General features: G+C 66.9%; 60 protein-coding genes (1 of these 60 cut by a window edge). 37 read left to right on the forward strand and 23 right to left on the reverse strand.

Annotated features, from left to right (window positions below; translation table 11 throughout):
• Positions 1 to 371: 371 nt before the first annotated feature.
• Positions 372 to 1,592: a cytochrome P450 gene (locus AB0F41_RS20905; RefSeq protein WP_357426208.1), complete on the reverse strand. Its 1,221-nt coding sequence runs from the start codon at positions 1,590 to 1,592 to the stop codon at positions 372 to 374.
• A 174-nt stretch (positions 1,593 to 1,766) separates the two neighbouring features.
• Here AB0F41_RS20905 and AB0F41_RS20910 point away from each other — a divergent pair, with 174 nt between their 5' ends.
• The 4 genes from AB0F41_RS20910 to AB0F41_RS20925 all read left to right on the forward strand — a co-directional run bounded on the left by AB0F41_RS20910 (position 1,767) and on the right by AB0F41_RS20925 (position 4,885).
• On the forward strand, positions 1,767 to 2,312 hold the full coding sequence (locus AB0F41_RS20910) for a helix-turn-helix domain-containing protein (RefSeq protein ID WP_357426210.1): 546 nt from the start codon (positions 1,767 to 1,769) through the stop codon (positions 2,310 to 2,312).
• A 34-nt stretch (positions 2,313 to 2,346) separates the two neighbouring features.
• Positions 2,347 to 2,802 (forward strand): MarR family transcriptional regulator, encoded by a 456-nt coding sequence (locus AB0F41_RS20915; RefSeq protein WP_357426212.1) that lies wholly within the window; start codon positions 2,347 to 2,349, stop codon positions 2,800 to 2,802.
• Positions 2,799 to 4,040: an MFS transporter gene (locus AB0F41_RS20920; RefSeq protein WP_357426214.1), complete on the forward strand. Its 1,242-nt coding sequence runs from the start codon at positions 2,799 to 2,801 to the stop codon at positions 4,038 to 4,040. The genes AB0F41_RS20915 and AB0F41_RS20920 overlap by 4 nt, the downstream gene beginning before the upstream one ends.
• A gap of 92 nt (positions 4,041 to 4,132) precedes the next feature.
• Positions 4,133 to 4,885: a DUF427 domain-containing protein gene (locus AB0F41_RS20925; RefSeq protein ID WP_357426216.1), complete on the forward strand. Its 753-nt coding sequence runs from the start codon at positions 4,133 to 4,135 to the stop codon at positions 4,883 to 4,885.
• 46 nt (positions 4,886 to 4,931) lie between these two features.
• On the opposite strand, the gene AB0F41_RS20930 is transcribed toward AB0F41_RS20925, so the two are convergent.
• From AB0F41_RS20930 to AB0F41_RS20950, 5 genes are all read right to left on the reverse strand, one after another.
• Entirely contained in the window at positions 4,932 to 5,177 is a 246-nt protein-coding gene (locus AB0F41_RS20930; protein ID WP_357426218.1) for a hypothetical protein, read from the reverse strand.
• 223 nt (positions 5,178 to 5,400) lie between these two features.
• On the reverse strand, positions 5,401 to 6,483 hold the full coding sequence (locus AB0F41_RS20935) for a nitronate monooxygenase (RefSeq protein WP_357426220.1): 1,083 nt from the start codon (positions 6,481 to 6,483) through the stop codon (positions 5,401 to 5,403).
• Positions 6,480 to 7,238 carry a CoA-transferase gene (locus tag AB0F41_RS20940; protein ID WP_357426222.1) on the reverse strand — a complete coding sequence of 253 codons (759 nt, stop codon included), beginning with the start codon at positions 7,236 to 7,238 and terminating at the stop codon, positions 6,480 to 6,482. The genes AB0F41_RS20935 and AB0F41_RS20940 overlap by 4 nt, the downstream gene beginning before the upstream one ends.
• Entirely contained in the window at positions 7,235 to 8,116 is an 882-nt protein-coding gene (locus AB0F41_RS20945) for a CoA-transferase (protein ID WP_357426324.1), read from the reverse strand. Before AB0F41_RS20945 ends, AB0F41_RS20940 begins: the two co-directional genes overlap by 4 nt.
• Before the next feature lie 16 nt (positions 8,117 to 8,132).
• Positions 8,133 to 8,897 carry an enoyl-CoA hydratase family protein gene (locus tag AB0F41_RS20950; protein ID WP_357426224.1) on the reverse strand — a complete coding sequence of 255 codons (765 nt, stop codon included), beginning with the start codon at positions 8,895 to 8,897 and terminating at the stop codon, positions 8,133 to 8,135.
• Positions 8,898 to 8,962: 65 nt separating this feature from the next.
• On the opposite strand from AB0F41_RS20950, the gene AB0F41_RS20955 reads away from it, so the two are divergent.
• The 5 genes from AB0F41_RS20955 to AB0F41_RS20975 all read left to right on the forward strand — a co-directional run bounded on the left by AB0F41_RS20955 (position 8,963) and on the right by AB0F41_RS20975 (position 13,817).
• Entirely contained in the window at positions 8,963 to 9,766 is an 804-nt protein-coding gene (locus AB0F41_RS20955) for an SDR family oxidoreductase (RefSeq protein WP_357426226.1), read from the forward strand.
• Positions 9,767 to 9,809: 43 nt separating this feature from the next.
• Complete coding sequence (locus AB0F41_RS20960) at positions 9,810 to 10,721, forward strand: SDR family oxidoreductase (protein ID WP_357426228.1); 912 nt, start codon at positions 9,810 to 9,812, stop codon at positions 10,719 to 10,721.
• A gap of 506 nt (positions 10,722 to 11,227) precedes the next feature.
• Positions 11,228 to 12,280 carry a hypothetical protein gene (locus tag AB0F41_RS20965; protein ID WP_357426230.1) on the forward strand — a complete coding sequence of 351 codons (1,053 nt, stop codon included), beginning with the start codon at positions 11,228 to 11,230 and terminating at the stop codon, positions 12,278 to 12,280.
• Between the two features lie 5 nt (positions 12,281 to 12,285).
• Positions 12,286 to 12,798 (forward strand): ImmA/IrrE family metallo-endopeptidase, encoded by a 513-nt coding sequence (locus AB0F41_RS20970; protein ID WP_357426232.1) that lies wholly within the window; start codon positions 12,286 to 12,288, stop codon positions 12,796 to 12,798.
• Positions 12,795 to 13,817: a hypothetical protein gene (locus AB0F41_RS20975; RefSeq protein WP_357426234.1), complete on the forward strand. Its 1,023-nt coding sequence runs from the start codon at positions 12,795 to 12,797 to the stop codon at positions 13,815 to 13,817. The genes AB0F41_RS20970 and AB0F41_RS20975 overlap by 4 nt, the downstream gene beginning before the upstream one ends.
• 235 nt (positions 13,818 to 14,052) lie before the next feature.
• Here the strand turns inward: AB0F41_RS20975 and AB0F41_RS20980 are convergent, their stop codons facing one another.
• Together AB0F41_RS20980 and AB0F41_RS20985 are read right to left on the reverse strand one after the other, a co-directional pair.
• Positions 14,053 to 14,469: a helix-turn-helix domain-containing protein gene (locus AB0F41_RS20980; RefSeq protein WP_011207048.1), complete on the reverse strand. Its 417-nt coding sequence runs from the start codon at positions 14,467 to 14,469 to the stop codon at positions 14,053 to 14,055.
• A 435-nt stretch (positions 14,470 to 14,904) separates the two neighbouring features.
• Entirely contained in the window at positions 14,905 to 16,068 is a 1,164-nt protein-coding gene (locus AB0F41_RS20985) for a steroid 3-ketoacyl-CoA thiolase (RefSeq protein WP_357426236.1), read from the reverse strand.
• A gap of 101 nt (positions 16,069 to 16,169) precedes the next feature.
• On the opposite strand from AB0F41_RS20985, the gene AB0F41_RS20990 reads away from it, so the two are divergent.
• Positions 16,170 to 17,483 carry a cytochrome P450 gene (locus AB0F41_RS20990; protein WP_357426238.1) on the forward strand — a complete coding sequence of 438 codons (1,314 nt, stop codon included), beginning with the start codon at positions 16,170 to 16,172 and terminating at the stop codon, positions 17,481 to 17,483.
• A gap of 81 nt (positions 17,484 to 17,564) precedes the next feature.
• On the opposite strand, the gene AB0F41_RS20995 is transcribed toward AB0F41_RS20990, so the two are convergent.
• The 6 genes from AB0F41_RS20995 to AB0F41_RS21020 form a co-directional block, all read right to left on the reverse strand.
• Complete coding sequence (locus tag AB0F41_RS20995; RefSeq protein WP_357426240.1) at positions 17,565 to 18,164, reverse strand: hypothetical protein; 600 nt, start codon at positions 18,162 to 18,164, stop codon at positions 17,565 to 17,567.
• 244 nt (positions 18,165 to 18,408) lie between these two features.
• Positions 18,409 to 18,825: a nuclear transport factor 2 family protein gene (locus AB0F41_RS21000; protein WP_357426242.1), complete on the reverse strand. Its 417-nt coding sequence runs from the start codon at positions 18,823 to 18,825 to the stop codon at positions 18,409 to 18,411.
• Positions 18,826 to 18,880: 55 nt separating this feature from the next.
• On the reverse strand, positions 18,881 to 19,756 hold the full coding sequence (locus tag AB0F41_RS21005) for a TIGR03619 family F420-dependent LLM class oxidoreductase (protein ID WP_357426326.1): 876 nt from the start codon (positions 19,754 to 19,756) through the stop codon (positions 18,881 to 18,883).
• A 2-nt stretch (positions 19,757 to 19,758) separates the two neighbouring features.
• Positions 19,759 to 20,925, reverse strand: coding sequence for a thiolase domain-containing protein (locus AB0F41_RS21010; protein WP_357426244.1), 1,167 nt, complete (start codon positions 20,923 to 20,925; stop codon positions 19,759 to 19,761).
• 70 nt (positions 20,926 to 20,995) lie between these two features.
• Positions 20,996 to 22,060: a thiolase domain-containing protein gene (locus AB0F41_RS21015; protein ID WP_357426246.1), complete on the reverse strand. Its 1,065-nt coding sequence runs from the start codon at positions 22,058 to 22,060 to the stop codon at positions 20,996 to 20,998.
• Between the two features lie 13 nt (positions 22,061 to 22,073).
• Positions 22,074 to 22,997: an OB-fold domain-containing protein gene (locus tag AB0F41_RS21020; RefSeq protein WP_357426328.1), complete on the reverse strand. Its 924-nt coding sequence runs from the start codon at positions 22,995 to 22,997 to the stop codon at positions 22,074 to 22,076.
• Positions 22,998 to 23,148: 151 nt separating this feature from the next.
• Here AB0F41_RS21020 and AB0F41_RS21025 point away from each other — a divergent pair, with 151 nt between their 5' ends.
• Positions 23,149 to 24,189, forward strand: coding sequence for an LLM class F420-dependent oxidoreductase (locus tag AB0F41_RS21025; protein ID WP_357426248.1), 1,041 nt, complete (start codon positions 23,149 to 23,151; stop codon positions 24,187 to 24,189).
• Positions 24,190 to 24,444: 255 nt separating this feature from the next.
• Here the strand turns inward: AB0F41_RS21025 and AB0F41_RS21030 are convergent, their stop codons facing one another.
• A complete protein-coding gene (locus tag AB0F41_RS21030; RefSeq protein WP_357426250.1) occupies positions 24,445 to 24,567 on the reverse strand; it encodes a hypothetical protein in 123 nt (40 codons plus the stop codon).
• Between the two features lie 264 nt (positions 24,568 to 24,831).
• Between AB0F41_RS21030 and AB0F41_RS21035 the strand changes: the two genes are divergently transcribed.
• The 4 genes from AB0F41_RS21035 (at position 24,832) to AB0F41_RS21050 (ending at position 28,088) form a co-directional block, all read left to right on the forward strand.
• Positions 24,832 to 25,485: a DUF3558 domain-containing protein gene (locus tag AB0F41_RS21035; RefSeq protein WP_357426252.1), complete on the forward strand. Its 654-nt coding sequence runs from the start codon at positions 24,832 to 24,834 to the stop codon at positions 25,483 to 25,485.
• 45 nt (positions 25,486 to 25,530) lie between these two features.
• Complete coding sequence (locus AB0F41_RS21040) at positions 25,531 to 25,983, forward strand: hypothetical protein (protein ID WP_357426254.1); 453 nt, start codon at positions 25,531 to 25,533, stop codon at positions 25,981 to 25,983.
• Positions 25,980 to 27,158 (forward strand): hypothetical protein, encoded by a 1,179-nt coding sequence (locus AB0F41_RS21045; protein ID WP_357426256.1) that lies wholly within the window; start codon positions 25,980 to 25,982, stop codon positions 27,156 to 27,158. Before AB0F41_RS21040 ends, AB0F41_RS21045 begins: the two co-directional genes overlap by 4 nt.
• A gap of 147 nt (positions 27,159 to 27,305) precedes the next feature.
• Positions 27,306 to 28,088: an ESX secretion-associated protein EspG gene (locus AB0F41_RS21050; RefSeq protein WP_357426258.1), complete on the forward strand. Its 783-nt coding sequence runs from the start codon at positions 27,306 to 27,308 to the stop codon at positions 28,086 to 28,088.
• Positions 28,089 to 28,120: 32 nt separating this feature from the next.
• Here the strand turns inward: AB0F41_RS21050 and AB0F41_RS21055 are convergent, their stop codons facing one another.
• Both AB0F41_RS21055 and AB0F41_RS21060 read right to left on the reverse strand, forming a co-directional pair.
• Positions 28,121 to 28,582 carry a hypothetical protein gene (locus AB0F41_RS21055; RefSeq protein WP_357426260.1) on the reverse strand — a complete coding sequence of 154 codons (462 nt, stop codon included), beginning with the start codon at positions 28,580 to 28,582 and terminating at the stop codon, positions 28,121 to 28,123.
• On the reverse strand, positions 28,569 to 28,832 hold the full coding sequence (locus AB0F41_RS21060; protein ID WP_357426262.1) for a hypothetical protein: 264 nt from the start codon (positions 28,830 to 28,832) through the stop codon (positions 28,569 to 28,571). Before AB0F41_RS21060 ends, AB0F41_RS21055 begins: the two co-directional genes overlap by 14 nt.
• A 519-nt stretch (positions 28,833 to 29,351) precedes the next feature.
• Between AB0F41_RS21060 and AB0F41_RS21065 the strand changes: the two genes are divergently transcribed.
• The 5 genes from AB0F41_RS21065 (at position 29,352) to AB0F41_RS21085 (ending at position 32,489) form a co-directional block, all read left to right on the forward strand.
• Positions 29,352 to 30,230 (forward strand): helix-turn-helix transcriptional regulator, encoded by an 879-nt coding sequence (locus AB0F41_RS21065; RefSeq protein WP_357426264.1) that lies wholly within the window; start codon positions 29,352 to 29,354, stop codon positions 30,228 to 30,230.
• Entirely contained in the window at positions 30,227 to 30,433 is a 207-nt protein-coding gene (locus tag AB0F41_RS21070) for a DUF397 domain-containing protein (RefSeq protein WP_357426266.1), read from the forward strand. The genes AB0F41_RS21065 and AB0F41_RS21070 overlap by 4 nt, the downstream gene beginning before the upstream one ends.
• A 222-nt stretch (positions 30,434 to 30,655) precedes the next feature.
• Positions 30,656 to 31,543 carry an alpha/beta hydrolase gene (locus AB0F41_RS21075; RefSeq protein WP_357426268.1) on the forward strand — a complete coding sequence of 296 codons (888 nt, stop codon included), beginning with the start codon at positions 30,656 to 30,658 and terminating at the stop codon, positions 31,541 to 31,543.
• A gap of 81 nt (positions 31,544 to 31,624) precedes the next feature.
• On the forward strand, positions 31,625 to 32,095 hold the full coding sequence (locus AB0F41_RS21080; RefSeq protein ID WP_357426270.1) for a hypothetical protein: 471 nt from the start codon (positions 31,625 to 31,627) through the stop codon (positions 32,093 to 32,095).
• Positions 32,088 to 32,489, forward strand: coding sequence for a hypothetical protein (locus AB0F41_RS21085; RefSeq protein ID WP_357426272.1), 402 nt, complete (start codon positions 32,088 to 32,090; stop codon positions 32,487 to 32,489). The genes AB0F41_RS21080 and AB0F41_RS21085 overlap by 8 nt, the downstream gene beginning before the upstream one ends.
• 70 nt (positions 32,490 to 32,559) lie before the next feature.
• Here the strand turns inward: AB0F41_RS21085 and AB0F41_RS21090 are convergent, their stop codons facing one another.
• Complete coding sequence (locus AB0F41_RS21090) at positions 32,560 to 33,594, reverse strand: sigma-70 family RNA polymerase sigma factor (protein WP_357426273.1); 1,035 nt, start codon at positions 33,592 to 33,594, stop codon at positions 32,560 to 32,562.
• Positions 33,595 to 33,784: 190 nt separating this feature from the next.
• Between AB0F41_RS21090 and AB0F41_RS21095 the strand changes: the two genes are divergently transcribed.
• Positions 33,785 to 34,201, forward strand: coding sequence for a VOC family protein (locus AB0F41_RS21095; protein WP_357426275.1), 417 nt, complete (start codon positions 33,785 to 33,787; stop codon positions 34,199 to 34,201).
• A 115-nt stretch (positions 34,202 to 34,316) separates the two neighbouring features.
• On the opposite strand, the gene AB0F41_RS21100 is transcribed toward AB0F41_RS21095, so the two are convergent.
• Positions 34,317 to 35,099, reverse strand: coding sequence for a crotonase/enoyl-CoA hydratase family protein (locus AB0F41_RS21100; protein WP_357426276.1), 783 nt, complete (start codon positions 35,097 to 35,099; stop codon positions 34,317 to 34,319).
• A 61-nt stretch (positions 35,100 to 35,160) separates the two neighbouring features.
• Here AB0F41_RS21100 and AB0F41_RS21105 point away from each other — a divergent pair, with 61 nt between their 5' ends.
• From AB0F41_RS21105 to AB0F41_RS21120, 4 genes are all read left to right on the forward strand, one after another.
• Positions 35,161 to 36,807 (forward strand): acyl-CoA synthetase, encoded by a 1,647-nt coding sequence (locus AB0F41_RS21105; protein WP_357426278.1) that lies wholly within the window; start codon positions 35,161 to 35,163, stop codon positions 36,805 to 36,807.
• Positions 36,808 to 36,976: 169 nt separating this feature from the next.
• Positions 36,977 to 37,174, forward strand: coding sequence for an antitoxin Phd (locus tag AB0F41_RS21110; protein ID WP_357426280.1), 198 nt, complete (start codon positions 36,977 to 36,979; stop codon positions 37,172 to 37,174).
• Positions 37,174 to 37,542, forward strand: a complete 369-nt coding sequence (locus tag AB0F41_RS21115) for a type II toxin-antitoxin system death-on-curing family toxin (protein WP_357426282.1) — start codon at positions 37,174 to 37,176, stop codon at positions 37,540 to 37,542. The genes AB0F41_RS21110 and AB0F41_RS21115 overlap by 1 nt, the downstream gene beginning before the upstream one ends.
• Before the next feature lie 115 nt (positions 37,543 to 37,657).
• Positions 37,658 to 38,461, forward strand: a complete 804-nt coding sequence (locus AB0F41_RS21120; protein ID WP_357426284.1) for a DUF4253 domain-containing protein — start codon at positions 37,658 to 37,660, stop codon at positions 38,459 to 38,461.
• Between the two features lie 101 nt (positions 38,462 to 38,562).
• Here AB0F41_RS21120 and AB0F41_RS21125 read toward each other — a convergent pair whose 3' ends face one another.
• Positions 38,563 to 39,669 (reverse strand): acyl-CoA dehydrogenase family protein, encoded by a 1,107-nt coding sequence (locus tag AB0F41_RS21125; RefSeq protein ID WP_357426286.1) that lies wholly within the window; start codon positions 39,667 to 39,669, stop codon positions 38,563 to 38,565.
• A gap of 31 nt (positions 39,670 to 39,700) precedes the next feature.
• Positions 39,701 to 40,894, reverse strand: coding sequence for an acyl-CoA dehydrogenase family protein (locus AB0F41_RS21130; RefSeq protein ID WP_357426288.1), 1,194 nt, complete (start codon positions 40,892 to 40,894; stop codon positions 39,701 to 39,703).
• A gap of 225 nt (positions 40,895 to 41,119) precedes the next feature.
• Here AB0F41_RS21130 and AB0F41_RS21135 point away from each other — a divergent pair, with 225 nt between their 5' ends.
• From AB0F41_RS21135 to AB0F41_RS21190, 12 genes are all read left to right on the forward strand, one after another.
• On the forward strand, positions 41,120 to 41,308 hold the full coding sequence (locus AB0F41_RS21135; protein ID WP_357426290.1) for a ferredoxin: 189 nt from the start codon (positions 41,120 to 41,122) through the stop codon (positions 41,306 to 41,308).
• Between the two features lie 44 nt (positions 41,309 to 41,352).
• Positions 41,353 to 42,258 (forward strand): 3-oxoacyl-ACP reductase, encoded by a 906-nt coding sequence (locus AB0F41_RS21140; RefSeq protein ID WP_357426292.1) that lies wholly within the window; start codon positions 41,353 to 41,355, stop codon positions 42,256 to 42,258.
• A gap of 299 nt (positions 42,259 to 42,557) precedes the next feature.
• Positions 42,558 to 43,322: an ABC transporter permease gene (locus AB0F41_RS21145; protein ID WP_357426294.1), complete on the forward strand. Its 765-nt coding sequence runs from the start codon at positions 42,558 to 42,560 to the stop codon at positions 43,320 to 43,322.
• A gap of 1 nt (position 43,323) precedes the next feature.
• Positions 43,324 to 44,181 carry an ABC transporter permease gene (locus tag AB0F41_RS21150; RefSeq protein WP_357426296.1) on the forward strand — a complete coding sequence of 286 codons (858 nt, stop codon included), beginning with the start codon at positions 43,324 to 43,326 and terminating at the stop codon, positions 44,179 to 44,181.
• Between the two features lie 161 nt (positions 44,182 to 44,342).
• Positions 44,343 to 45,476: an MCE family protein gene (locus AB0F41_RS21155; protein ID WP_357426330.1), complete on the forward strand. Its 1,134-nt coding sequence runs from the start codon at positions 44,343 to 44,345 to the stop codon at positions 45,474 to 45,476.
• A complete protein-coding gene (locus AB0F41_RS21160; RefSeq protein WP_357426298.1) occupies positions 45,473 to 46,498 on the forward strand; it encodes an MCE family protein in 1,026 nt (341 codons plus the stop codon). The genes AB0F41_RS21155 and AB0F41_RS21160 overlap by 4 nt, the downstream gene beginning before the upstream one ends.
• Entirely contained in the window at positions 46,495 to 47,556 is a 1,062-nt protein-coding gene (locus AB0F41_RS21165) for an MCE family protein (RefSeq protein ID WP_357426300.1), read from the forward strand. The genes AB0F41_RS21160 and AB0F41_RS21165 overlap by 4 nt, the downstream gene beginning before the upstream one ends.
• 64 nt (positions 47,557 to 47,620) lie before the next feature.
• Positions 47,621 to 48,934, forward strand: coding sequence for an MCE family protein (locus AB0F41_RS21170; protein ID WP_357426302.1), 1,314 nt, complete (start codon positions 47,621 to 47,623; stop codon positions 48,932 to 48,934).
• A complete protein-coding gene (locus AB0F41_RS21175) occupies positions 48,934 to 50,193 on the forward strand; it encodes an MCE family protein (protein ID WP_357426304.1) in 1,260 nt (419 codons plus the stop codon). The genes AB0F41_RS21170 and AB0F41_RS21175 overlap by 1 nt, the downstream gene beginning before the upstream one ends.
• Positions 50,190 to 51,659, forward strand: coding sequence for an MlaD family protein (locus tag AB0F41_RS21180; protein WP_357426306.1), 1,470 nt, complete (start codon positions 50,190 to 50,192; stop codon positions 51,657 to 51,659). Before AB0F41_RS21175 ends, AB0F41_RS21180 begins: the two co-directional genes overlap by 4 nt.
• Positions 51,656 to 52,573, forward strand: coding sequence for a hypothetical protein (locus AB0F41_RS21185; RefSeq protein WP_357426308.1), 918 nt, complete (start codon positions 51,656 to 51,658; stop codon positions 52,571 to 52,573). Before AB0F41_RS21180 ends, AB0F41_RS21185 begins: the two co-directional genes overlap by 4 nt.
• Before the next feature lie 113 nt (positions 52,574 to 52,686).
• Entirely contained in the window at positions 52,687 to 53,172 is a 486-nt protein-coding gene (locus tag AB0F41_RS21190) for a h domain protein (protein ID WP_357426310.1), read from the forward strand.
• A 76-nt stretch (positions 53,173 to 53,248) separates the two neighbouring features.
• Here AB0F41_RS21190 and AB0F41_RS21195 read toward each other — a convergent pair whose 3' ends face one another.
• Positions 53,249 to 54,190 (reverse strand): DUF6615 family protein, encoded by a 942-nt coding sequence (locus tag AB0F41_RS21195; protein WP_357426312.1) that lies wholly within the window; start codon positions 54,188 to 54,190, stop codon positions 53,249 to 53,251.
• A 225-nt stretch (positions 54,191 to 54,415) separates the two neighbouring features.
• Positions 54,416 to 54,790, reverse strand: the 3' portion of a protein-coding gene (locus tag AB0F41_RS21200; RefSeq protein WP_357426314.1) for an HAD hydrolase-like protein. It continues 336 nt past the right edge of the window; 375 of the gene's 711 nt are visible here — the last part of the coding sequence; its start codon lies off the right edge, out of view; the stop codon is at positions 54,416 to 54,418.

The raw sequence follows: 54,790 nt of genomic DNA on the forward strand, positions 1-54,790 counted from the left end.
ATTTTGGAGCGGCTCCGCCGCTCGAGGTTCGGCCCTCCTGAGCGTCTGCTGTCAGCCCTCGAGACTCGTGGCTTCGCCACATGCGCTTCGAGGGCTGACAGCAGACGCGGGCCGAACCCTTTGTGGGACGCGCTGAACTCGGCGCTACGGCTGGCGTCACGGAGTGACCTTCAGCAGGCCAGCTGCACCGCGACCCCGACGTATTCACTGGGGATGCCCAGAATCGGGGCGAACATGGCTCTCCGGGTCGGACTGGCCGTGCCGTGCGGCGGCTGGGATTGCCGCTGTGGGCGGTCGGTGATGGCAGCGGGCCCACCGGTGGCCCGATGCCTGTGCGCCGGGGGCGGCACCGGCACCCGGCCTACCGGGTTTCAGCCGACTCGGACTGGGACGTTTGCCCAGCCGGCGACGTTGGTGACGGTTGCGCGGCGCAGACCTTCGCGGTCGAGTGTGAACTCGGGCATCACGTCCAGGAGAACGTCTAGGGCGATCCTTCCTTCCATGCGGGCCAGGGCGGCGCCGAGGCAGCTGTGGATGCCGTAGCCGAAACCTAGGTTGTGCCCGGAATGCGGGCGGTCGATATCGAACCGACCGGCATCGGGGAACGCATCTTCGTCGCGGGTGGCCGAGGCGAGCAGCATCAGCACGTGACTGCCCTGCGGGATGGTTCGGTCGTGTAACTCGACGTCGCGCAGGGTGTAGCGCAGGTCGTACTGGACCGGGCCGTCGTAACGCAGCACCTCTTCGAAGGCGCCGGGGATCCGGGAGCGGTCGGCGCGCAGGGCCTGCCACTGGTCGGGGTGGTCGGCGAACAACACCGTGGCGATACCCATGAGCTTGGCGACCGTTTCGGCGCCGGCGCCGCCGAGCAGTGAGATGAATCCGGCGATTTCGAGGTCGCTGAGTTTGGTGCTCACGCCGTCGCCGCGATCCACCTCGGCTTCGATGAGGCGGCTGATCATATCGTCGCGGGGGTGGGCCCGGCGTTCCATGATCAGCTGGAAGTAGTAGCGGCCGGCCTGCTGCATCGCCTCCTTGGCCTCCGGGCGCATACCGGTTTCGCCGGGGACGCGTTCGAGGGGGAGTGCGTGCAGTTCCCGCAGCCAGGCCCGATCCTGTGCGGGGACGCCGAGCATGGAACTGATCACCTCGATGGGGAAGTGATCGGAGAAGTCGGCCACCACATCGAACTCGTCCGCGGGCAACTGCCGGACGAACGTCGTGATGATCTCCCGGACCATCGGTTCCAGCTCCGCGATCGCGCGCGGCGTGAAGACCTTGCGAACCAGGTTGCGCATCCTGGTGTGATCCGGTGGATCCATCATGATGATCATCGGGGTATCGGGTTTGGCGTGCTCGGGGTCGAGGACCATGTCCAGGGTGATCCCCTGGGCCGAGGAGAAGGTTTCGAAGTTCTTCATCCCGGGGGCCACATCGGCGTAGCGGGACAGGGCCCACAGGCCGTAGCGGGGGTTGAAGTAGGCCGGCGCCTCGGCGCGCAGGCGGCGATAGATTTCGTGCGGATCGCGAAAGAATTCGTCGGAGAACGGGTCGAAGTCGATCTCGTCGCCCGGTACACAGGTGTCCGTCATCGGACTCACCTCGATGCTGCTGGAGCTGGATGGAACGCGCCGCGTCGAGCTGTCCGTACCATTCGGTGGCAGGATACGAATCTACGTCTCTACCAGCTGAAACAGGCTATCGGACCGGCCGGAGCGGTACTGGTTAGAGTGTTACATAGCTTACAAAAAGTGTAAAGGATGTAAATGTCATCGGAAGCGAACTCGAACGGGCCGACCCGCACGCGGATCCTGCGCGCGACCTTCGAGGTGCTGAGCCGGCACGGGCACAGCAAACTCAACCTGTCCGATGTCGCGGCCGAGGCGAAGGTTTCCCGGCCGACGCTGTACCGGTTCTTCTCCTCGAAAGAGGAGCTGCTCAACGCCTTCGGTCGCTACGAGCAGCAGAACACCCAGGACGCCTTCGCGGCGGCGACCGAGGGGCTCACCGGAGCGGCCCGGCTCGACGCCGCCCTGCGCTACATGGTCGAGCATCAGGGGTCGTATTCGCTGGCTCGGCTGGTCGATGTGGAGCCCGACCATGTGCTGGGTGAACTGACCCGCGTGATGCCGGATATGTGCGCACTCATCCGCCCGATGATCGAGGGCGAGGATGCCGAGATCGTCGCGGCGGCGATCGTGCGGCTCGCGGCCTGTCACTACGTGGTCCGTGGCGACGACCGGGCCGCCTTTCTCGCCCAATTGCGGCATGTGGCGGGGATCCCACCGCACGGCCTGGAAATAGATAGTTAGCCTATGTAATAATATTGGGGTGCAGCCGGACGCGATGACCCGAACAGACGACATCGTGGTCGATCTGCTGGTCACCGCGGGCCGGCTCACGCGATCGGCGAGTGCGTACAGTGCCGACGACCTTCCGCGCGCCACCGTGCGCGCGTTGGCGGTACTCGACGAGCACGGTTCGCTGCGTGTCAGCGAATTCGCCCGCATCGATCGGACCTCACAACCCACGGCGACAGCGCTGATCGCCCGGCTGGTAGGGGAGGGGTACGCATCCCGCCGCCGGGACCCGGACGATTCACGGGCCGTCGTCGTCGAACTCACCCCGGCCGGGCATGCCCGGCTCGCCGCTTCCCGTGCGGCCATGCGCGATGCGCTCACCGGCCCGCTGCCCGGTTTCGATGCCGAAAGGCTGGCCGGTATGGCCGCCGATCTGCGCGAACTGCTGGCGGCGATACGGGAATCGGCCGGGGACCATCCGCAACCGAGGAAACACCGATGAGCACTACGACCAGGACGGCCGCCGCGCCGACCAGCACATCGACCGGGCAGCCGAAAGCCGTCTGGGCCGTTGCCTTCGCCAGCGTTATCGCGTTCATGGGCATCGGCCTGGTCGACCCGATCCTCAAACCCATCGGTGAACAGCTCAACGCCACGCCGTCGCAGGTATCGCTGCTGTTCACCAGCTATATGCTCGTCACCGGTGTCGCCATGCTGGTCACCGGCGTCGTATCCAGCCGGTTCGGCGCGAAGAAGACGCTGCTCGCCGGCCTGGCGCTGATCATCGTCTTCGCGGCGCTCGCGGGTTGTTCGGGCACCGTCGCGCAGATCGTCGGATTCCGCGCGGGCTGGGGTCTGGGCAACGCCCTGTTCATCGCCACCGCGCTCGCGACCATCGTCGGCGCCGCCAGCGGCGGGGTCGCCCGCGCCATCATCCTCTACGAGGCGGCGCTGGGGATCGGTATCGCCACCGGCCCGCTGCTGGGCGGCGTACTCGGCGGAATCAGCTGGCGTGGACCGTTCTTCGGGGTCTCGGTGCTGATGGCCGTCGCGTTCATCGCCATCGTGGTCCTGCTGCCCGAGGGGCCCAAGGCCGCCAAACCGACCTCGCTGGCCGCCCCGTTCAAGGCGCTGCGCCACCGCGGCCTGCTGGTCGTGAGCATTACCGCGCTGCTGTACAACTTCGGCTTCTTCACCCTGCTCGCCTACACTCCCTTCCCGCTGGATATGGGCACCTACGCGATCGGCTTCATTTTCTGCGGCTGGGGCATCCTGCTGGCCGTGGCCTCGGTGTTCTTCGCCCCGAAACTGCAACACCGCTTCGGCACCCTGCCGATGATCGCGGTGGCGGTCGGCCTGTTCGCCGCGGATCTGGCCGTGATGGCCATGTTCGCCGAGCACAAGCCGGTGCTGATCGGTGGCGTTATCGTGGCGGGCCTGTTCCTCGGGGTCAACAACACCCTCATCACCGAAGCCGTGATGATCTCGGCCCCGGTGGAACGGGCGACGGCCTCGGCCGCCTACAGCTTCGTCCGGTTCTCCGGCGGCGCCGCCGCGCCCTGGCTGGCCGGCAAACTCGGCGAGCACAGCATCTCGCTCCCGTTCTGGGTGGGCGCGGCCTGCACCGGTGTCGGTGTACTGGTCCTGCTGGCCGGACGCACCGCGCTCGCCCATATCGACGACCACGACCCGGCCCCCCACAGCGTCGAAGAGGCGCAGGCCGTCACGGTCGGAGACTGACCTTCACAAGAGGTCGCGCGCGGGCCCCGCCAACAGGCGGGGCCCGCTCTTTTTTCCGGTACCGCGGCACCGCCGGGCGTAGCGTCGGGGATATGGCCGAAGCGCAGCGAGACGAGGTCCGGGTCGAGACGAGCCCGAAGCGGGTGCGGGCCTACCTGGGCGGGCAGGTGGTCGCCGATACCCTGCGGCCCGCCTTGGTGTGGGAAAATCCCTACTACCCGGCCTACTACATACCAGTCGCCGATCTGCACGCGAAGCTCGAACCGACCGGCGCCACCCGCACCTCGGAACGCCTCGGCGAGGGCACCGGCTACGACGTCGTCGTGGACGGCGTCACCGCGCCCGGCGCGGCCCTGCGATACCTGGAATCACCGGCAGCGGCCCTGCGTGAGCTGGTCCGGCTCGACTGGAACGCGATGGACGAATGGTTCGAGGAGGACGAGCCCGTCTACGTCCACCCCCGCAACCCCTACTCGCGGGTCGATATCCTCGCGAGTTCCCGGCATATCCGGGTGGATATCGACGGCGTCACGGTCGCGGATTCGCGAACACCCCGAATCCTGTTCGAGACCGGCCTCCCCGCCCGGTACTACCTCCCGCTCACCGATATCCGCATGGACCTGCTGAGCCCCTCCGACACCCACACCAGCTGCCCGTACAAGGGCAACGCCGACTACTGGAATGTCCAGGTCGGCGACACGGAGTATCCGGACTTGGTGTGGATCTATCGCACCCCGACGCCGGAGAGCCAGAAGGTCGCGGGGCTGGCGTGCTTCTACAACGAGAAGGTCGACATCTACATCGACGGTGAGCTGCAGGAACGACCGGAGACCCCGTTCGGGTGAAGTGAGGGTCTCGATCGGGGCTCTGCCCGGGGATCGGCGGCAGCGGTCAGTCGAGGAGCTCGTCGGCCTGGTTGATCTCCAGGGCCCGCCGCAGCCATTTCTGCAGTTGGTCGAGGTCTTCGCAGGAGGTGATGGTTTCCCGAACCCGGTCCGGCACATCGATCCCGCGGGCGTCGAGGACGGTCAGGATCGACGCGGCTTCGCCCTCGGCTCGACCTTCGGCTCGACCTTCAGCGATGTACTTGCGGGCGAAGTCGCTGGTGAAGTTGTAATCACGCAGACCGGTGGACATGAATGCCTCCCAAGCAGGACGAACAACGGGGCTTCACGGTCTCGTAGACGGGTAGTTCGCAGCCGAGCGCGGACAGTAGGGGAGCGACCAGGTCCGGTCGCTCCGTGAACATGTCGATCACCACTTCATGCGGAGTCGAGGGCATGGCATGCAAAGTAGCGCCCGGTACCGACACGAAAAGGCCCGCCCACGAACAACAGTGGGTGGGCCTGTGCTCGATTCTTCAGTTCGCCGATTCGGCTCCTTCGGGGAGGGCGGCGAGGGTGCCGATCCGGGCGACCGCGTCCGCGACGATCCCGTCGATGAGGTCCTGGCAGGTCGGCAGATCCTCGAGGATCCCGCTCACCTGCCCCGCCGCCAGCACACCGGCCTCGGTATTTCCCTCGACCAGCCCGGCGCGCAACAGCATCGGGGTGTTGGCCGCCATGATGACCTGCGACCAGGTGAGGTCCTTGGCCTTACGCATGGCCAGGCCGTCTTTGACCAGGGTGGACCATTTCATCCCGGTCATGCTCTTGAAGCGGGCCGCGTTTCCGACGGCCGCGGTGAGCCCGCGGATGCGTCCCGAGTTCTCCAGCTTCTGTACGAGTTCGGTGTTGAGAACCCGGTGCGGCATCCCGTCGACCTTCGTCGAGACGACGGTCTGTCCGAGCGGGCGGCGCAGGTACTCCTGTTTCACCGAATCAGGCACGCTGCTCTCCTGGGTGAGCAGGAAGCGCGTGCCCATGGCCACACCGGCGGCGCCGTAGGCGAGGGCGGCGGCGAGGCCGCGGCCGTCGTAGAAACCGCCCGCCGCGACCACCGGGATATCCACCGCGTCCAGTACCGACGGCAGCAGCAGGGTGGTGGCCACCGGACCGGTGTGCCCGCCGCCTTCACCGCCCTGGACGATCACCGCGTCGGCACCCCACGAGGCGACCTTCACCGCGTGCTTGGCGGCGCCGATGGACGGGACCACCACCACGCCCGCGTCTTTCAGCTTGGCGATGAGGTCCTTCTTCGGCGCGAGCGCGAACGAGGCGACCTTCACGTTTTCGCGGATCAGCAGGTCGATCCGCTCGGGTGCGTCGGAGGCGTCGGCGCGGATGTTCACGCCGAACGGTTTATCGGTCTGCGCCTTGGTTTTGGCGATCGCCGCTTCCAGCTCGTCGTAGGTCATGGTGGCCGAGGCCAGAATGCCCAATCCGCCGGCGTTGGAGGTGGCCGAGACCAGACTCGGGCCCGCGACCCAGCCCATACCCGTCTGCACGACGGGATGTTCGATCCCGGCGAGTTCGGTCAGCGGGGTCCGCAGCCGGGCAGTCACTGCGGGACCTCCTTCTCGCGGATCTTCTTGGGATCCAGGACCTCGCGGATGATCCGCAGTTCCTCGTCGGACGGCAGGCGGGACGCACCGGCGGTGGCGAGGTCCGCGATCTCGAACGAAGTGTTCTCCGCGACCTCATCGGCGGTGACCCCGGGGTGCAGGCTCAGCGCCCGCATCGTGTGGTCCGGCCCGTTGAAATCGAAAACACCCAGGTTGCTGACCACGCGGTGAATGTGATGGAACCGGAAGGCCGGATTGTCGGGATCGACCTTGTCGTAGCCGACACCGGCGACGATATCGACCTTCTCGCTGAACACCCGTTTGCCGTGCCGCGCGACCCAATAGCTGGTCGGATGGTTGATGGTGTTGCCGGGCGCGCCGCGGACACCGAACATCTGCCGGGTCGGCTGCTGCAGCGGTCCGAACGCGGAGAGGTTCTGGTTGCCGTAGCGGTCGATCTGGTTCGCACCCATCACCACATGGCGGCGGCCCGAGGCCAGGACGTCGAAGACCCGGCGGAACGGGATCCAGCCTTCCACCGGGGCTTTACCGCCGATCGGCGGGGTTTCGGCGAGGAAGAACGCCTCCCCGTCGGAGAGCAGCAGATCGGGTTCGAAGGTGAGTTTCGCCAGCCGCGCCCCGAGTTGGGCCATCGGCGTCATGGGGCTGGCGAAGATCTCCCCGGCGTCGCGGAAGATTTCGGCGCAGGCGACCGCGCAGACCTCGGCGCGGGTGATGGTTTCGGTGCTGGTCACCGCTGCTCCTCCTTGAATCGCGCGACGGCGGCCTGGTAGTCGGCTTCGGAGCCGCTGAGGTAGGTGTCGACGAAGGTCTGCCAGGTTTCCGGCGACCCGGCGGCCTCGACATAGTGCCGCTGGAACTTCTCGTCCCGGCCGTAGCTCTCACCGCCGAGGGTGAAATGGGCGCCGTTCGGGGCCTCGGCCACCGCGTCGACCATCATGCGGTTGAGCAGCAGGGACTGCGGGGGAACCGATTTCACCAGTTCCTCGGTCTCCACGATCCGCTCCACCGACAGGTAGCGCTTCTCGGCCGCCAGGCAGAAGAGGTCGTCCATATAGGGGTCGACTCCCTGGTACGCGGCATTGCCGTGCGCGTCACCGATGTTCAGATGCACCAGCGCCGCGTCGAGGTTCAGCGCCGGCATGGCGATCAGGGTTTCCGCCCGGCCGTCCGGACCCGGATAGGGCGAGGTGACGGTGGACAGTTCGCCGTCCCAGAAGTTGGGGACGTCCGAGCCCAGCCCGGCCCGGATCGGCAGGAACGGCAGCCGCGCGGCGGCCGCCTCGAGGCCGCATTTGAGCATGCCCTCGTCCATCTCCCGGGCGACGATCTGCCCGGAGGTGCGGGCCTTGGCGAACCAGGGATCGTAGAACGGCGCCGAATCCAGGGATACGAAGCCGTAGTAGGCCTTGCGGACCTTGCCGGCCGAGAGCAGCAGGCCGAGGTCCGGCCCGCCGTAGGTGACCACCGTGAGGTCGGTGACATCGGACCGCAGCAGCGCGCGCACCAGGGCCATCGGCTTACGCCGCGACCCCCAGCCGCCGATGCCGATGGTCATTCCGCTGCGCAGTTCGCCGACGATCTCGTCCAGCGATTTCCGCTTGTCTCGCATGGTTTTCCGTTCCATGTCAGTTCTTGTCCTTCTGCGCCGCCAGGTCGGCGTCGAATCGTTCGCGGATCTCGTCGGAGGCCCCGGACAGGTTCAGTTCGAAGGTGAACCCCTGCTCGAACCGGTAGCTGCGGTGCACGTCCTGCGGATCGATACCGTTGAGTGCGCGTTTCGCGGCGCGGATGACCCGCCCGTCCTTGGCGGCGATATCCTTCGCGACCTCGAGGGCGGCGGCATCCAGTTCGTGGCGGGGGACCACCTTCAGCACCGACCCGTAGTGGTGCAGCTGCTGCGCGGTGGCGGTGCTCGCGGTGAAGAACAGTGCTCGCATGAGGTGCTGTGGGACCAGGCGCGCGAGGTGGGTGGCGGCGCCGAGCGCGCCACGGTCGACCTCGGGCAGGCCGAACGTCGCGTCGTCGGAGGCGATGATGATGTCGGAGTTGCCGACCAGTCCGATACCGCCGCCCAGGCAGAAGCCCTGTACCGCGGTGATCACCGGGACCGGGCAGTCGTAGACCGCGCCGAACGCCTCGAAGCATCCGTGGTTGGCATCGATCAGGGCCTGGTGGCCGGGTTTGCGCTGGATCTCCTTGATATCGACGCCCGCGTTGAACCCGCGGTTCTCCGCGCGCAACACCACCACCCGGGTCTCGGGGTCGCGTCCCGCGGCCCGGATCTCGTCGGCGAGGGCGAACCAGCCGTCCGAGGGTATGGCGTTGACCGGCGGATAGTCGACCGTGACCACGGCGATACCGGCGGATTCCGTATGGCGCTTGATCCCCATCGCGTATCCCATCTCGCATCTCGAGCATCTTGGCTAAGCAAGCAATTGCTTGGTAGGTTAACACGGTGGCACTCGAAATCGACCTGTCCGATCGCGTCGTTCTGGTAACCGGCGGAGTCCGTGGGGTCGGCGCCGGAATCAGCCGGGTCCTGCTGGCGGCCGGTGCGACGGTGGTGGCCTGCGCCCGCCGACCCGGTGACCAACCGGTGGAAGTGGACGGTCGCGGTATCGACTTCCTGCCCTGCGATGTGCGCGACGCCGACGCGGTACAGGCGATGATCGCGGAGATAGTCGCCCGGCACGGCCGGCTCGACCACGCGGTCAACAACGCCGGTGGGGCGCCCTACGCGCTGGCCGCGGATGCCAGTCCGCGCTTCCATACCAAGATCATCGAACTGAATCTGCTCTCGGCCCTGCATGTGGCGCAGGCGGCGCACGCGGTGATCAGCCGCCAGGAGGACGGCGGATCGATCGTCAATATCTCCAGCCTCAGCGGTCACCGGCCCTCGCCTGGAACGGCCGCTTACGGGGCGGCCAAGGCCGGAGTCGACGCCCTGACCGTTTCGCTCGCCGCCGAGTGGGCGCCCCGGGTTCGCATCAATTCAGTCGTGGTCGGCGCGGTGGAAACGGAGCTGAGCGCCCTGCACTACGGCGACGACGAGGGTGTGGCCGCGGTCGGGCGGACCATCCCGATGGGCCGGCTGGCCCGGCCCGAGGACGTCGGCAACGGGGTGGCGTTCCTGCTCTCACCCCTGGCCGCGTATATCAGCGGCGCGACACTGCAGATCCACGGCGGCGGGGAACCCCCGGCGTTCCTGTCGGTGGCGACCGCGGGCCATTCCGCGAGCGGCGAAACCGCGCACCCCTAGCTCGACGAACACCGGATACCGACCATCGACGATAGGAACGCATATGGCAACCGAGGGCATCTGCGCCGGACGGACCGTGATCATCACCGGCGCGGGCCGGGGCATCGGCAGGGCGCACGCGCTCGCTTTCGCCGCCGAGGGCGCGAAGGTCGTGGTCAACGATATCGGCACCAGCCTCAGCGGTGAATCGACCGCGGAAACCCCCGCCGAGCAGGTCGTCGCGGAGATCCGCGCCGCGGGCGGGGAAGCGGTCGCCAACGGTGACGACATCGCGAGCTGGGACGGCGCCCAGAATCTCGTCCAGCAGGCCGTGGACGCCTTCGGCAGGCTGGACGTCCTGGTCAACAACGCGGGTTTCGTGCGCGACCGGATGCTGGTCAACCTCGGTGAGGACGAATGGGACGCGGTGGTCCGCGTGCACCTCAAGGGGCATTTCGCCACCATGCGGCACGCTGCCGCGTATTGGCGGGCCGAATCGAAGGCCGGTCGCCCCGTCGACGCGCGGATCATCAACACCAGCTCCGGTGCCGGGCTGCAGGGCAGCGTCGGCCAGGGGAACTACGGTGCCGCGAAGGCCGGTATCGCCGGTTTGACCCTCACCGCTTCCGCGGAGTTCGCCCGGTACGGGGTCACGGTGAACGCGATCGCCCCCTCGGCCCGCACCCGGATGACCGAGACCGTGTTCGCCGACATGATGGCGAAACCGGAAGACGGATTCGACGCCATGGCGCCGGAGAACATCTCGCCCATCGTGGTGTGGCTCGGCAGTCCCGAATCGGCGGGGATCACCGGCCGGATGTTCGAGGTCGAGGGTGGCCGGCTGGCGTTGGCGGAAGGCTGGCGGCACGGTGTCCCGGTCGATCGCGGCACCCGCTGGCAGCCGGCCGAACTCGGCACGGTCGTCGCGGAACTGATCGCGAAGGGCGCGACCCCGGAGCCCGTTTACGGCGCCTGAGCCGACCGGCCGGGGGCCGATCGCGCCCCGGTGTGCCGCCGGGCTGCCGACGCGCGATCAGCTATCGGATCCATAACCCGAGACCTGTGACCTACGCCACTGCAATTCGGTGTCGTCGCACGCAGGCCCGCCTCCCGAACTGCGGTGGGCCGGTGGAGCTTCCACCGGTCCACCGTTTCCTCATGCGGCGGTTGTGAGGCTGGTTTACCATGAGCAACCGTTCGTTCGTTCCACCCGGAAGCCGTCATCACCGGGGGAATCCGCATACCGATCGAGGGGATGACTGGCGCATGGCCGTGGGTCGCATCAGGCGATTGCTCGCAGTGGCCGGAGCGGCGGGTTGTCTGGGGCTGGCCGGGGGAACGGGATACACCCACGCCGATCCAGGGCGCGACCCGATCCTGGAGCAGGGGCCCACCGGCAGTGCGGGCGGGATCGCGCCGGCTCCACCCGGTCCACCCGGACCGCCGGGAAACGGGGGGTCGCTGGCTATTCCGGGTGACGACATGCCGTCCGATACCGAGGGCGGGGCGGGTAGTGGTGGCCCGGCCCCCGGCGCGATCGGCACCGAGACGAGTGACTCCGATCCCGAGGACGTAGCGCAGTGGCAGCCCCTCGGCATTCCGGGCCGGGACAGCGCACCCGTCACGACCGGCTCCGCTGAATCCGCATTTCCCGCGGTACCGGAACCGGCCCCGGCGCCTGTCGCCGGACCTGCGGGTTCGGCGGGCCTGGCGGGAACCGCTCTGGGGACCATCCTCGCCACCGGATCGGCGGCGGTCGGGTCCGCCGCGCTCGCACCGCTGGGACTCACCGGTTCCGCCGCCGCGGGCACGGGATCGGCCCTGGCCGGCCTCGGTTCCGCCGGGCTCGGTACCGGTTCGGCAGCGGTCGGCTCGGCCGGACTGGGCGCCGCCGTCACCGGTTCGGCGGCACTGGGCACCGGTTCGGCAGTGCTGGGCACCGGTTCGGCGGCCGTGGGTTCGGCGGGTGCCGGTGTGCTCGGTACCGGTTCGGCGGGCGTGGGTTCGGCCGGGGCCGGTGTGCTGGGAACCGGCTCCGCCGCAGTGGGTTCGGCGGCGGTCGGTTCGGCCGCCACGGGCTCGGCGGCAGCCGGTTCGGCCGCCACCGGTTCGGCGGCGGTGGGCTCGGCCGGGGTCGGTTCGGCCGCACCGCTTCTCCTCCTACTCATTCCCCTGCCTCCGGTCCCGGCCCCGCCGGTCGGACCGCCGCTCGCGTTGCCGGCGCCCGGTGGCGGCCTCGGCGCCGGGGCGGCTGTCGCGGTCGGCGCCGGCCTCGCCGCGGCCCCGCCGCCTGCCGCGCCACCCGGTGCCGCCCCCGGCGGAACGCCGGCACTCGCCGCACCGCCGAATCACGCGGTGCGACCCACGAACGCCGAGGATCTGCTGCCCGAACCCAAAGTCCTCTCGGTGATCGGCGGGCTGGTCGCGCTGACCATCGCCGGTGGGGGGTCGGCGGTGCTGAGCTATCAGAGCGCGGCGCAGGCACAGGCGCGGATCGACGCCGCGCGGGCCGAGTTCTTCGGAACGGGTGCGTGATCGCCATGACACAGAGCCGAACCCAGAGCACCCGCGCCTACCGCCGCGTGGCCGCCGCGGTCGACGCGGTCTGCGCGGTGGCCGCCGACGCCGACGCGACCACACTCGAACAGGTGGTGCACGCGGTGGCGGCCGAACGCGGCCGGCCGATCGAGATCGCCGACGCCGATCTCGGGCCCGGGGTGTGCGGGCAGCGGCGCTACTACCCGGCCAAGGACATAATCGTGCTGGCCAGCGCGCTGCCGAGCCGCGACCATACGCTCGCGCACGAGCTCGGACATATCGTCTTCGACCACGAGGGAGCCCCCGCCACGGAAGTGACCCTCGAGGTGAGCGACGAGCTCATCGCCTACATGCTGAGTCAGCGCGCCCATCAGACCGCGCTCGAGGACGGCGAGGACGATCAGGCGGAATGGGAGGCCGAAACATTCGCCGCCATGCTGATGACCCGCCTGCGCGTACTCAACAGCCGGGGCGCGGGCGTCTCGGTCCTTCGATTCGATGAGGCTCTGGGATGACGTTCTGGTTGACCGCCCTGCTGGTGTGGATCGCCGCGGGCGCGCGAGTGGGCCGGGTACTGGTGAAACCGGCGACCACCGCCCGGGTGGCCATCGTGATCGCCGTCGCCGCGGTGGCGCTGGCCTGTACGGCCGCCATCCCCGACGTCGGGCTCGCGATCGACAATCTGCTGCCCGCGGGCCTGCCGCCCGGCCTGCTCTCCGAAGGGGTCGTGGTGGGGGCGTGGCTGTTGTTCGTCACCGCCACCTCGGTGGTCGCCTCGGCGGCGTGGCCGGTGGTCTCGCGCCGGAATCTGCGCCAGATCGCCTGGGGTATCTACGGAGCCGGGGCGCTGACCGTGCTCGCCGCGCTCTTCTGGACGTCAACGGCCGGCTGGGTGGTGATCGCGGCCGCCGGCGCATTCGTCGTCGTCACCGGGTTGCGGAATCTGAGTTGGACCGCGCTCGGGCGGGGTATCGCGGTCTACATCACCGGGACCGCGACGGTGGTCGTGCTCGCGGTGGCGCAGGTTCGGCGCGGTCTGACCGGGGTAGCGGGTGCCGAAGCGGGACAACCGGGCTGGGCGTGGCCGGTCTGGCAGGCGGCGGCGCTGCTGATCGCGTTCGGGGCGGTGTGGATCGTGGTGGAGATGTGGGTGCGGGCGCGTCTGCTGTTGCGCCGGGTCCGGGTGCTGCATCGGGTGCTGGTGAAACGTTTCCCGGAAGTCGTTCAGGAGGAGACCGGGACCGCTACCCAGCTCAAGGCCTCGGATCGGGTCGCGCAGATCATGGACGCGCTCTACCTGCAGTCCGGTGGCGGGGTGGAGATCGCCACAGCCGGTGAGCCTCCGGCCGCGGTTGCCGCACGCGCGCAGCGGGTGGCGCGGTGGGTCCGGCATCCGCTCGGCCCGAGCAGGGTGGATGCGCGCTGGATCGCGCCACCCGAAGGGATGAGCCCGCGTGGCTGGGTACAGGCGATCGCGCAGGCTTTCGATGCCGAGCCGGAGCCTGCGAGTTCGACGGAGGTGTCGGTTCGCTAGTTGCCGGGGGTGTGCGGTATGTCCGTTACGTCACTGTGATTGCGCTCGGTGGCCGCCGCGGAAATCATGCCGAGTGGTCGGTCTGGAATCACCCAGGCCGGAGAGGTTCGGCTCGCGCGAGACTTTCACCGGACGAAATTCGTTCCGCCGATCGCTCCATAGAGCTCGATATGGTGACCCGCAGGCGACGACGCGGTGCGACCCTGATCGGATCACACCGCGTCGACTTCCTGCTCTATTCGGTCCCGTCCGGAGGAATTTCGGGCAAACCTTCGCTTGCACGCAGTTTCTCCGCCATGGAGGTGAGGAGATTCTGCGACTCCTCGGAGAGGTCGAACGCCCGGCTGGACAGCCGCCGAAGGCCGTAACCCTGTAGCTGCGAGAGGAGTTCAAGATCGTGGTCGATCTTCGCGGCATAAATGTCGTTGAAGAAGTAGTCGGGCTTGACCTTGAAGAACTTCGCCAGAGCGGCCACCGTCTCGTCGGACGGATTCGTCCGCTGCCCGGACCGTAACTGAGAGAGATACGGTTTGGAGATCGGATGACCGGATGCCGTCAGAGCGGCCGCTACCTCTGCATTGGTGTGCGGCTTGCGCCCCGGGGGATGCACGGTTTCGAACAGCTTGTTCAGCCGCGCCGCGAAATCAGCCATTGTGAGCCGCCCAATTCCCTTCACTGTACTAACAGTCGTTATCTCGGATACCTATCATTGATATTAGCGGCTCAGTAACTGAAAACCTACGCCTGATTCAGGATTTCCTTGAAGCTTCTAGGCGCGTATCCGGAGAAGTGGACCGTGGTCTCGCGTTTGCGGGTTGCCCGCACGGATCTTGCCGACTACAGATACCGCCAGGTAGTCGCCCGTCGCAGGGGTCTTCCCGGAAGTCTCTCGAGTAGCCTTCGGGTAGCTGTTACCCCTACCAGCGGGTCTTCTACGCCTTTTGTGGCGTACGACACGTCGCGAGAAAGCCTGAGATGAACGTTCAACCTACAGGGGGAATTTGCGGCGAGGCCGGGGCTCTCGTGTGCTTACACTCCGGGCCCCGGCCCGATCACCCGTGCCGCTACGGGTAATTCGGTGGCAGGACTACAGGCGTTCGATGATCGTTCCTGTCGCCAGTGCGCCACCGGCGCACATGAGCACCATTGCAACGCTCCGGTCGGAACGCTCCAGTTCGTGCAATGCGGTGGTGATCAGCCGCGATCCTGTCGAGCCCACTGGATGACCCAGTGCGATCGCGCCGCCGTTCACATTCACCCGGTCCATATCCGGCTGATGGACCTGTGCCCAGGACAGCGCGACCGAGGCGAACGCCTCGTTGATTTCGAACAGCTCGATATCGTTGATGCTCATCCCGGACCGTTCGAGCAGCCGGCTGCAGGCCTGCACCGGTCCATCCAGGTGGAATTCGGGTTCCGCGCCCACCAGGCACTGGGTTACCACACGGGCCCGCGGACGCAAACCTTCACGCTGAGCGGCGTTCTCGTCCATCAGCAGTACCGCGGCGGCGCCGTCGGAGATCTGCGAGGAGGTGCCGGCGGTGTGAATACCGCCCTCCAGCACCGGCTTCAGTTTGGCCAAGCTCTCGGGGCTGGTCTCCCGCAGGCCCTGATCGCGCTTGACCTCCTGCTTCTCGCCGGTCGGATTGCCTTCTTTGTCGACCACGGGTGCGGTGATCGTCAGCACCTCCCGGTCGAAGCGTCCTTCGGACCAGGCCTGGGCGGCCAGCCGCTGGGACCGCACGCCGAGAGCGTCCACATCCTCGCGGGTGATACCGCGCCGCTTGGCGATCCGTTCGGCCGCCTCGAACTGGTTGGGCATATCGATATCCCAGCCCTCGGGCCGGCGCGGGCCGGCCGCCTCGCCCACATTGGCGCCCAGTGGAACCTGACTCATGGCCTCCACACCGCACGCCACCCCGATATCGATGGCGCCGGTGGCGATCAGACCGGCGATGAGGTGGTTGGCCTGCTGGGCCGAACCGCACTGGGCGTCGATGGTCGTGGCGCCCACCTGCCAGGGCAGTCCCGCCGCGAGCCAGGCGGTGCGGGTGATGTTGTTGGACTGCGCACCGGCCTGGGTGACGCAGCCGCCGATGATCTGTTCGACCTTCGCGGGGTCGAGGTGGGCGCGGTCGAGCAGGCCGCGCTGGGCGAGGCCGAGGATCTCGGCGGCATGCAGCCCGGACAACCAGCCGTTGCGTTTGCCGATGGGGGTGCGAGCTGCCTCGACGATAACGGGTGAGCCCATGGTGAACCTTTCGTTTCGGACATAAAACTGTAACGTGTTCCGCGCACGGAACAGGCCCGGATCAGTCCGGTTTCTTTCCTCGTTCTCATGCCTGTGCTTCAATGATTGTAGAACGTGTTTCAGTTTGTCGAAGGAGACATCTGGTGGTGGATACGCGCAATGCCCGCCCGAACCTGCCGGACGGGTTCGACGTCACGGACCCCGATATGTACATGCAGCGGGTCCCGGTCGAGGAGTTCGCCGAACTCCGGCGCACGGCGCCGATCTGGTGGCAGGAGAAGTCGCCGGAAGTCGGCGGGTTCCACGACGACGGCTTCTGGGTCGTCAGCAAGCACGCCGATGTCAAAGAGGTCTCGCGGCGCAGTGATGTGTTCTCGACCTTCGAGAACACCGCGCTGCCGCGCTTCAACGACGATATCGAGCGTGAGCAGATCGACCTGCAGCGTTTCATTCTGCTGAACATGGATCCGCCCGAGCACACCCGGATGCGCAAGATCATCTCGCGCGGGTTCACCCCGCGCGCGATCAACTCGCTGCGGGAGGAGCTGTCGAAGCGGACCGAGGCCATCGTCAAGGCCGCCGCCGAGTCCGGGTCCGGCGATTTCGTCACCCAGATCGCCTGTGAACTGCCCCTGCAGGCGATCGCCGAACTGATCGGCGTCCCGCAGGAAGACCGGATGAAGGTGTTCACCTGGTCCAACGAGATGACCGGTTACGACGATCCGGAAATCGACGTGGACCCGGTCCAGGCCTCCACCGAACTGCTCGGCTACGCCTATGCGATGGCCGAGGCCCGTAAGGCCTGTCCGGCCGACGATATCGTCACCACCCTGGTCGAAGCCGATATCGACGGCGAATCCCTCAAGTCCGAGGAATTCGGCTTCTTCGTGATGCTGCTGGCGGTCGCGGGTAACGAGACCACCCGCAACGCCATCACCCACGGCATGATCGCCTTCCTGGAGAACCCGGATCAGTGGGAGCTCTACAAGAAGGAGCGCCCCAAGACCGCGGCCGACGAGATCATCCGCTGGGCCAGCCCCATCACCACCTTCCAGCGCACCGCGCTCGAGGACACCGAACTGGGAGGTGTCCAGATCAAGAAGGGCCAGCGGGTGCTGATGCTCTACCGGTCGGCGAACTTCGACGAGGATGTCTTCGAGAACCCGGAGAAGTTCGACATCATGCGCGAGGACAACCAGCATGTGGCCTTCGGCGGTACCGGCGCGCACTACTGCATCGGCGCCAACCTGGCCAAACTGGAGATCGACCTGATCTTCAACGCGATCGCCGACCATATGCCCGATATCAGCAAACTGGGCGACCCCAAACGGCTGCGTTCGGGTTGGCTGAACGGCGTCAAGGAGTTCCAGGTCGACTACAAGACCTGCCCCGTAACGGGCAAGACCGGGAACTGACCGCCCGAGCGGCTGCGGCCCCCGCACTCGATCGGTGCGCGGGGTCGGACCGTTCTGCGGGCCGATCACGCGCACCGCGCCCTATCCGAACAGCGCCCGGCGTTGGAAGAAACGCTGTTCGACCGACTTGACGTAGCCGGAGGTCTCGACGGCAGACGATGTTTCCTCGAGTTCGCCGTCATCGCAGACGTAGTAGACCGGGGTATCGCGTCGACCTCCGACCGCGGGCGTGGACACGACCCAGCCGACATTGAAACGATCGGCCGAAAGCCTTCCCGGCGTGGCCTGGCTCGCGCCGGAAGCACAGCTGAACACATATTGGCGCACCTGGGCGATCGCCTGAGCCTGCGGCATGGGTTCAACGGCGTGATCGAGGTCCGTGGGAATCCCGCTACCCGGGACCGGTGCGGGTTCGTCCACTGGATCGCGGTCGTGCGACGACGCAGCGCTATCGACCGGGCGTGCCCGCTGTACGCCACCTGCGGTATCGGCTTTCGCGAAGGCCGCGGTGCGGCCGTGCATCGCCCGGGGGTCTTCGACGGATACGCCGCTGCTGCCGGAACAGGATGATTCGTATTCGTCCGATCGCCCGAAGGGGTATCCGATGGTCGGAATCTCTGGCGCGATGGCTGCTCGGGCGTCGGACGACGTGTACAGCCAGCGGTGAGATTCTGCGCTCATAAGGGGTCCTCTATGTCGACGCCGTTGTGCTCGCCGAGTCCGAGCGTATCCCGGGTGCCTCCCGGAACTCTCCCCGATACCGGCAATCCCGACTCGGATAAACTGCGGGGCCGGTTATCCGCAACGGCGGTGATTCGCCGGCCGGGCAGCGATACGGTTCTGCCCGCACACGGCCGAGTGTGCGGGCAGAACCGTATTCTCGAGGTGAGGCGGCCGCACCGGGAGGACCCGGGACGGCCGCCCCTCAGGGGGCCGGCACCGCGGTCGCCACGGCACGGTCCACTTCCCAGAACGCGCGCAGCGCCAGGATCTTGCCGGCATCGTCCACCTTGTAGGTGAAAACGCCCTCGGCGTCGATGCGGTGACCGCCGATGATGCTGCGGATGGTCCCGGTGAAGGCGATTTCGGCACCGCAGGCGAAGGAATCGTCGAACAGGAACTCGATCGATCCGGTGCCGGCGATGGCCTTGTCCCAGAACGCGGCGATGGCCTCCGGCCCGCGATGGCCCTTGCCCTCGGGATCGAATCCGGAGGGCCCGATCGGGTCCTCCACGATGCCGTCGGCGGCGAACAACGCGAGCCAGGCGTCCTTGTCCCGGGCCCGGACCGCGGCCTGGGAGGCCAGGCCCGCCACCCGGGCGGGATGTTCGTCGCTGCTCATGGATGTCCTCTCGACAGACCTGTCGCCGCCGGTGTGGACGGCGGCGACAGGCGGATCAGTTGATCGGGTTCTGGATGTGCTCCTCGGCGAACTTGCGCAGCGCGTCCTTCTTCGCCTCGATATCACCGTCGAATCCGATCCCCGCGGCCAGCCAGGGGATCACGATCGCGTCGGTGACACCGGCGTCGTACTGCTCCTGGTAACCGTCGCGGCCGAACTTGTCGATGCACACGGCCTGGATCTCGAACGGCTCGCCGGCCCGTCCGAACTCCGCCCGCAGTTCGCCCAGCCGGGCGATGGTGCTCTGCAGATCCTCGAACTTCATCATCGCCGAGGTCCAGCCGTCACCGACCTTGGCCGCGCGCTTCAGCGCGACCTCGGTATGGCCGCCGACGTAGAACGGGACGGGTTCGGTCGGCGCCGGGCTCATCTGCAGTTCGTCGAAGTCGAAGAACTCACCGTGATACTCGACCATCCCGCCGGCCAGCACCTTCTTGATGACCTCGATCATCTCGTCGACCCGGGCCCCGCGACGAGCGTAGGGCACCCCGCACCACTCGAATTCCTCCGGCGCCCAGCCGATCCCCACGCCGAAACCGAACCGGTTGCCGGACAGATTCGCCACCGACCCGACTTGGCGGGCGAGCAGCAGCGGATTGCGTGAACCGAGTTTGAGGACGTTGGTGTAGAAACGCAGCCGCGTGGTCACCGCGGCCATGGCGGTCGTGGCGATCAGCGGATCCACCCACGGGGTGTCCGGACCCCAGAAGCGGCTGCCGTCGGGGGTGTACGGATACTTCGCCGCCTGGGACTTCATATAGAACAGCGAATCCGGCAGGGCGATGGAGGTGAACCCCACCTCCTCGGCGGTCCGGGCGAGTTCGGGCAGCTGTTCCAGCGGGCTCAGCGCGATCCCGAGACTGAACTGCAGGGTCATCGGCGTTCCGATCCCACGACCCACATCGAGAAGTACTGCGACCCACCGCCGTAGGCGTGACCGAGGGCTTTGCGCGCGTTCTCGACCTGATAGTCGCCGGCCCGGCCCATGACCTGTTTGGCGGCTTCGGCGAACCGGATCATGCCGGAGGCGCCGATCGGGTTGGACGAGAGCACACCGCCCGACGGGTTCACCGGCAGCGTGCCACCGATCTCGGTCTCACCTTTGTCGGTGAGTTTCCAGCCGTCGCCGGGGGCCGCGAAACCGAGGTTCTCCAGCCACATCGGTTCGAACCACGAGAACGGGACGTAGATCTCGGCGGCGTCGATCTCGGCGAGCGGGTCGGTGATCCCGGCCTGCGCCCACAGCGCCTTGGCGGCTTCCTGCCCGGCCTGCGGATTCACCTGGTCGCGACCGGCGTAGGCCAGCGGTTCGGTGCGCATCGCGGTGGCGTGGATCCAGCCGACCTTCTTGCCCGACGATTCCATCGCGGTCGCCGACTGCTCGCCGCCGATGACCACGGCGCAGGCGCCGTCGGAGGAGGGGCAGGTCTCGTCGAAGCGGATGGGGTCCCACAGAACCTGGGAGGCCAGTACCTCTTCCATGGTCTTGTCGCCCTGCTGGAGGTGCGCGTACGGGTTCTTCGCACCGTTGCGGCGGTCCTTCGCCGCGACCATCGCGCCCACATGCAGCGGCGCGTTGGACCGACGGATATAGGAACGGACATGGGGTGCGAAATAGCCACCCGCGCCGGCGCCGACCGGCATGGTGAACGGCACCGGGATCGACAGCGCCCACATGGCGTTCGATTCCGACTGCTTCTCCCAGGCGATCGCGAGCACTCGTTCGTGCACGCCACCCTGCACCAGATTCGCGGCCACATTGGCGGTGGAGCCGCCGACCGATCCGGCGGTGTGCACGCGCAGCAGCGGTTTACCGGGGGCGCCCAGCGCATCGGCCATGTACAGCTCGGGCATCATCATGCCCTCGAACATGTCCGGCGCCTTGCCGATGACGATGGCGTCGATATCGGCCATGGTCAGTTCGGCATCGGCCAGGGCCCGGTCGATGGCCTCCCGGCACATGCCGGCCATGGTGACGTCGCCACGTTTGGCGACGTGATGGGTCTGTCCGGTGCCCAGCACCGCGGCGGGGAAACTCATCGGCGGGCCTCCTGCGTCATGCGGGACACCCGCACCCGGTCGGCACAGCGAATGGCTGCGCAATGGTAATTCACGGTGCCTCCGAATTCAGGACGGTCACAAGGTTCTGCTGCAGCGCCGGGCCGCTGGTGGCATGCGCCAGGGTGCGGCCGGCGGTGCCCGCCATGATGGGCAGCGCGGCGTAGCCGATGCGCTCCAGCCCGGTGGCGAACATGGGGTTGGCGGCCAGCGCGCCGCCGGACGGGTTGACCTTGGTCTCGGGCTTCAGTCCGAGCGCCTCGGCCAGGATGAGCTGCTGATGGCTGAACGGCGCGTGCAGCTCGGCAACATCGATCCCGCTGGTATCGCCGCTGGTCACGGCCTGTCCCGCGGCGGCCGCCGACGGGGAGGTGGTGAGGTCGCGGGCGCCCAGCACGCTGGAATCGATACGGTGCGACATCCCGGTGATCCACGCCGGGCGTTCGGTCAGTTCGCGGGCGCGGTCGCCCACGGCCAGCACGATCGCGGCCGCACCGTCGGTGATCGGCGCGCAGTCGTGGGCCCGGAGCGGATCGGCGACGTAATCGCCCGCCAGCAGCTCGTCGACAGGCGTGCCGTCGACGGTGTGCGCGGCCGAGACCGCGGCCATATCGCGTTCGGTCCAGCGGCCGGCGTCCAGTCCGGCGCGGGCCTGCAGACCCGCGATGGCCAGCGAATCCGGCCACAGCGGAGTGACCAGGTAGGGATCGAGCTGGGTGCTCAGTACCTGGCGCAGCGTGCTCGCGGAGGATTTCCCGAAGCCGTAGACCAGGGCGGTTTTCGCCTGCCCGGAGCGCAGTTTCACCCACGCCTCGTAGAGGGCCCAGGCGGCGTCCATCTCCACGTGGGATTCGTTGATCGGCGGCACCGCGCCGATCGAGTCGATCGCGGAGATGAACGAGAACGATCGTCCGGCGAGGTAGTCCGACGATCCGGAGCACCAGAAGTCGATATCGGACTTGGTGATGCCGAGCTGGTCGTAGAGCTGCTGGAAGCAGGGCACCAGCATCTCGACGCCGTTGGTGGTGCCGTAGGTCTCCGAGACATGCGGTGCGTGCGCGAAGCCGACGACGGCGATCTCGGTGGCGTTGTCGATGGAACGCTCGGTGATGGTCACGCGGGGAGCCCTCTCACAGGTGATGCTTGTAGGTGTCGTAGTCGGCATCCGGCTCGCCGGTCGGCTCGAAATGGTCGATATTGGCCATGGTGAAGTCCCATTCCTCGCGGGGCTTCCAGACCACCTTGACCCGCATACCCATCCGCACCTCGCTCGCGTCGCAGCCCAGCACGAGATGGAGGAACGGGATATCCGCGCCGTCGAGCAGCACATAGGCCGCCACGTAGGGCGGTTTGATCCGCTGCCCGAGGAACGGCACGTTCACGATGCAGAAAGTGGTGACCGTGGCGGTTTCGGCCAGTTCGACGGTTTCCGCGGTGGACCGTCCGTCCATGGGGTCGACGCCGCGCGGCGGGAAGTACACCTTGCTGTTCGCGTCGGCGCGGGCGCCGATGAGCTTGCCCTCTTTCAGGCCACGCAGGAAAGTGGACTCCTCGGGCGACGCGGTGTGCTTGTAGTCCATCGAGATGGGCGTGACGATCCCGGTGACCGGTTCGGCATCCGAGGCCGGCGCGGGTTCCGCGGTCGGCGTCTCGCCGGGCTCGAAGCAGACGATGTCGTGGATCGTGCCGGTGAGTTCGGCAGCCCAGCGGGCGGTCACTCGCATACCGGTGCTGATCTGCTCCGGGCTCGCGACGTCGACCGCGTGCAGCAACGCGGTATCGGCGCCGTCGAGCTGGATCAGCGCATAGGCGAACGGCCGATCGAAGGGCTGACCGGGCAACGGTTCGCGGACCCAGGTCCACGATTTCACCGTCCCGGTGGGGGCGACCTCGACGAACTCCGACAGCGGTTCGGAGGTCACCGGGTCGAATTCGGCCGGTGGTACGAGTACCCGGCCATCCGTTCCGCGGTTACCGAAGACGCGTCGCTCGCGCAGGCCGGTAAGGAACTTGCCGATGATTGGTCCCACGGAACGCGTGTAGTCGAACTCCATCCGCAGGGGCGCACTGAGCACATCGCTCGGTTTCAGTCCCGGCGGGCGTTCCTGCGTAATTACCGTGGGTGCAGTATTCCCCTGAGTCACGATATCGAGTAGAACAGGTTCTTATTCTGCTGGCAAGCAGTAGGCCGGAAAGGGGTCGGATGTGAAGTTCGGATTGCAGCTCGGATACTGGAGCGCCGGGCCGCCGGAACACGCCGCGGAAGTGGTCGTGGCGGCCGAGGAAGCCGGGTTCGACGCGGTGTTCGCCGCCGAATCCTGGGGTTCGGACGCTTTCACGCCGCTGGCCTGGTGGGGATCGGCCACCGAGCGGGTGCGGCTGGGTACCTCGGTGGTGCAGCTGTCCGCGCGGACCCCCACCGCCACCGCGATGCACGCGCTGACCCTCGACCATCTCAGCGGCGGCCGGGCGATCCTCGGTCTCGGCGTCTCCGGTCCGCAGGTGGTGGAGGGCTGGTACGGACAGCCGTTTGCCAAACCGTTGCAGCGGACCCGTGAGTACGTCGATATCGTGCGGAAGGTCCTCGCCCGCCAGGGGCCGGTGACCAATGACGGGCCGAACTACCCGCTGCCCTTCAACGGTCCGGGCGCCACCGGCCTGGGTAAACCGCTCAAGCCGATAACTCACCCCCTACGTGCTGATCTGCCGATCTGGCTGGGCGCCGAGGGGCCGAAGAACGTCGCGCTGACCGCCGAGATCGCCGACGGCTGGCTGGCCATCTATTACACGCCGCGGATGGCGGGCGTATACAACGAATGGCTCGACGAGGGCTTCGCGCGCCCGGGTGCCCGGCGTTCGCGGGAGGACTTCGAGATCGCCGCCACCGCCCAGGTGATCATCACCGATGACGTCGCCTCGGAGATCGAGCGGATGCGCTGGATCACTTCGCTGTACATCGGCGGTATGGGCGCGCCCGAGCTGAACTTCCACGCCCAGGTCTATCGCCGGATGGGGTACGAGAAAGAGGTCGACGAGATCGGCGCCCTCTTCCAGGCGGGCAAGAAGGCCGAGGCCGCGGCCGCGGTGCCGGACGAGTTGGTTCTGGAGACGGCGATCATCGGCAACGAGGCCCAGGTTCGTGAGCAGATCGGAGTCTGGGAGGCCTCGGGGGTCACCATGCTGTTGGTCTCGGTGCCCGATGTGGCGCAGTTGAAGCGGTTGGCGCCATTGATCGACACCCTGTGAACTTGTTTCAGAAATGACCCTGCGGGCAACCGCCGGGGCTTGCGGCGGTTGCCCGGCCACGCCCGCGGCGGTCGTCCGGTCGCACCCGCGGCGTGGGGATCTCACGCCGCGGGTGCGACCGGGCGAGCCGAGGCGGCGCCGCCGGGTTGGTGATCGCCTACATCCTTTGCTGGTGCGAATCGGCTCTCGATGGACGAATCGCTGCACTCTGTTTGGCGGTTGCAGATCCGAGGGGCAGGCCGGTGTCAAGGATTGTCAGGCCAGCACCGCGGACCAGAGTTCGAGTGACTGCGCGGTCCCGAGTTCGACCCGGGCCGCGGGGTTGTCGGCGTAGTGGGCGTTCGACGCTGCTACAGATGGACTGACCGGCTGCCGCATCCGCGCCGAAGACCTCGCTCGGACACCACACCCGTGAGTCCGGTTCCGATCAACCCGGTCCTGCCGGCGTCGGCCGGAAGTGCTCGATCGGGTTCACGTGCGGCGAGATCGGTATGGCCTGGGCCGGCCCGCCACTGGGTGATCCCGCGGCGTTTGCTCTCGCCGGGCGTGGATCGCACGGTCCCGGTGGTCCGGTCACGGGAGTGGGGTACGGGTGGCTCGCGGTGCGGACGGGACAGTGGTTTCGCTTGCGGACGTGGACAAATGTCCGATACGGTCGCTGCAAGCTCGCGGGGGCGGAGGAGCCGGTCCGGTCCTGCGGTACCAATTCCGGGATCGGCGCAGGGGAGCGAATTGGGCATCGTGCGAAGGTCGGCGTGTGTTGTGGTGGCCGGGGCGAGTGTGGTCTTGGCCGTGGCGGGGTGTGGGACGTCTCCCGGGGGTACCGCGGAGTCTTCCGGGTCGGCGGTGACGTCGGCGGCGCCGGTGGTTCCGAGCGGGTTCGATCCGTGTACCGATATTCCGCAGGAGGTGCTGGATTCGGAGGGGTTGCATTCGACGGGACTCGACCTGGATCGGGACGAGATGCGGCGCGGGGATATCGCCTGGAGCGGCTGCGGCTGGGTGATGTCCGACGGTTACGCCGCGAGTGTCAGCGCGACGAACCTGACGCTCGATATGGTTCGGGAGAAGGTTGTACCGGGGTCACGGGAAACCGCGGTGAATGGTCGGGCGGTCATCATCGCGCAGCGAGGGGGACCGACCAGCTGCACGCTGAATGCGGAAATGGTGGGGGGGAGTTTGGAATTCCTGGTCGACAATCCGCCATCCAACCGCATTACCGGCAATCAGCATCCGTGCGATATCGCGGTGCGACTGGCGGAGAAGGTGCTACCTCTGATCCCAGCAGGGGCTTGACGGTAGTGAGAGTGACGGGGTCGGCTACCGGAACAGGGGTGGGTCATGGCAGATGATGGAAAGCGTCCTATGCAGGGCATGATTGATGCGGCTGGTGAAGGTCAGTTGTCTGTGTCTTTCAACAGCGACGTGCGGGTGAACGCGGAGGAATTCGTCTATATCGACCGGGACTGCCAAGCCATGAAGGACAAGATTCGGGCGATGCAGCGTACCGCCGAGGGGGTAGCGAATCGCGAGGCTTGGGGTCTGGGCGAGGACCCCGGTAGCTGGATACGTTCCGGCAAAGTGCTGGTCTCGCGCTTCAAAACCAAGGCGCAGGGCGACGAGTCGGGGAACAGCGTCCACGCCATCCTGGAACGCCACTATCAGATGGTGGACGGTATTCAGGAACTGCATCGTGTGATCGCGCAGCGCTATCTGGACACCGATAGCGAGTTCGCGTCGCGATACAACGAGGTCATGGCATCCGCCCCGCAGGGACTGCAGGTGCCGAAGTGAGTGAACTCAGCTATGAGCAATCGCTGATCGAGAAGAATTGCGCGCGGGACAACCCCGCGGGGCATTCGCATACCGAAATCAAAGAGCTGTTCGATGCGATGGACCCGTTGGAGGCCACCTACGCCCGCGACGATTACGCCGCCATCGCCACCGCCTGGGAGGAAACCGTAACGGTGTTCGCCGCCCGGATCCGCCGGTCCAGTGAATCGGCGTGGTCGGGCCCGGCGGCGGAGACCTCTCGGCAGGCCATCGCCGATTACGCCACCGATGCCACGAATCTGACGCCCGCCCTGTGGGGGCTGGCGCACCGTGTCGACAATATGGTGGCGGCGGTGCTGACCACCAAGAACGGTATGCCGGAGGTCGTGGACGATCCGCAGAGCGCGTGGAATCCCGGAGACTGGTTCGACGGTGACGGTGGGGTTTCGGAGGCCGAACAGAAGGCCTACCAGCATATGACCCTCAACTACGTGAATCCGGCGGTCTCGGTGGACGGCCAGATTCCGGTGCTCCCGCTGCCGCGGAACCCGGTCGTGGCGGATGACGGCGGCACCCCGGTCGATACCGGTACCGGTGACGACGGCACCTCCCCGTCCGGATCCGGGACGCCGGAGCCGGAGACTCCCGGCGCGGAGCAGCCCGGTGCGCAGCAGCCAGCAGGTGATGACACCACCGCGGAAGATGACACCACTGCGGGCGACGAGCAGCCGAGCGCGACCGAAACCGCGAGTACCACACCGCAATCCACGGTTCCGAGTAGCACCGGTAACCCGTCGGTGACACCCTCCTCGACCACCACCGGAACGCCCTCCGGTGCACCGGGCAGTCCCAGCGGCCCGGGCGGTCCCGGCGGGACTCCCGCTCCGAGCGCACCCGTGCCGGGGCGCACGGTACCCGGTTCGCCGACGCCCGCCGGGGTGCCGGCGGCCACCGCCGCGGCCAGAACCGCGGCGGGTTCGCCCGGTATGCGCGGTGGTACGCCGATGATGGGCGCGCCCGGTGGAGCCCGCGGCGGCTCCGGTGACGACGACCGCGAACGGCAGACTCCCGATTACCTGATCAACGAGGAGAACACCCGCGAACTCCTCGGCGACGAGCCGCGCACGATTGCCGGCGGGGTACTCGGTGCCGATACCCCCGCCGCTCATCCCGCCGAACGACCTCCCGGATCCTGATCGCCGGACCGGCCCGGAATCACTCGTATCCGGGCCGGCGTCACGAATACGCGCCGGGTGGGCGGTCCGCTGCCGCCGGGCAACAATCCGCCCCCGATCCATCGATCGCGGGGCCCCTATCGCTCGATTGGAACGGATACCACCCCGATGGCCTGGACCTGGGACCCGGATACCTTTGCCGCGCACTGGTTCGACGACGGCAACGATCGAATGCCCGCACCACTGCGCTACCGCAGCCGTTTCCTCACCATGGACGAGTTCGAGGCGCATTGCGCGGCCGTTCGCGATGGCGGTGACAGCGACGACCGGGAACGTATCGGTCTTCTCGTGCACACTCTGGCGCACTGCGATATGCGGATCGAGATCCTGTTCGGTTCGGTGGTGCACCGGGGCGGCGACGGCCGCACCCGTAAGGATCTGCGTGTTGTCGGCGCCCGGAACTCCACATACGCGGTGGTGCTCGCTCAGACGGCGGTCCGGGGTGTGGACGGTGATATCCGGGCGCAGTTGTTGCGCTCCGACCAGCTCCCCGCCGCGCTGGCAGCCGCCATCCCGCCCTGCGAACCCGGCCGGGACAAACCCGTCACCTTCGACCTCGCGGACGTGAAACCGGAGCCCGACACCGGATATTCCGCCGATTCCGGCCCCGGGAGTACGCGGCAGCGCTTCCGGCAATTGGCCCGCCGGCCGACCGACGGTGGTGGGCACGCCATCCTCCGGCTGGGCGATCTGCACGCCGCCCACAACCGCTACCGCGCCCTGCAATGGTTCGATATCACCGGCGACGGGCGCTATGTGGAACAACGCAACCGCACCCATCTCGAACTCCGCCCCGCCAGCGCGCAGGGCTTCGGTGCCGTATTCACCGCGTGGATCGACCAGGCCCAGCGCGCACTCCGCGCGGACGCGGACGACCACACCGTCTTCTGACACGCGTCCGGGACCGGCGGCCCGGCGGGTATTCATCGGTAGTCCTGGGCACAGAGCAGCGGGGGATGAAGTCCCTTGTCGAGCACCCGGATACCGGTCCACGGGCAGGGGCGGTGGCCGTGCGGACCGATCCGGCCGGCCCGGATCGGGGCGAACTCCCGGCACCCACCGGGACAGGCGATCGAGGCGATCGGCCCCCACGGCGTCCTGCCGTGATGGGTGACGATGCGCAGTTGGCGGGTGGTGATGAACGGTTGACATCCGCATGGGGGCGCGGTGGGCCGCACTCCGACCCCGATCCACGGGCACAGCCCGGCGACATTGCGGAAATGCGGTGCGATCTGCCCGCCGGTGACCAGAGCGCCGCGCAGGCAATGCAGCGATTCGGGGCACCGGATGATGAGTTCATTCTCGCTCTGGCGGGCGATGGACAGCGCGCGCAGCGGAACCCAGGGCTCGGCGTGCAGAGCGCAGGAGGTGTCATCGGCGGCCATGCCGCGCCTCGGGATGCGCCGCGCGGTATCGAGCTATGACACCGTCGATTTCGTGCTGGGTGTGACTCCGGTATCGGTCACCTCTGTCGAGGTCGCGCAGGCTGCGCGCTACGCGTTCGAGCACATCGATATCGGTGCATTCGGCCGCCCGCGCGAGTCGCACGGGCGCCACTCCCGCCCATCGGCTCGGAATCCGTTGCGGTAGGGCGGGCGTCCCGGCGTCGGGTGGCTCGGTGTGGATCCGCGGCATGGGTACCTCCGATCGTCGTTCGATACGCGCTGGGGCCGCGCTCTTTCGGCGGGGCCCAGTTGAGCGGATCAATCGGCGAATTTCGCTCCGACGGGGACGATCCGATGGAATCGATCCGAAGTCCGAGAGCGTGATCCGGCGGCTCGCCTACGGCCATCCATGAATCCGGCGGATGGCATCCACGGAAAATGGATGCCTGTTATGGATTTCGGCGCGATCCGGTCCGGTCGGGACGGTGGCGCATTCATGAGTTGCCCGCTGATCTCGCGCCCGTCGAGCATCCGTCGTGACATGGACGGCGGTCTGTGGTCGAATCACCTCGAGAGATGTGGCCGTTCGGCCGACCACGATGTTCCATGGTGGAAGTGCCGCACCGGACGGAACAATTCTCATCGGGGCAGCGATATTTCGGATCGATCAGGTGCATTCGTCGCGGGATGACGGCCGCGCGGGTGGAGTAATCCGCCCGGATCGATCCAAGCGAATTCGAGGGCGTGATCCAGGGGAAAGAAGGTTGTCATGGCGGATATCGGATCGACCCTCCCGCGTCGCCAGGTGGGGCGATATCTGCGGGACCTACGGCAGGGCGCCGGGCTCACCATCGCGGAGCTGGCGCGGCGGATCGAACGTGGCGCCACCACCGTGCAGCGGCTGGAAACCGGTACGGCCGACCGGATCAGGCTGTGGGATATCGAGGCGATCTGCCGCGTCTGCGGCGCCGACAGCACCACGATCGACGCCTTGAAGGGTCTGGCGCAGCAGGGCAACAGCAAGAGCTGGTGGCATCAGTACGGTGATCTGATCCCGCTGAATTTCGATGTGTACATGGGGTTGGAGGCGGGAGCGGCGAAGCTGACGTCGTTCGCCGAACTCGTGCCCGGGCTGTTGCAGATACCGGAATATGCGCGAACCGTGACCCGGTTGGCTCATCCGGCCGAATCCGACAGCGAAATTCTCCGTCGTGTCGAGATGCGAATACGACGTCAGGCTCAGATAACCAAGAAGTCGGACCCACTGCCGGTAGACATCGTTCTGGACGAGTCCGCAGTGCACAGGGTCGTGGGGAGCCGTCGCCTAATGGCGGCCCAGCTCCGACACCTGGCGGATGTGGGAACCCGTCCCAATGTGTCGGTCCGTCTTCTGCCTTTTGCCGCTGGTCTTCCGTTGGGCGACCTGACCGGTCCGTTCATCGTCCTGGATTTCGAGGACTCGTCCACGGGCAAACCTGTGGAGCCACCTGTCGTATACGCGGAGGGCTACACCGGGGCGATGTATTTCGATGATCCGGAGCTCGTGGAGCGGTATCGCGACGCGCACGCGGGCCTTCGGCAGGTAGCGTTGGATGCGCAGGACAGCAGGAGGCTGCTTCGCGAGAAGGCAAGGGAGTTCGCAGGGTGAGCACGTATCTATCCGAGGCTCTCTGGTTCAAGAGTAGCTATAGCGGCGGCAGCCAAGAGTGCGTCGAGGTGGCTTTCATCGGGGGCAATGTGATCGGCGTGCGCGACTCCAAAGAACGCGGCGGCCCGGCCCTGTCCTTCACCGCCGCGGCCTGGGACGCCTTCACCGCGAACACCCGTTCCTGTCGGTTCGACCGCCCATAGCCTTCGGGGTCATTCACTGCTACCTGCTCCAGCCCGGTCACCGGCGGAGTACGGATGGAATCGGCTGCGACAACGCTCGAGCAGATGACTGCCGGCCGGAGATGCCAATGGTCTCGATCGTCGGTGCGGCGGCGGTATCGCTCATTTCTCCGGCAGCCGATGAGTTCGAGCCTGCGAGGTCGTCCGTATTGGAAACCGATCCGAATCGGAATGGAGTCGTAGATGGGTGACAGTACAGCGGATACGAGGGCGACTCGGTCGACCGTGTGGGCGAATGGAGTCGAACTCGGCATCGAGACTTTCGGCCGCGACGACGATCCGCTCGTGCTGCTGGCCGGCGGGACCACGATGCTGTCGTGGCCCGACGCGGTGTGTGAGCGGCTCGCGGCCGGTGGCCGCCGGGTGGTCCGCTACGACCTGCGCGACGCGGGAGCGTCGACGACGCTCGACCCGGACGCGCCGGAATACAACCTGCGCGATCTGGCCGCCGACGCAGCGGCCCTCGTCGGCGCACTCGGTGCCGCGAGGGCTCACCTCGGCGGTATCGGAGTCGGCGGGATGGTCGCCCAGGTCGCCGCGCTCGATTATCCGGACGTGTTCTCGGCGCTGACATTGGTGAGCACCAGGCCGGTCGCGCCCGGCCCCGTCGACGAGGACCTGCCCGACCACGACGCCGCGACCATGGCGGCGTTGTTCTCGCGGCCGTTTCCCGACTGGACCGACCGCGACGCTGTCGCGGGCTTCGTCGCCGAGGGCGCCGAACTGCTGGGCAACGACCCGGAACAGGCGCGCGCCACCGCGGCCCGGATCTGGGACCGCACACCGTCGAGCGATCCCTCGGTGCACCAGACGAACCAACTCGGAACCGTGTTCGCCCGGCTCGACTGCGCACCGCGATGGCGTGAGCGCCTGGGCGAACTCGCGGTGCCGACGCTCGTCGTGCACGGCCGCGCGAACCCGTTCTTCCCGGTCGGCAACGGTGAGGCGCTCGCCGCCGCGATCCCCGGCGCGCGGCTACTCGTCCTCGACGATATGGGCACCGTCCTGCGCGATGCCGCCGCCGAGGAGGTGGCCGCCGCGATGCTCTCCTCCGACGAGGCACTCTTCTGAAGAAGATGTCGCCGTGGAGATCAAGAGGCTCACAAGCGGCCCCATCCGCAACTTATGCCATTATCCTGCTAAAATCATGGCATGACGATGTTCCAGGTGAGTGATCTGGCGGGAGCGCGGCGCCGTGAGTTCCTCGATGAGGCGAAGAGTTCGTCGGCATCGTTGCGTGACACCGACGGGTCGGTGCTCGTCATGCTCGCGGCTCAACGGATCGCGGCGCTGAATGAAGCCGCCGCGGTGGTCATGCAGTTGTTCACCGCCGAGGCTGTTCTCGCCCGGACCGATACCCCCACTCCGGTCGAACTCGGAGGACTGGGCTGGTTGGCGGAATTCGATCGCGATGACCGGGCCGAAGCATTGGCCGAGATCCGCAATGCACTGGTGCTGACGGTGAGTTCGGAAGATCCGGCCCCGCTGCGCGAAGCGTTGCATGCGTGGGTGACCACCGCTGCCGTCATGCGCAACCCCGTTCGCCGCGCGATACATGCGAATGCTGCCGAGGAGTCCGATTTCGTCGAGGTGGATTCACCGCGACCGAGCGACGATGTCTGATCGAGATCCCCGTCCCGGCGCGTATCGTCCATTCGTCGCAGCTCGTTCACCGGGCGGCCGGCCCGATATCGCCCCCGTCTACCGAATCCTGGTCCACCGACAGTTCGTCGACGTCTGGAACAGCCTGACCGACCGGGTGGGACTTACTGCCGCTCGGCAGTTCTGGGATCACGTGTCGTCCACCCCTGGCGCGCCCCCGGCCGTCGGATCTTCGACCGTGCTTCGCGGCAAGCATCACGGCCCGAAGTGGGAAGGGTATTCGCGCACGATCCACTATGAGATCAGCGGGGCAGGTCGTATCGACTATCAGTACTGCAATGACACTCGGGAAGGCGATCAGGGAGATCCACACCCCGTGGTAAAAATCCTCACCATCGATCTCGGGAGCCACTGACCACGGCCGATACCGAGTCAGCGTTGGGGCCTCTGCCGGGCCGGCGATACTGTCGTCGGCCCGGACGGCTTCAGGCCGGTTCGCCCACCGGCTCCTCCCTCCACTCCGGCGGGAGATCGAACAGCGGGAACAGCCGATCGGTGTCGAGGAAGAAGTTGAGCCCGGCGATCTCGCCGTCGCGCATCTCCAGGACAGTGATCGACCACGGCACCCACCGCCCCGGTTCGCCGCTGGGCTTGTAGTGGCCGAAGGCGGGGTGGCCGTTGGCACCGGCCAGCGGGACCAGCCGGGAATCGCGGCAGGCCGCGCCCGTGCCGAGCATGAAGTCGGCGACGTTCTGCGGCCCGGAGATCCAGAGATCGAAGGGCGGCATGGAGAGCGCCACATCGGTTTTCAGCAGGGCGGTGAGTGCGTCCATATCGTAGGACTCGAACGCGGTGACGAATTCGTCGACGAGTTTGCGCTGGTCGGAATCGGTCTCGTCGTAGCTGTCGGTATCGGCGGGCTGTACCTTGCTCATGGTGGCGCGGGCGCGTTGCAGGGCGCTGTTCACCGACGCGGTGCTCATGGTGAGCGCCTCGGCCGTTTCGTTGGCGGAGAACCGCAGCACCTCGCGCATGATGAGGATGGCGCGCTGGGTGGCGGGCAGATGCTGGCAGGCGGCGACGAACGCCAGCCGGAGGCTGTCTTTGGCGGAGACGTGTTCGGCGGGGTCGGAGCCGAAGGCGAGCGAGTTGGGGATGGGCTCCACCCAGACGTAGTCCGGTTGCGGCGGCCCGAGTGGCTTATCCGGGGTCGAGGGGCTCGACAGGTCCATCGGGCGGGCCCGGCGTTGCGGGCCGTCGAGCATATCGAGACAGATATTGGTGGTGATCTTGTAGAGCCAGGAGCGCAGGCTCGCCCGGCCCTCGAAGGAATCGTAGGACTTCCAGGCCCGGGTGAACGCGTCCTGGACGGCGTCCTCGGCCTCGAAGGACGACCCCAGCATGCGATAGGCGTAGGCGCAGAGTTCGCGTCTGTGCGCCTCGAAGGATCTCAGGACATCGGCATCGACGGTGCCGGTCTGCTCGCTCATGGGTGCCATGCTGGCACAGCGCACCGACATCTGAACAGGGGATGAAACACGCAGTTCGCGCGGGTGATCACAGGCGTATCAACAAGCTCGGTGGCCACAGTGGGCCGGTTGGCGGCGGGTGCCGGAAATTGTGCGCGGCGCGCCGATTAGTTCCGGTACCGGCCCGCGTCTCTAACTGTGCGGCCGGCGAACACAGACACCCTCCCGAAAGGACCGAACCATGAGCAGCAAGATGATCTTCGTGAATCTGCCCGTTACCGACCTGGGGCGCTCGAAGAATTTCTACGAGGCCCTGGGCTGGAAGGTCAACGACGATTTCACCGACGACAACGCGGCCTGCATCGTCGTCGACGACAACATCTGCCTGATGCTGCTCACCCACGCGCACTTCTCGATGTTCAGCCGCCGGCCCATTGCCGACACGCAGGCGGCCACCGGAGCGGCCTACGCCCTGTCGCTGGGCAGCGCCGAGGAGGTCGACCGGCTGACCGAGGCCGCGGTCGCCGCCGGCGGCAGCGAAGAGGTCAATGCCGATAAACAGGCGCAGGAGGCACAGGTCGGTATGCACGGCCGCACGTTCCTGGACCCCGACGGTCACCAGTGGGAGCCGTTCTACATGGACTACCCGGGCGCGTAACCACGCGGACCCGAATGCCCCGGTCGACGAGGTCGACCGGGGCATTCGGCGTCGGGCCGCATGGTATCCGGTGCCGGGGCGGAGTCCGGCCGGGCAGGCGGCCCCGAGGAGGGTCCTACTTGCCGCTGAAGTTCGGCTTGCGCTTTTCCTTGAACGCTTTCGGGCCCTCTTTGGCGTCCGCGGACTGGAAGACCGCCATGCCGAGCTTGGCGTCGATCTGGAACGCCTCTTCCTCGGGAATGCATTCGCTGTCGCGGATGGTCTGCAGGATCGCCTGCACGGCGAGCGGGCCGTTGGCCGCGATCAGATCGGCCAGTTCGAGAGCCTTGTCGAGCGCTTGGCCGTCGGGCACCACATGGCCGATGAGGCCGATGTCCTTGGCCTCGGCGGCGCTGAGGTGGCGTCCGGTCAGCAGAATATCGGCGGCGACGGTGTAGGGGACCTGACGGACCAGCCGGACCGCGGAGCCGCCCAGCGGGAACAGTCCCCAGCGCGCCTCGGAGACCCCGAACTTCGCGCTTTCGCCCGCGACCCGGATATCGGTGCCCTGCAGGATCTCGGTTCCGCCGGCGATGGCCGCGCCTTCGACCGCGGCGATCAGCGGTTTGGTGAGCCGCCGGCCCTTCAGCAGGGCCTCGATCTTGGACAGATCCCAGCCGCCTCCGGAAAACGAGTCACCGGGGTGCTGCTGGGTCATACCCTTGAGGTCTGCGCCCGCGCAGAACGCCCCGCCCGCGCCGGTGAGGATCGCGACCCGGATCTCCGGATCGCTGTCGACCTGGTCCCAGGCGTCGCGCATGATCGCCATCATCTCCGTGGAGAGCGCGTTGCGCGCCTCCGGGCGATTCATGGTGACGATGAGGACGTGGCCGCGCTTCTCGACGAGGCATTGAGGCATCGTTGTTTCTCCTGTTACTCGGACCTTGCAAGAAACAGTAACACGTTCTATTTTTGACCTTGTGACGTACAACATAGCCGACCTTGTCGAACACACCATCGACCTTGTGCCGGACCGGGTTGCGCTGGCTGACGACCACCGCTCGGTGACCTTCGCCCAACTGGAGGACAGGGCGAACCGGCTTGCGCACTACCTGCTGGAACACGGTGTCCAGCCGGGCGACAAGGTGGGTATCTACTCACGCAACACCCTGGAGGCCGTGGAGTCGATGCTCGCGGTCTTCAAGGCGCGGGCGGTGATGGTCAACGTCAACTTCCGCTACGTCGAGAACGAGTTGCAGTACATCTTCGAAAATTCGGACATGGTGGCGCTCATCCACGAGCGTCGCTACACCGAAAAAGTGGTGAACGTCCGGCCGAAGGTTCCGGCTCTGAAGACGGTGCTGATCGTCGACGACGGCACCGGTGCCGCCACTCCCGCGGACGCGGTGGACTACGAAGCGGCGCTGGCGGAATCGTCGGGTGAACGCGATTTCGGGGATCGCTCCAACGACGACATCTTCATGATCTACACCGGCGGCACCACCGGTATGCCGAAGGGCGTCATGTGGCGCCACGAGGACTGGTGGCGGGTGCTCGGCGGCGGTATCAACTTCATGACCGGCGAATACGTGCAGGACGAATGGCAGCAGGCCAAGAACGGCGCGGCCGGCGGTCAGATGGTGCGCTACCCGATCCCGCCGCTGATCCACGGCGGCTCGCAGACCGCGGTCTTCCACGGTCTGTTCGACGGCGGTAAGACCATCATGATCCCGGAGTTCGACGCCCACACCGTCTGGCAGGCCGTCGATCAGCACGGCATCAACATGATCTTCATAACCGGCGACGCCATGGCCCGCCCGATGCTGGACGCGCTGAAGGCGGGCCACCCCGAAACCGGGGAGTCCTACCAGCACGCGAGCCTGTGGGCGATGGCCAGCAGTGCGGCGCTGTTCTCGCCCGCCCTCAAGGACGAGTACATCGACCTGCTGCCCAATACGGTGATCACCGATTCGATCGGTTCGTCGGAGACCGGTTTCGGCGGTATCTCCATCGCAGCCAAGGGCGCGACGCATACCGGCGGTCCGCGGGTGAAGATCGACGCGTCCACCGCGGTGATCGACGAAGACGGCACGCCGGTCGTCCCCGGTTCCGGACAGACCGGGGTGCTGGCACGTAAGGGTCATATCCCGATCGGGTACTACAACGACCCGGTGAAAACCGCGGCGACGTTCAAGGAGTACAACGGCGTCCGCTACTCCATCCCCGGCGACTGGGCCCGGGTCGAGGAGGACGGCACCGTCACCATGCTCGGCCGCGGGTCGGTCAGCATCAACAGTGGCGGCGAGAAGATCTATCCGGAAGAGGTCGAGGGCGCGCTGAAATGCCACCCCGAGATCTTCGACGCGCTGGTGGTCGGTGTGCCGGACGAGCGCTGGGGCCAGCGGGTGGCGGCCGTGGTGCAGTGCCGCGGCGGTAAACGCCCCACGCTGGAAGAGCTGCGCCCGGTGCTGACGCAGGAGATCTCCTCCTACAAGATGCCGCGCAGCCTGTGGTTCGTCGACGAGATCAAGCGGTCGCCGGCGGGTAAGCCCGACTACAAGTGGGCCAAGGCGCAGACCGAGGAACGCGAGGCCGACGAGCACGGGTCGGCCGGCGGCGCTTCCTAGAACGGCGCTGTCGAGGGCTGCCGCATGGACTGGGCGGCCCTCGACGTGTCTGTGCATCCACGTATGCCGCGACCTTCCGGTTCGGGGGAGCGTCCGCGATCAGGTCGGGCGCGGTGAAATCTGCCGCTCTCGGCCTTCGGGGGAGTGGTACCGCATGGTACCGTTCGGTATGGCCGGTTTGAATGTCCGATTTACCGATGAGGAGCTGGAGGCTTTGCGGCAGCGAGCCGAACGGGAGGGGCGAAGCATGCAGCAGTTCGCGCACGATGCGGTGATAACCGCGATCAACGAGCATTCACGGTTGTTCAACGAAGCCGCCGATCATGTTCTGGCTGTCAGTGCGGAGCTCAACCGGAGGCTTGCCTGATGAAGTACCTGACGCTTATCGAGTTGATGAATCTCGCGGAGCGTTTGGGTACCCCGGAAGTGCGAGACTACGGGCTGCTGGAGTCGGCGCTGGCCCGTCCACGAGCGAGCGTTTTCGGACAGGATGCCTATCCGGACATATGGCAGAAAGCGGCCGCGCTGATGGAGTCGATCGCGCGCAATCACGCGATGATCGACGGGAACAAACGGCTTGCCTGGTATGCCACCTGGGTATTTCTGCAGATGAATGGCCATTCGCTGGCCGCGGGTTTCGACGTGGACGCTGCCGAGGAGTTCGTATTGGCGGCGGCGCAAGGCCAACTCGATCTGGCGAAGATCGCGGAGCAGTTGACGACATTCGAAGGGTAGTCATGGCGAGAAGGCCGCGCCGGCTCCTCCGCGGGGCGACCGCAACGTCGGAACGTTCACACAATCGGGAAGTAGCCCTCGAGGCGCTGTTCTTCCCAGGTTCTAGAATCCGGCCGTGACGGATACATTTACTTTTCCCACACTGCCGCGTGACCTCCCGGCCGGGCGTGTGATCCGGGTGGAGGACGCGCAGGGGCCGGCGGGCGGACGTGAGGTGCTCTGGGTGTCCGAGCACCCGTGTACCGGGGCCGGTGAGCTCTGGTCCCGACTCTACGAGCAGCGAACCGCTACCGGGTTGTACCCGCTGCTGCTGGACTACTTGGAACCCGATCCGGGACCGGACGCGGACGGCGAAGCCCGGCCCTGGCACAGCGCCGAACTCGCCGAATTCCGTTACGCGTCGGTGGGCATGATCGATGCGCTCGATCCGGCCGAGGTCTTGCGGGGGATGTGGCCGATGGCCGACGACGATGAGATTCCCGGTTCCGACGCTCCCCACGACTGGCCGGGTCTTGCCGACTCGGGAACCGCTGGAACCGACCCGGGCGCCGCGGCAGGGGAGCTGGCATACCGACTGGACGGTGACGAACCGCGGCTGATCGGGCTGGTCCCGGCCGGGTCCGGAGCGGACGCGCTGACCGTATGCGGCTGGGAAGGGCCGTTGAACCACACGAACTTCACCGAAGAGATCTCGGTCGTCGTCCGCTCGTGGGAACAGCGATTCGGCGTACGTGTCGTGATGGTCGGCTTCGATACGCTGCACCTCTCGGTGGCGTCGCCGCCGGCGAGCGATGAGCACGCCCGACAGGTAGCCGCGGAGCATATGGCCTTTTGCCCGGACAACTTCGACTCCGGCACATTCGATGCCTACGCGAAGAGTTTGATCGGGCTCGGTACCTGGAATTTTTGGTGGGACTGAAGCAGCTCGTCCGTTTTTCTTGGCGCGGAGTGGCACCGCGCGCTCCTGTCCGCGTCATGCGCGGGATTGCGCGCGGTGCCACCGCGGTCATGTGGGTGATATCAGGCGGATTCGGGGACGAACTGCGCCAGGGGGAGCAGGTGGTCGGTCGCCCCGCCGAGGGTGAACTCGTTGCGGGTAGCGGCGGTGAAGTAGTTGTGCACGATATGGTCGCGGTCGATACCGACGCCGCCGTGCACGTGGACCAGGGTGTGGGCGACCTGGTGGCCGGCCTCGGCGGCCCAGAACTTCGCCGTATGCACGGCGCCGGTCGCGTCCATATCTTCCGCGAGCTGCCACGCCGCCTGGGTGACGGTCAGTCGAAGGCCCTGGACGGCGATATAGCTGTCGGCGAGGCGCTGGGCCACGGCCTGGAAGCTGCCGACCGCGCGACCGAACTGTTCGCGTTCCCGGCCGTAACCGGCGACCAGCTCCAGGGAGCGTTCGAGAGTGCCGAGCTGCGTCGCGGCCAGGCCGAGCCAGGCGCGGTCGAGCAACCAGCCCAGGATCCGGGCGCCGTCGTCGACGGTGCCCAGCAGTTCGGCCGGGGCGTCGGCGAATTCGACCAGCGATTCGGCGCCGCGGTCGGTCACCTGCTGGGCGGTCACAGTGACGGATTCGGCCGAGGGGTCCACCAGGAAGACCGCCGCGACTCCGGACACCGAGGCGGGCACCAGGATTCGTGCCGCCCGATCGGCGACCGGGACGGTGGTCTTGGTGCCGGTCACCCGCCAGCCGCCGCCGGTCTCGGTGGCGGTGGTGGTGGGGCGGGCGGGTTCCCAGTTGCGTTCCTCGGCCAGTGCGACCGTCAGGATCGAGGTTCCCGCGGCGGCGTCGGCGCCGAGTTCGCGCTGCTCGGCGGATCCGAACTCGGCCAGCGAGCCCGCGCCCAGGACGACCGACCAGAGGTAGGGGACCGATGCGACGGCTTTGCCGAGTTCGCGCAGGATCGCGGTCTGTTCGAGCGAGCCGAAGCCGCTGCCGCCCACACTCTCGGGTAGCGCGGCCGACAGCACACCGGTCTCGGCGAGCGATTTCCACAGCGTGTCGTCGAATTTGGCGGTACCGCCGTCCAATTCGCGCAGGCGATCGGCGGTGACCAGTTTGTCGCAGACCTCGCCGGTGAGGCGGGCCAGATCCGACTGGGCTTCGGTGGGGGTGAAATCCATGGTGAGTACCTCGTGGAGTCGGGCGTCGGAGTCAGCGGCCGGAGGCGGGCTGCTTCAGGGCGGTCATGGCGATGATGTCGCGCTGCACCTCGTTGGTGCCGCCGCCGAAGGTGAGGATCAGGGCGGCACGGTGCATCCGCTCGAGCCGGCCGCGCAGTACCGAGCCGGGGGAGTCCTGGCGCAGCGAGGCCTGGGGTCCGAGGACCTCCATCAGCAGGCGATAGGCCTCGGTGGACAGTTCGGTGCCGTAGACCTTGCAGGCCGAGGCGTCCCACGGGCGCGGGGCGGCGTCGCCGCCGGCGTCGACCCGGCTGGCGATCTCCCAGTTCATCAACTTCAGGTATTCGACCTTGGCGTGCACGCGGGCCAGGTTCAGCTGGACCCATTCACGATCGAAGACGCGGGAGCCGTCGGCCGCCTTGGTCTCCTTGGCCCAGGCCGTGGTCTGCGCCAGCGCTAGTTGCAGCGCGGCGGCCGAGGTCAGCGCGACCCGCTCGTGGTTGAGCTGGTTGGTGACCAGCGGCCAGCCGCCGTTCTCCGGGCCCACCAGGGAGGTCACCGGAACACGGACGTCCTGGTAGTAGGTGGCGCTGGTATCCGGCCCGGCCATGGTGTGGACGGGGGTCCAGGAGAAGCCTTCGGCGGTGGTGGGCACGATGAGCATGCTGATGCCCTTGTGCTTCTTCGCGCTGGGGTCGGTGCGCACGGCCAGCCAGATGTAATCGGCGTAGGCGATGAGGCTGGTCCACATCTTCTGGCCGTTGATCACATAGTCGTCGCCGTCGCGGACGGCGGTGGTGCGCAGGCTCGCGAGGTCGGTGCCGGCGCCTGGTTCGGAGTAGCCGATGGCGAAGTGCAGCTCACCGGCGGCGATCTTGGGCAGGAAGAATTTCTTCTGCTCCTCGCTGCCGTAGTGCATGATCGTCGGCGCCACCGAGTTGACGGTCAGGAACGGTACCGGGGCGCCGGCGATGGCGGCCTCGTCGGTGAAGATCAGCTGATCCAGCATGGGCCGGTTCTGGCCGCCGAACTCCTCGGGCCAGCCCAGCGCCAGCCAGCCGTCGCGACCCATCTCTGCCACGACCTCGCGATATACGTTGCCCTCGCCGTACTCGCCGGTCTGGGAACTGAGCGCCGCCCGGCGCTCGGGGGTGATCAGCCGCGCGAAATATTCGCGCAACTCGGCGCGTAGCTGTGCATGTTCCGGGGTATACGCGATGCGCATAGCGGTACCTCGAGCCTTCGTTCTTCGGGTGTGAGATGGGGCCTGGACGTGCGATCGCGCCGCGCTCACCCGCCGGGAGCGCGGAATGGATCACCGATACCTTGCTCCGATCATTGCATATGCACTGAAACATGTTCCAGTATTGAAGGGTAATCAGCCCATGTAGCCAGTCCCGCCGGTGGTCGCTTGTTAGGCTTGCGTCATTGGGCGGGAAAAGGAGTTCCGATGAAGGTCAGTGTTGACTTCGACCAGTGTGAAGCGAACGGAATCTGCGCGGGAATCGCTCCCGACGTGTTCGAACTCGATGATGAGGATATGTTGCACGTCGCCGAGGGCGAGGTCGCGCCCGATCAGGAGTCGCAGGTTGCCGAGGCAGTCGCGCAATGCCCGAAAGCGGCATTGAAGTTGCTGTGAATCTGCTCTTGCCGTGAATAAGAACACGTTCTAGAGTCGGCCCGGTGAGCGATACAGATAACAGCCTTGCCGGGCGAGTTGCGATCGTGACCGGAGCGGGTGCGGGCCTCGGCAAGGCCGAAGCGCTCGCGCTGGCCTCCGCCGGTGCCTCGGTGGTGATCAACGATCTCGCCGAGTCCGACGCCGTGTCCGAGACGCTGGAGCAGATCCGCGCTCTCGGCGCGAAGGCGGAATTCGTCGCCGGCAGCGTCGCCGAGCGGTCCACCGCGGACGCGCTGGTCACCACCGCCACCGAAGCGTTCGGCAGCCTGGACATCGTGGTCAACAACGCGGGGATCACCCGCGACAAGATGCTGTTCAATCTGTCCGACGAGGACTGGGACGCGGTCCTCGCGGTACATCTGCGCGGACATTTCCTGCTGACGCGCAATGCCGGTTCCTATTGGCGGGCCAAATCCAAGGAAACCGGCGCGCCGGTCTACGGACGGATTGTCAACACCTCTTCCGAAGCCGGTCTGCTGGGACCGGAGGGGCAGGCCAACTATGCCGCCGCGAAAGCCGGCATCACGGCGCTGACGCTGTCGGCCTCCCGGGCGCTGAACCGCTTCGGGGTCCGCGCGAACGCCATCTGCCCGCGGGCGCGGACCGCGATGACCGAGCAGGTCTTCAGCGCGGCCCCCGAGGGCGAGGTGGATCCGCTCTCGCCCGATCATGTGGCGCGCCTGGTCGCCTACCTGGCCTCTCCGGCCGCCGAACGGGTGAACGGACAGGTCTTCGTGGTCTACGGGTCGATGGTCGCGCTGATGGCCGCGCCGGAGGTCGAGCAGCGTTTCGATGCTGCGGGTTCGCAATGGTCTGATGACGATCTGGCCACCACGCTGAGCGGCTACTTCGCCGGACGCGACGAAGGTCGTACCTTCTCTGCGACGGCACTGCACGAGTTGGGTTGATCGGGTCCGGTCGGGCGGGAGCCGGGATATTGTCCCGGGACTCGCCCCCCGTGAGTTGAACAACCGTCCAGTCATTGGTAAACAAGTGGTCGGAACTGTGCCCGGCCTCACACAATGATGCCCAAGACGTATGAATCTTGTTTCAGTCTCGCTGTCTGGGATTGCGACAAGTTTCCAGTTCACAAGCCTCAAAATGGCCCCACATAGGAAATGAACGTGTTCTACTTAGCGGGGCATTGCGCCGGGTGCGCCCCGGTCTGCCGCCAGCGGGACCAGCAGTTAGGCAAGGAGGATCCATAGTGAACGAGGTCCTTGCCGTCCCATTGCGGGCCGTCGGCGGATTCTTCGAACTCGCCGCCTCGGTGGCCCGGGCCAGTCTGCGCCGGCCCTTCCAGATGCGCGAGTTCATCGATCAGTCCTGGTTCGTCGCGCGAGTGTCCATCATCCCGACACTTCTGGTGGCGATACCTTTCACCGTGCTGGTGAGCTTCACCCTGAACATTCTGCTGCGCGAGATCGGCGCCGCCGACCTCAGCGGCGCGGGCGCCGCCTTCGGCGCGGTGACCCAGGTGGGTCCCATCGTCACCGTGCTCATCGTGGCCGGCGCCGGAGCCACCGCCATCTGCGCGGACCTCGGCGCCCGCACGATCCGGGAAGAAATCGACGCCATGAAGGTGCTCGGTATCGACCCCATCCACCGGCTGGTCGTGCCGCGAGTGCTGGCCTCGATGTTCGTCGCGCTGTTGCTGAACAGCCTGGTGTGCACCATCGGCATCGTCGGTGGATTCCTGTTCTCGGTGTACCTGCAGGACGTGAACCCGGGTGCGTTCGTCAACGGCATCACGCTGCTGACCCATCTGCCCGAATTGCTCATCTCCGCGGTCAAGGCCGGCCTGTTCGGTCTCATCGCCGGGCTGGTCGCCTGTTATCTGGGTTTGAACGTCAAAGGTGGTCCCAAAAGTGTCGGTGACGCGGTGAACCAGACAGTGGTTTTCGCCTTCATGGCGCTGTTCGTGGTGAATGTCGTGGTCACCGCCGTCGGCCTCAAATTCGCGGTGCGGTGATATGTCGGCCTCGGTGATCCTGCAATCCCGCTTCCCCAAAGTCACCCGTCGTTTCCGCCGGTGGTCGAACGCCCTCGACAACCTCGGCAAACAGGCCGTCTTCTACGGCAAGGCGCTCGGCTCCATGCCCCGTGCGATCGTGCACTACCGCACCGAGACGATCCGGCTCATCGCCGAGATCAGCATGGGTACCGGTGCGCTCGCGGTGATCGGCGGAACCGTGGTGATCGTCGGGTTTCTGACGCTGTTCTCCGGCGGCACCATCGCCGTGCAGGGCTACAGTTCGCTCGGCAATATCGGTGTCGAGGCGTTGACCGGCTTCTTCGCCGCGTTCCTCAATGTCCGCATCGCGGCGCCGGTGATCTCCGGGATCGGTTTGGCCGCCACCATCGGGGCGGGGTCGACCGCTCAGCTGGGCGCCATGCGGGTGGCCGAGGAGATCGACGCCCTGGAAGTCATGGCCATCCGGCCCATTCCCTATCTCGTCGGCACCCGGGTGCTCGCCGGCATGATCGCGATCGTGCCGCTGTACGCCCTGGCGGTGATCGCCTCCTTCGTCGCCAGCCGTTTCGCGACGGTGGTGATCTACGGGCAGTCCGCCGGTGTCTACGACCACTACTTCTCCACATTCCTTATTCCGAGCGACATTCTGTGGTCGTTCGCGCAGGCCATATTCATGGCATTGGCGGTGATGATGATCCATACGTATTACGGCTACACCGCGGCCGGCGGCCCGGTCGGGGTCGGCGTGGCCGTGGGTAACGCGGTGCGCAGCTCGCTGGTCGCGGTGGTCACCGTGACCCTGCTGATCTCGCTGGCCGTCTACGGCACCTCCGGCAACTTCAACCTTTCCGGATAGGCGCCATGACCGACATGATCAGAGGTACGCGCGCCGGGGTGCCGGCCGGGACCGCGGGTGGGTCGTCCCGCGGTACCGGAGAGCCCCTGGCGCCGCCGCGTCCGGTGAGCCGCTGGGTCGCGTTCCAGCGGGCCGCCGGATTCAAACTCGCCGGCACCGCGATGGTGCTGGGTGTGGTGGCCGCCGTGACGGTCTCGCTGACCTTCTTCTTCGGCGGGTTCACGCCCACCGTGACCGTGACGGTCAGCGCTCCGCGTAGCGGCCTGGTGCTCGACCCCGACGCCAAGGTCAAGGTGCGCGGAGTCCAGATCGGGCGGGTCGCCGGATTGGATCGCACCGACGAGGGCACCGATCTGCGGCTGGCGCTGGACCCCGACAAACTCGATCTCGTGCCGGCCAATATCACCGTCGATATCCGCTCGACGACGGTATTCGGTGCCAAGTACATCAACTTCGTGCTCCCCCCGGAACCCGAGAAACAGTCACTGCAGCCGGGTGCGCGGCTGACCGCCGACCGGGTGACCGTGGAATTCAACACCATGTTCCAGCACCTCACCGATGTGCTGGCCCAGGTGGAGCCGGAGAAGTTGAACGCCACCCTCACGGCGCTGGGCACCGCCCTGCAGGGGCGCGGCGAAACCCTGGGGCAGCTGCTGGTCAACAGCGACGCGCTGCTGCGGGAGATCAACCCGTCCATGCCCACACTGCAACGCGATCTGAGCACCACCGCCACGGTGACCAACCTGTACGCCGATGTCTCCGGCGATCTGCTGCGCACCGTCGACGGCGCGGCCGTCAGCAGCCGGACCGTCGCCGAGTCCGAATCCGATATCGATTCGCTGCTGGCCGACCTGACCGGTCTCGCCGACACCACCGGCGCGACCCTGCGGGACAACGAAGCCCAGATCGGTACCGCGCTGGATCTGCTCCGGCCCACTAGCGAACTGCTCAACAGCTACAAGGACGCGCTGTTCTGCCTGGTCAGCGGCTCCGCCAAGGCGTTGCCTGCCGGTGAGGCGGTATTCGGCGGCGGACAGGAGGGCGTGGCCCTGAACACCGGTTTCATGTACGCGACCCCGCCCTACACCTATCCGAACGACTTGCCGAAGGTGAATGCCACCGGCGGCCCGCGGTGCGGTGGCATCCTCGATCGCGTACCCGACAGTCATTCGAGCTATGTGGTCACCGATACCTCCGAAGGACATCCGTACACCCCGTCTACCAAGCTGAACCTGAACGCGCCCAAGGTCTTCCAGGTGCTGTTCGCCGGACTCCCGGGGGTGGGACAGCCATGAAAAACACCGCAACCACCGTCAAACTCGCGATCTTCACACTGGTGATGAGCCTGGTATTCGCCGGGCTGGTCGTTGTGTTCTCGCAGGTGCGGTTCTCCAGCGAGACCGGCTACAACGCGGTCTTCACCACGGCTTCGGGCATGCTGCCCGGCGATAAGGTGCGGATCGCGGGCGTACCGGTCGGCTCGGTGTCGGCTGTGCAGGTCGACGACGAGTATCACGCCCACGTCGAATTCGACGTCGATACGAAATACAAGCTGCTCACCAGCACCCGGGCGACGATCCGGTACGAGAACCTGGTCGGTGACCGCTATCTGGAACTCATGGAGGGGCCCGGCGAGGCCACCACCATGGGCAAGGGCGGCACCATCGGCCTGGACCGGACCGCGCCCGCGCTCGATCTGGATATGCTGCTCGGCGGTTTCAAACCGCTGCTGCGCGGTCTGGACCCCGCCCAGGTCAACGATCTGACCAACGCGCTGCTGCAGATCTTCCAGGGTCAGGGCGGCACGCTGGTCGAACTGCTCAACAGCGGTGGGTCGTTCACCAAAACCCTGGCCGACCGCGACGCGCTCATCGGCAGCGTGATCGACAATCTGAACGCGGTACTGAAAACCATCGACGATCGCGGCGACCAGTTCGCCACCACCATCGACGAACTGCACCGGCTGGTGAGCGGCCTGGCCGCCGACCGCGACCCGATCGGCGACGCGCTGCCGCGGATCGCCGACGCCACCAAGGCGACCACCGATCTGCTCGCCCAGGCGCGACCGGACCTGGCCGCCACCATCGCCCAGACCGGCCGGTTGGCCACCAATCTCGACAACGGCCAGGACACCGTGCAGTGGGTGCTGGACAAGCTGCCGGAGACCTACCGCAAGCTGATCCGCATCGGTTCCTACGGTTCGTTCCTGCAGCTGTACGTCTGCCGGACCAACTTCCTGATCGACGGTCCGGACGGGAAACCGCTGCTACTCGAACTGCCCGGTGAGCAGACGACCGGAAGGTGTGCCAGCGAATGAAAGAGCAATCGCGCGCCGTGACCATCGGTGTTGTCGGGCTGGTGCTGGCCGCGGCCGTGGCCTTGTCGGCGCTGCAGTTCGAACGGCTGCCGTTCATTCGCGGCGGCGCCTTCTTCACCGCGTACTTCGCCGATGCGGGCGGGCTGGTGACCGGCGACGATGTCGAGGTCGCGGGTGTGCGTTCGGGCAAGGTCGAGGACGTGAAGCTGGACGGCGCGCAGGTGCTCGTCCGCTTCAGTCTCACCGAATCCATCGTGCTCGGCGACAAGACCGCCGCCGCCATCAAGACCAACACCGTGCTCGGCCGTAAATCGCTGTCCGTGAGCCCGGCCGGTGACGGGAACCTGACCGTCTCCGACACCATCCCGCTCGACCGCACCACCTCGCCGTACTCGCTGAACGAGGCGCTCGGCGATCTGGCCGGAACGGTCCAGGACCTGGACCTGCAGAAGGTCGACCAGACGCTGGACGCGCTGTCGGCCGCCTTCGCCGAAACCCCCGCGCCGCTGCGTTCGGCCCTCGACGGTGTGACCGCGCTGTCGCGCACCATCAATGCCCGCGATCAGGCGCTCCAGGATCTGCTGACCCGCGCCCAGAGCGTCACCAAAATCCTGGCCGACCGCGCCGACGCCATCAACGGGCTGCTGGTGGACGGCAACCAGCTGCTGGGCGAACTGGACCGGCGGCGCACCGCGATCAGCCAGATGATCGTGTACGTCAACGCGCTCGCGCAGCAGCTGTCGGGCCTGGTGCACGATAACGAGGCGCAACTGCAACCGGCGCTGGACAAACTCAATTCGGTACTCGATCTGCTGCAGCGGAACCGGGACAACCTCACCGGCGCGCTCGACGGCCTCGGCCCCTTCGCCGCGGCGCTGGGCGAACAGGTCGGCAGCGGGCCCTACTTCAACGCCTACGTCGTCAACGCCAGCAGTGAGACCCTGCATCCGCTGGTCGACGCGCTGGTCTGGCCGCAGCACCTGCCGGAATCGCTGCGTGCCTACATGTTCGAGCCCGGTCCCAAGATCGGCCCGTCCGCTGAGGAGCCGCCGCGATGATGCGATACCTCCGCCACCGCTCCGGCCTCCGCGGAACGCGTGAACTCTTTCCGAGGAGCCACCCATGACCAGTGTGAAGGACAAGGTCCGGGCGGTTCCCGGTAAGTGGGTGGCGATCGTCGCCGGTGTCCTGGTGGTGGCGCTCGTCGCCTTCGGCGGATACACGGCGTTCCAGCGGATCAGCAAGAACGAGATCACCGCCTACTTCACCTCCACCAGCGGCCTCTACGCGGGCGACGATGTGCGGGTGCTCGGCGTGCCCATCGGCAAGATCGACAGCATCGAACCGGGCAAGGACCAGGTCGAGGTGACGATGTCGGTCGACGGCGGGGTCGACCTGCCCGCCGACGCGCGGGCGGTCATCATCGCCCCCTCGCTGGTCTCGGCCCGCTTCATCCAGATCGCGCCCGCCTACACCGGCGGTGACACCCTCGGCGACGGCGCCCAGATCCCACTCGAGCGCACCGCGGTGCCGGTGGAATGGGACGACATCAAAACCGAGCTGAACAAACTGTCCACCGCGCTCGGCCCGGTCGGTGACGATCCGCAGGGGTCGTTCGGCCGGTTCGTCGATACCGCCGCCGACAACCTCGACGGCAACGGCGATGCCTTCCGCAGCACCCTGCACGAACTCTCCGCCACCCTGACCACGCTGTCCGACGGCCGCACCGATCTTTTCGGCACCATCCGCAATCTGCAGAAGTTCGTGGATGTGCTGTCCAAGAGCAACGATCAGATCGTGGAGTTCGGCGGTCGGCTGGCCTCGGTGTCGTCGGTGCTGGCCGGGGTATCGCAGGATCTGGGCGCCGGGCTGGACAATCTGGACCTCGCGCTCGGCGATGTGAAACGGTTCCTGGACAGCAGCGGTGGCGAGCTCACCGAAGGTGTGCAGCGACTGGCCGATGTCACCCAGATCCTGGTCGACAAACGACCGGAACTCGAGCAGGCCATGCATTCCGGCCCGACCGCGCTGGTGAACTTCTACCAGATCTACAAACCCGCCCAGGGCACACTGACCGGCGCGATCTCGCTGAACAACTTCGCCGACCCGGTGAGCTTCCTGTGCGGTTCGGTGCGCGCGCTGGAACAGAACGAATCCGATACCAGCGCCGACCTCTGCGCCGAATACCTCGCCCCGGTGCTCAGTTCGCTGGCGATGAACTACCTGCCGATCATGACCAACCCGGCGACCGGTGTGACCGCGTTCCCGAACCAGCTGGAATACACCGACCCGTCGCTGGCCGGCCGGGTGGATCCGCAGAAGGTGGGCCCGCCGGCCGCGCCCGAACCGGCGCCGGTCACGGTTCCGGCCGGGATCGCCGGTTTGGCGATCCCCGGTCTGCCACAGATTCCCGGCCTGCCCGGAGGAGGACGATGATGCGCGCGCTGAAGCTGCCGGCGGCCCGGCGGCGGGTCGCGGCGGCGGTCGTCGGGCTGGCGCTGGCGCTGCCGGTCACGGGATGCCAGTACGACGGATTGAACTCGCTGCCGATGCCGGGTACCGAGGGCATCGGCGAGGGCTCCTACGAGGTCAAGATCCAGATGCCGAATGTCACCACCCTGACCCGGAATTCGCCGGTGCGGGTCGACGATGTGGCGGTCGGCGCGGTGACCGATATCGAGGTCGAGGACTGGCACGCGCTGGTCACGGTCTCGCTGAATCCGGGAGTGGTGTTGCCCGCCAACGCCACCGCCAAAATCGGCCAGACCAGCCTGCTCGGCAGTAATCACGTCGAACTCGCCCCACCCACGGATACTGCGCCCGAGGGTCGCCTGGTGGCCGGGGACGTGATCCCGCTGAACCGGGCCGGGGTCTATCCGACCACCGAACAGGTGCTGTCCTCGCTTTCGGTCGTACTCAACGGCGGTGGTATCTCGCAGTTGGAGAACATCACCCGCGAACTCAACTCGGCGCTGGTCGGGAACGAGGAAGAGGTCCGCGACCTCATCCCGCAGATGAACGATCTGATCTCCAACCTCAACGCCCAGCGCGACGACATCATCAACGCGATGAGCGGTCTGGACCGGCTCAGCGGGCAATTCGTCGAGCAGACCGATGTGGTGGAGCGAGCCATCGAGGACATCCACCCCGCCCTGACGGTGCTCGCCGACCGGCGGCAGAACATCACCACCACCATCACCAAACTGGGCGAACTCAGTGATGTGGTGAACCGGCTGATCGCCACCAGCGGAGACAATCTGAAGGCGAATCTCGCCAATCTGGCCCCGGTGCTGCAGACCCTGGCCGACACCGGAACCGACCTCACCGAATCGCTGAAGATCATCGCATCGTTCCCGTTCCCGCTGAAGAACCTCGACAACGCGATCAAGGGCGACTACCTGAACCTGTTCATGACCGTCGATATGACCGGAAAGCGGCTGGACTCCAACTTCCTCACCGGAACCGGGCTCGGCGGAATGTTCGGCGGTGTCGAGGTCGCTCTCGGCCAGGTCGCCGGACCCGCGGGAGAACAGGGCAATCCGCTGGCCACCCCGCTGGCCCCGCCGCCCGGAACTCCCAGCGACCAGCCGCAACCGACCATTCCCGGGCTGCCACCGATCCCCGGCCTGCCCTCTATCCCCGGGCTGACGGTGCCGCTGCCCGGGCAGCAGCCGCAAGGGGGCGTGGGCCCGTGAAACTCACCCGATTCGTCCGGATCCAGCTGACGATCTTCGCGATCCTCACGGTGGTCGGACTGACCATCATGGGCGGAACCTATGTAGGTGTGCCCGCGCTGCTAGGTATCGGCCGCTACGAGGTCACCGTGGAACTGGCCGCCACCGGCGGGCTCTACCAGAACGGCAACGTCGCCTTCCGCGGCACGAATGTCGGTGTGGTGCGCGAGGTCCGGCTCACACCCGACGGGGTCGAGGCGAAGCTGTCGGTCGACAGCGACTACAAGATCCCCGCCGATTCCTCCGCGCTGGTACGCAGTGTGTCGGCGATCGGCGAACAGTACGTGGACCTGGTGCCCCCGGAGAACCCGGGCGACGGGAACCTGTACGACGGCAGCGTGATTCCGGTGGACCGCACCGAACTGCCCCAGGATGTGGGCGCCCTGCTGGATCAGGCCGACCGGTTGCTGGCCAGTATCGCCGACACCCGGCTGCGGCAGGTCATCGACGAGGCGTTCCGGGCGTTCAACGGGGCCGGCCCGGATCTGCAGCGGTTCATCGACTCCGCCGCCCTGCTCGTGCAGGAGGCCAACGACAATGTCGGCCCGACCAAACAGCTGATCGAGCAGATCGGCCCGCTGCTGGACACCCAGGTGAACTCCGATGCCGCGATCCGTTCGTGGACCCGCGACCTCGCGACGGTCACCGACACCCTGCGGGCCCACGACCCGGCGTTGCGCAATATCCTCGCCAACGGTCCCGCGGCCCTGCAGACGGTGAACCAGCAGTTCGCCGACCTGCGCCCCACCCTGCCGCTGCTGCTCAACAATCTGGTGAGCCTCGGGCAGGTCGGAGTCACCTACCATGCCGGTCTGGAACAGATCCTGGTCGTCTATCCGCCGCTGATCGCGGCCCTGCTGACCGCGGTGCGCGGGCCCATGGAATACGGCGCGATGGTCGACTTCATGACCACGCTCAACGACCCGCCGCCGTGCACCACCGGCTTCCTGCCGCCCGATCAGCGCCGCAGCCCGAGTGAGACCGACACCGTTCCCACGCCCGAAGGCCTGTACTGCAAGGTCCCGCAGGATGACAAGACCGCTGTACGCGGTATCCGCAACACTCCGTGCATGGAATACCCCGGCCGTCGCGCCCCGTCCCCGGAGCTGTGCCGCACGGGATACGTTCCGCTGGGCACGAATCCGCCGTTCGGCCCCCCGCAGCCGGTGGCCCCGACCGAGCCGCCGGCGCCCGGAGTGGCCCCGGCCGCCGCGCCCGACACGGGCCCCGGGGTTGCGGGAGTACCCGCGGCACCTGCTAGTTTCTCGGGCGCAAGCACCCCCGCCGCCGCTCTCTCGTACGATCCGGCCACCGGGGTCTATACCGGAACCGACGGGCGTAGCTACCGTCAGGGCGATATCTCGCCCGGCGGATCGGGCACCGTACCCGCGGATTGGCAGGCAATGTTCGAGGAGCAGCAACGATGAGCGAAACCAAGGACCCGCGCCGTACCCGCAGGAAGTCCAGCCGGACGGCGGGTCCGCCGGTCGAGGGCGCCCCTGTCGCCGCGACCGAGAAGGCCGGCAGCTCCGAGGCCGCCGCCGAGGCATCGGCGAGCGCCGCGTCGGCCGACCGGGCCGAAACTCCTACCGAAAAGGTCGAAACGGACACGGTGGGTGCCGCGGCCGGGAAGGCCGAAGCCGATAAGGCGGAGTTCGCGGCCGAGCCAGCCGGGGAGGACACCGCGAAACTCGACGCGCCGACGGAACGGGTCGCGGTGGCCGTCGGCGGCGACAAGGCCGCCGAGCCCACCGTCGCGCTGGACAAGCCCGCCGGGAAAGCGACCACCGAGACTCCCGGCGCCGTGGAGGCCGAGAGCGAATCGGGTGATACCGACACGGCGAAGTCCGGCCGGCCGTGGAAGCGGATCGTGGCGCTCGCCGCCGCGGCCGTACTGGTGATCGGCCTGGTCGGTGCGGCCGTCGTCTCGACGATCGCCGTCCAGTCCACCCAGCAGCGCGATGAGCGGCGGGCCGAATATGTCGCGACGGCGCGCCAGACCATCCTCAACCTGACCACCATCCGCGCCGATACCGCGAAAGAGGATATCGACCGGATCCTCACCATGGCCTCCGGCGAATTCAAGACCGAATTCGACGGCCGGGTGGATCCGTTCACCGAAATCGTCAAACAGGCCAAGGTCGTATCCACCGGCGAAGTGGTCGAATCCGCGGTGGAACGCGACGACGAGAATTCCGCGGTGGTCCTGATCGCGGCCAAACAGACACTCACCAATGCGGGAGCACAGGACCAGCAGCAGCGGTTCTACCGCTTCCGGGTGACCGTGTCACGCGCCGACGACGGCTCCCTGACCGCCTCCGACGTGAAGTTCGTGGCGTGACCGGGTCAGGCCCGGAGGAGGTAGCGGAGCGTAACCCCGGAGGGTTCCCGGTCGCGCCGGATGCACACAGCGTGACCGGGTCGGACCCGGAGGCGGCAGCGGAAAGGACCGGTATGAAACTGCGTAACAAGATCCTGCTCGGAATCACCGCGGTGGTGGTGGTCGCGGCCGCGGTGGTGGCCGGGATCGGCGGTTACCGCTACTGGGACTACCGCCAGTCGGAACAGTCCCGCACCGATGCCGTCGCCGCCGCCTCGAGCACGGTGTCGGCGATATTCAGCTACGAACACCAGACGGTGGAGCAGGAACTCCCCAAGGCCGCCGACAACCTGACCCCCGACTTCCGCGCCGATTACCTCGAGCTCATCGACAAGGCGATCGTGCCGGGCGCCAAGGAGAAGGAACTGACCGTCAAGGCCACCACCCAGGCCGGTGGCGTGGTCACCGCGGACCGCGCGCACGCCACGGTGCTGCTGTTCCTGAACCAGGTGACCACCAGCAAGGAAAGCCCGCAGGGCGCCACCACCGGCAGCCGGGTGCGGGTCACGCTGGACAAGGACGACGACCAGTGGCTGGTTGGGTCGGTAACCCCGATCTGATCGAGAGACCTCGACAGCCCCTGTCACCAGGTATGGCAGGCAGGGGTCGCACGTTTCTTGCGCGGCTATGTCGACATCAAGATTCGATGAGACCGAGATTCACCAACACCACGCCCGCCGTACGTTCGTCCGGTGGTGACACGTCGTCAGCGTGATCGAACATTGCCCGCACCCGTTCTGGAAGCCTCCCCGCAGGACGCTCGCTCATTTCCCGCAGTTCCCTGCGTAGTGAACGTTCGGCCGGATCGAGTGGTGGTCTACGTCGCATGATGGTCCGATCGATAGGCCTGAGGTCGTCCTCGTCGGCGTCTCGAGTACCGACGCTTCGGTTCGGTGCTGCCGGTAGGTAGTCCCCAATCGGTAGCCCTGTAGTCGGCGGAGGAGTTTCCGGGAGCCCTACATCGGCTTCCAGCTCCTCTAGTGCCTCGCGATGCAGGTGTAGTACCCGCTGGTGGGCGATCTGCAGGCTTGGTGCGTCCGCAGCGCTACCGTCACAGAGAATGCGGTTCCAAGGACGACTGTGGTCCTTGACATAGTTCGTGCTGACTCGTTCTCGGCGGAGGGTCCGCTTGACGACCAGCGCCGAAGCGATGGTGCAGCCCAGTTGCCCTTCGGAGAACGGGCCATGCTCACAACCTATCCACGGCAGTCCAGGGCGCCGCTGCGGCCAATTGAGATGGTTGTAGAAGACATAGGCGGGAATGCAGCCCGCCCTGAGAGCATCTTCGATCAGCAGGTCGTTTTGGTATCGCACGCCGTCCGGCTGATATCTGAGGTCGTACCCACCACGGCGGTTGGCGCGTTTGGCTTGTATACGCATGCCGAATCCGATATCTCCGGAGTGGAACCACCATTCCCAGTCCGCGCCGTTCGTACGTTCCTCGTCGCTCGAGAACGGGCGAATCGCTACTCGATCACCATGGGCCAGATCGATGGCCCGGAGATTCTCCTCGGTATGTGTCACTTCGCTGGACGGCCAGCCCTTGCGGTGCTCCGCGGCCAACGCTTCGAAGGTCAACTCGGCACGACGGCTCAGAGTTCCGCACAGTGATCCCACCGTAGAGACCCGTGCGCCGCAACGTCGGCAGAAGACGTCGTTTTCACCGATTCGCTGACCACAGCTACAGTCCACTCATTCCCCTCGCCGCATTTGCGTGATCTCTCCACATGTCATGACCGAATTACCCGGAGGCGTATCATCATCCAGCATTGCGGCACGGGTGGGCGCCGCTGGATGGCGACTTCATGGGCGACTGAGGGAGCGAACTGCCCGCATCAGGGCAGCGATATCTGTCAGGTCATCGAGGATCAGTTCCGCGCCGGTCAAGGTAGTCGCCGGGCTACCTCCAGCAGCCACGGCGATGATGCGAGCCCCGCCCTCTACGGCAGTGGCGACATCGCCCGGGCTATCACCGACCAGCACGGTGTTGCGTTCGCAGAAAGTCTGTCCGAATGCTGTCTTGGCGCGCGCCTGGGCGATCGATACAAGTGTGGGCCGGTGCCTATCATCGTCGCCGAATGCGCCGACCGTCAGATCCAGATGGCTGTCCAGGCCGAAGGTGGCGAGTTTTATTTCGGCCACGGTGCGAGTGTTGCCGGTGAGCACTGATTGCCGGAC

The organism is Nocardia sp. NPDC024068, from assembly GCF_040638875.1.
In the GTDB taxonomy this organism is placed as follows: domain Bacteria; phylum Actinomycetota; class Actinomycetes; order Mycobacteriales; family Mycobacteriaceae; genus Nocardia.

Coding starts and splice junctions, on each gene's coding strand:
- AB0F41_RS21160 (WP_357426298.1), top strand. CDS start 45,473: ATGAAAAACACCGCAACCACCGTCAAACTCGCGATCTTCACACTGGTG.
- AB0F41_RS21130 (WP_357426288.1), bottom strand. CDS start 40,894: ATGCGCATCGCGTATACCCCGGAACATGCACAGCTACGCGCCGAGTTG.
- AB0F41_RS21035 (WP_357426252.1), top strand. CDS start 24,832: ATGTCCGATACGGTCGCTGCAAGCTCGCGGGGGCGGAGGAGCCGGTCC.
- AB0F41_RS20910 (WP_357426210.1), top strand. CDS start 1,767: ATGTCATCGGAAGCGAACTCGAACGGGCCGACCCGCACGCGGATCCTG.
- AB0F41_RS21190 (WP_357426310.1), top strand. CDS start 52,687: ATGAAACTGCGTAACAAGATCCTGCTCGGAATCACCGCGGTGGTGGTG.
- AB0F41_RS21155 (WP_357426330.1), top strand. CDS start 44,343: ATGGTGCTGGGTGTGGTGGCCGCCGTGACGGTCTCGCTGACCTTCTTC.
- AB0F41_RS21055 (WP_357426260.1), bottom strand. CDS start 28,582: ATGGCCGCCGATGACACCTCCTGCGCTCTGCACGCCGAGCCCTGGGTT.
- AB0F41_RS21110 (WP_357426280.1), top strand. CDS start 36,977: ATGGCCGGTTTGAATGTCCGATTTACCGATGAGGAGCTGGAGGCTTTG.
- AB0F41_RS21100 (WP_357426276.1), bottom strand. CDS start 35,099: ATGCCTCAATGCCTCGTCGAGAAGCGCGGCCACGTCCTCATCGTCACC.
- AB0F41_RS20995 (WP_357426240.1), bottom strand. CDS start 18,164: ATGAGCGCAGAATCTCACCGCTGGCTGTACACGTCGTCCGACGCCCGA.
- AB0F41_RS21095 (WP_357426275.1), top strand. CDS start 33,785: ATGAGCAGCAAGATGATCTTCGTGAATCTGCCCGTTACCGACCTGGGG.
- AB0F41_RS20920 (WP_357426214.1), top strand. CDS start 2,799: ATGAGCACTACGACCAGGACGGCCGCCGCGCCGACCAGCACATCGACC.
- AB0F41_RS21000 (WP_357426242.1), bottom strand. CDS start 18,825: ATGAGCAGCGACGAACATCCCGCCCGGGTGGCGGGCCTGGCCTCCCAG.
- AB0F41_RS21065 (WP_357426264.1), top strand. CDS start 29,352: ATGGCGGATATCGGATCGACCCTCCCGCGTCGCCAGGTGGGGCGATAT.
- AB0F41_RS21085 (WP_357426272.1), top strand. CDS start 32,088: ATGTCTGATCGAGATCCCCGTCCCGGCGCGTATCGTCCATTCGTCGCA.
- AB0F41_RS20945 (WP_357426324.1), bottom strand. CDS start 8,116: ATGCGAGACAAGCGGAAATCGCTGGACGAGATCGTCGGCGAACTGCGC.
- AB0F41_RS21050 (WP_357426258.1), top strand. CDS start 27,306: ATGGCCTGGACCTGGGACCCGGATACCTTTGCCGCGCACTGGTTCGAC.
- AB0F41_RS20930 (WP_357426218.1), bottom strand. CDS start 5,177: ATGTCCACCGGTCTGCGTGATTACAACTTCACCAGCGACTTCGCCCGC.
- AB0F41_RS21040 (WP_357426254.1), top strand. CDS start 25,531: ATGGCAGATGATGGAAAGCGTCCTATGCAGGGCATGATTGATGCGGCT.
- AB0F41_RS21150 (WP_357426296.1), top strand. CDS start 43,324: ATGTCGGCCTCGGTGATCCTGCAATCCCGCTTCCCCAAAGTCACCCGT.
- AB0F41_RS21010 (WP_357426244.1), bottom strand. CDS start 20,925: ATGAGTTTCCCCGCCGCGGTGCTGGGCACCGGACAGACCCATCACGTC.
- AB0F41_RS21115 (WP_357426282.1), top strand. CDS start 37,174: ATGAAGTACCTGACGCTTATCGAGTTGATGAATCTCGCGGAGCGTTTG.
- AB0F41_RS20905 (WP_357426208.1), bottom strand. CDS start 1,592: ATGACGGACACCTGTGTACCGGGCGACGAGATCGACTTCGACCCGTTC.
- AB0F41_RS20925 (WP_357426216.1), top strand. CDS start 4,133: ATGGCCGAAGCGCAGCGAGACGAGGTCCGGGTCGAGACGAGCCCGAAG.
- AB0F41_RS21185 (WP_357426308.1), top strand. CDS start 51,656: ATGAGCGAAACCAAGGACCCGCGCCGTACCCGCAGGAAGTCCAGCCGG.
- AB0F41_RS21075 (WP_357426268.1), top strand. CDS start 30,656: ATGGGTGACAGTACAGCGGATACGAGGGCGACTCGGTCGACCGTGTGG.
- AB0F41_RS21080 (WP_357426270.1), top strand. CDS start 31,625: ATGACGATGTTCCAGGTGAGTGATCTGGCGGGAGCGCGGCGCCGTGAG.
- AB0F41_RS21135 (WP_357426290.1), top strand. CDS start 41,120: ATGAAGGTCAGTGTTGACTTCGACCAGTGTGAAGCGAACGGAATCTGC.
- AB0F41_RS21020 (WP_357426328.1), bottom strand. CDS start 22,997: ATGGAGTTCGACTACACGCGTTCCGTGGGACCAATCATCGGCAAGTTC.
- AB0F41_RS20915 (WP_357426212.1), top strand. CDS start 2,347: ATGACCCGAACAGACGACATCGTGGTCGATCTGCTGGTCACCGCGGGC.
- AB0F41_RS21030 (WP_357426250.1), bottom strand. CDS start 24,567: ATGCGGCAGCCGGTCAGTCCATCTGTAGCAGCGTCGAACGCCCACTAC.
- AB0F41_RS21125 (WP_357426286.1), bottom strand. CDS start 39,669: ATGGATTTCACCCCCACCGAAGCCCAGTCGGATCTGGCCCGCCTCACC.
- AB0F41_RS21175 (WP_357426304.1), top strand. CDS start 48,934: ATGCGCGCGCTGAAGCTGCCGGCGGCCCGGCGGCGGGTCGCGGCGGCG.
- AB0F41_RS20990 (WP_357426238.1), top strand. CDS start 16,170: ATGATTGTAGAACGTGTTTCAGTTTGTCGAAGGAGACATCTGGTGGTG.
- AB0F41_RS21165 (WP_357426300.1), top strand. CDS start 46,495: ATGAAAGAGCAATCGCGCGCCGTGACCATCGGTGTTGTCGGGCTGGTG.
- AB0F41_RS20960 (WP_357426228.1), top strand. CDS start 9,810: ATGGCAACCGAGGGCATCTGCGCCGGACGGACCGTGATCATCACCGGC.
- AB0F41_RS21170 (WP_357426302.1), top strand. CDS start 47,621: ATGACCAGTGTGAAGGACAAGGTCCGGGCGGTTCCCGGTAAGTGGGTG.
- AB0F41_RS21060 (WP_357426262.1), bottom strand. CDS start 28,832: ATGCCGCGGATCCACACCGAGCCACCCGACGCCGGGACGCCCGCCCTA.
- AB0F41_RS20985 (WP_357426236.1), bottom strand. CDS start 16,068: ATGGGCTCACCCGTTATCGTCGAGGCAGCTCGCACCCCCATCGGCAAA.
- AB0F41_RS21090 (WP_357426273.1), bottom strand. CDS start 33,594: ATGTCGGTGCGCTGTGCCAGCATGGCACCCATGAGCGAGCAGACCGGC.
- AB0F41_RS20950 (WP_357426224.1), bottom strand. CDS start 8,897: ATGGGGATCAAGCGCCATACGGAATCCGCCGGTATCGCCGTGGTCACG.
- AB0F41_RS20970 (WP_357426232.1), top strand. CDS start 12,286: ATGACACAGAGCCGAACCCAGAGCACCCGCGCCTACCGCCGCGTGGCC.
- AB0F41_RS20975 (WP_357426234.1), top strand. CDS start 12,795: ATGACGTTCTGGTTGACCGCCCTGCTGGTGTGGATCGCCGCGGGCGCG.
- AB0F41_RS20965 (WP_357426230.1), top strand. CDS start 11,228: ATGCCGTCCGATACCGAGGGCGGGGCGGGTAGTGGTGGCCCGGCCCCC.
- AB0F41_RS20980 (WP_011207048.1), bottom strand. CDS start 14,469: ATGGCTGATTTCGCGGCGCGGCTGAACAAGCTGTTCGAAACCGTGCAT.